Here is a 46,383-nt window from a genome sequence, read left to right on the forward strand (position 1 = left end):
GGATACGCCTCGCCCTGGCGCGGCTGTCCGTCCAGTCCGACTTCTCCGAGGCGGTCCGGCAGGCCCGTGCCGGGGCGGCGCTGCCCGGGATCCCCGCGGCGCTGCGGGGCCGGCTGCTCGCGCTGCTCTGTCTCGGCCTGTCGATGGCGGGCGAGCAGCAGGCCGCCGAGCAGGCCGTTGCGCAGGCGCTGGAGAACGCCGACGTGACGGCGGACCACACCGCCAGGGCCACCCTGCTGACGGCCGACTCGGTCGTGCGCTTCCACCGGGCGGACTGGAACGGGGCGTTCCGGCAGGCGGACCGGGCCGCCGCCCTGGCCGCCGGCCTGGGCGACGTCCATGCGCTGTGGCTTCCGGAGGCCCTGTGGGGCGGCTTCCTGTCGAGCTGGGCCGGCCGCTCCGCGGAGGCGCTCGCCGCCGCGGAGGACGGCGTCCGGGCCGCCCGGAACCAGGGCCGGGCGGCCGCCGTACGCCTGTGGCTGATGTACCGCACCCGGGCGCTCCTGGACGCCGGACGGTTGACGGAGGCCCGGGCCGAGGGCGAAGCCGCCTGCGCGACGACCGACGAGCCCGGCACGGGCGACCTCGCCGACGTCACGCTCCGGTACGCGATGATGCGCGTCGCCCTTCACACCGACGACCGGCAGGCCGCGCAGGGGTACGCGGAACAGGCGCGGCGCATGCGGCGCGAGGGCGCACCACTCGTCCGCGACGTCGGCTCGTGGATGCTGGCGCTGATGGCGGACTCCGAGGGCCGGCCCGACCGTGCCATGGCCGTACTCGACGGGCCGGCGGCGGCGCGGGCCGGAGGGCGGAACGGCCTCGCCGGCCCGCTCGACCCCGCCGACGCCCCGGTGCTCGTGCGCATGGCGTTGCGCGCCGGCGCCCACGAGCGGGCCGCCCGGGCGGTCGGGGCGGCCGAGCGGCGGGCCCAGCTCAACCCCGGCTTCACGTTCCTCGCCGCCACCGCCGCGCACGCCCGCGGACTCCTCGACAACGACCTCGGTCACCTCCGGCGCGCGGTCGGGCTGTTCGAGGACTGCCCCCGGCCGATGGCCCGGGCGTCGGCGCTGGAGGACGTCGGACGCAAGCTCGCGGTCACCCGCAAGCCCGACGCGGTGCCGCACCTGGACACGGCCCTCGCCCTCTACGTACGGGCGGGCGCCGAGCGGGACGTCGCCCGCGTCCGCCGGCGCCTGCGGGCCGCGGGCGTCCGCCGCCGGCCCGGGCCGGCCGGACACGACGGGCGGTGGCCCGAGCTGACGGCGTCGGAGCTGCGGGTGGCACGGCTCGTGGCGCAAGGGCTGACCAACCTCCAGGTGGCCCAGCGCCTCTCCCTCTCGCCGCACACGGTGAGCTCGCACCTGCGCCGGGCCTTCACCAAGCTCGACCTCACGTCGCGCGTTGAGCTGGCCCGGCTGGCCCAGGCCCGTGACAGCGGAGAGTGACCGCTTCGCATCCCACGTGGGTACCGCGTCAATGGACGATTCGTGCGATGTGCCGGGGCCGGCGCCTCCTCAAAATGATCAAGAGCTGCGGAAAGGAGAAGCGATCCGCAGCGAGCAGTTGGTCAGGAGAGGAACAGCGCATGACCGCAAGGCCCCAGCGAGCCCGCCCCGGCAGCCCCGAGCTGCAGGCGCTCGTCGACGAACTCGCCGAGCTGCTGGGCCGGTCCGTCGCGGTCGACGACCCGCTGGTCCGCATGGTCTGCACGAGCCGTCACTTCGGCGACGAGGACCCGGTGCGCATCGGAACCCTGCTGCAGGGCCGGGCCGACAACGCGTCCATCCGCTACGTCCTCGCCCAGGGCGTGGCCCGGTGGACCAGGCCCGGATTCATCGACGGCCGTGACGATCTCGGCCTGCTGCCCCGCTACGTCGTGCCGCTGCGCGAGCGGGGGCACCTGCTCGGGCTGCTCATGGTGGTCGTACCGGAGAAGGAGCTCGGGGAGCCGGAGACCGAAGCCATCGACCGCGCCGCCGGCCTCATGGCCGCCCAGATGTACGGGGAGCACACCGCCGACGACACCTGGCGGACCGACGAGCGGGACCTCGTGCGGGACCTCGTCGACGCCAACGTCGCGACACGGACCGCCGCCCGCCGGCGGGGCGTGGAACGCGGACTGCTGGGGGAGGCGGAGCACGTCCTGGTCACCCTCGTCCAGCTGGGCCGCGGGACGGAGCCCGTGCGGCAGTCCGAGGCGGCCCTGTGGGGGGCGCTGGAAGGGTTCCGCCGGACGCGTTCGGGCCGGGGCCTCGTCGCGATCGACCAGGAGCGGGCGACACTGATCCAGCTCCGCGACCGGCCCCCCGGCGCGGACGAGGTCGTCGCCCAGACCGCCCGTGTCCTCGATGAACTGCGTACCTTCCTGGACCCGTCGGCGGCCCCCGTGATCGGCGTCGGCGGGCGGCACCCGAGCGTGCACGGCGCCTGGACCTCGTACGAGCAGGCGCTCGTGGCGGCCCGTGCGGCGCGCCGGCTGCCCTCCCTCAACGGGGTCGGCGACTGGGACCTGCTCGGGGAGCTCGCCGTGCTCCTCCAACTCCCCGAGCACGTCCTGAACGCGTCCCTGATCCCCGAGCCGCTCCGCACCCTGTCCGGGACCCACGGCGGCGACCGGCTGCGGGACACCCTGCGCTGCTTCCTGGAGAACGCCGGATCGATTCCCCGGACCGCGGAGGCGCTGCGACTCCACCGCACGTCGCTCTACTACCGCCTGCGCCAGATCCAGGAGATCACCGGGTTCGACCTCGACGACGGCGCCCACCGGCTCACGCTGCACCTCGGGCTCAGGATCGAGGAGCTCCTCGGCGCGGGCGACGACGTGGCCGCCTGACCACGGCTGGGCCGCGCGGCGGGCGCCCCCGCCGCGACGGGGCGGGAGGGATCCCCCGCCCGGTTCCTCCCGCTCGCGGTGGCGGGGGCGGCGCGGCGCATTGGAAGGCGTTCAGAACCGGGGCGGGCGCGGGAGCCCGCCGGTGACCAGGTGAGAGGGCATGAGCGAACTGATCACGACGGACGGGACACGGCTGGTGTACCGGGACAGCGGCGGCGGGGGCGTCCCGCTGGTGATGCTTCACGGCTGGGGCCAGACCCAGGCGATGTTCCGCCATCAGGTCGAGGGGCTGGCCCCCGGCCGCCGCGTCGTCACCGTCGACCTCCGGGGCCACGGGGAGTCCGGCAAGCCGCGTCACGGCTACCGCATCGCCCGTCTCTCCCGCGACGTGCTCGAACTCGTCGACCATCTCCGGCTGGCGCGGTTCGACGCACTGGGCTGGTCCATGGGGGTCTCGGTGTGGTGGAGCTTCATCGACCAGTACGGCACCGGACGGATCCGGCGCCTCGTCGCCGTCGACCAGCCCGCCGCCGTCGCCGCCGTGCCCTGGATGACCGGGCGGGAGCGGCAGGACTCCGGCGCCATCTTCGACGTGCCGGAGCTGCTGGCCCTGGGCGCCGCGCTCGCGGCACCGGGGGGCGACGAGGTCCGCGCCGACTTCGTGCGGGGCATGTTCTCCGGCGAGCCCGATCCGGAGGTGCTCGCCTTCGTCGCCGAGCAGATCAGGTCGACACCCGCCCATGCCGGCGTCCCCCTGCTGTTCGACCACTGCACCCAGGACTGGCGCGACGTCCTCCCGAGGATCGACGTGCCGACCCTGGTGATCGGCTGCGAGGGAAGCCACGTGCACCCCGGTTCGCAGCGGTACATCGCCGAACGGATACCCGGTGCGCGCCTGCACGTCTTCCCCTCCGGCGTGGCGAGCTCCCACTTCCCCTTCCTGGAGAACCCGGCGGCCTTCAACGCCGTGGTGGAGGACTTCCTGGCCGGGGACCCCGGGATCCCGGCGCCCCCCGGCCCCCGTCCGCCCGGACCCCACGGCCCCGAGTCCCCGCGAGCCCGTGGCTGCTGACGGGCGCACCCCAACGGGCGCCCCGGCGAGCAGCTGGACCGGCCACCGCGCACGGGCGGAGGCCGGTCCGGGTGCTGCTCCCCGGAGCGCCGGGCAGGGTCAGTCCCGCCAGCCGCCCGCGTCGACCGGGTGGCGGGCCGGGCCGGAGGCCGGCTCCGGGAGCGGGGCGCTCACGCGGGGGTGGCGCGCCGGGCGGACGGGCCACCAGATGCCGCGGCCGAGCAGGGCCGCCAGGGCCGGCACCAGGGCCAGGGACAGGACGAACGCGGAGAGCAGGATGCCGAGCGTCATCGCGAAGGCGACCTGTTCGCTGCCCGGGGTGGTGGCGAGCGTGGCGAAGGACCCGGCCAGGACCAGGCCGGCCGTGGCGATGGCGGGCGTGGTGTGCCGGACGGCGCGGCCCACGGCGGCGCGGGCCGGACCGGGACGCCGCATCTCCTCGCGGATCCGGTCGGTGATGAGGATGTTGTAGTCGGTGCCCAGGGCCACGACGAACAGGAACAGCACCAGCGGCAGGGTGAAGCTGACGCCCGGCTCGCCCAGCCCGTGCTGGAACAGCAGGGTGGCGGCGCCGAGGGTGGCGGCGAAGCCGAGCCCGACGGAGAGCATCAGGACCACCGGTGCGAGCAGGCTGCGCAGGAGCAGCAGCAGGATCAGGCCGATCAGGGCGGCCGCGACCGGGAAGACGACCGTCAGGTCGTGGTCGACGGCGGTGGAGACGTCGGCGAAGACCGCGGCCGTGCCGCCGACGTGGGCGGTGGTCCCGGCGGGCGTGTGGGCGGCGACGGTGGCGCGGACCGGGCCGGAGGCCAGCTCGCGGGCGCGCGGGCTCTGCGGGTCGGCGGTCAGGTAGAGGTCGATCCGGGCGGCGCGCCGGTCCCCGTTGAGGGTGGTCCCGCCGACCTTGCCGACGCCGTCGACCGTGCCGAGGGCGCGGGAGAGGCCGTCGAGCCGGCCGGCGTCGAGGGTGGTGCCGTCCGTGGTGACGACGTAGACGCTGGTCGGGTCCGAGACGCCGGCCGGCAGGGTGCGGGAGATCTCGGCGGCGGTGGCGGCGGCCGGCGTTCCGTCACCGGAGCCGCCCTGGCCGTAGTCCATCCGGATCCCGGCCGTCCCGGCGGCCAGCACGCCGAGCACGGCGACGGAGGCGAGCAGCAGCGGCAGCGGCCGCCGGGCGACGAGCGCGCCGAAGCGGGCGGCGAAGCCCTCGCGCGGCTGCCGGCGCAGGCTGCGGGAGGGCCAGAACATCTTGCGCCCGCAGGCGGCGAGCAGCGCGGGCATCAGGGTGAGGCTGCCGATCAGCATCACCAGGACCGCGACGGCGATGGCCGGGCCGAGCGAGCGGAACTGGCCGAAGCTCGCCACGCCGAGGGTGGCGAAGGCGGCCACGATGGTCAGCGCGGCCGAGGTGATCGCGGTGCCCACCCGGGCGGACACCTCGGCGGCCGCCTCGCGGGCGGGCTGCTCGGGTCGGGCCCGCAGGTGCTCGCGGAAGCGGAAGAGCAGGAACAGCAGGTAGTCGATCCCGATGCCGAGCAGGACCACGGAGATCAGTCCCGGGGTGCCGGCGTCGAGCTTGAGGCCGGTCAGCATCGCGGCGCCGGCCACGGCTCCGCCGGCCACGCCGCCGATCATGGCGACGGCGAGAAGCGGCAGCAGGGCCGCCAGGACGCTGCGGAACACCAGGACGTTGAGCAGGACGATCAGCCCCGTCACGAGCGCGCTGCCGACCGTCGCGGCGGTCCGGTGGGAGTCGGCGGTGTCGGCGGCGTCGGCCAGTCCCCCGGTGAAGCCGGTGCGCATCCCGGCCTCGGCGAACTGCGCCCGGGCGGCGTCCCGGAAGGCCCGGTAGACGTCCTGGACCCCCTCGTCCGCGGCGTTCCCGGTCAGTTCGACGGCGAGCAGTTCGAAGCTCCGGTCGGGGGCCGGCAGCGCCGGGGCGACCCGGGGGGTCTGGGAGCGGTCGGGGACGAGGAAGGCCGGCTTGTCGTCCTTCCTCGGCATGACGACCCGGCGCTGGGCGAGCTTCGCCGACTCGGCGCCGATCCGCTGCTCGTCGGCGGTGGTGAGGGGCTTGCCGTCGGTCCTGGCGACCAGCACCGTGACCGTGGTGGCGTCGGGCCTCGCCCCGAACTCCTCCTCGGCGATCCGCAGCGCGGCGGCCGAGTCGTAGCCGCGGGGCAGGAAGTCCCCGGTCCGGGCCTGGGTGACGCGGGAGAGCAGCATCGGGCTCAGCCCGGCCAGGGCGACTCCCAGCACCACCCAGAGGGCGATCACCCTCCACGGGTTTCTGGTGGCGTATCCGGTCAGTGCGCGGATCACGATTTCCTCCGGCGGTGGACGCGAACGTCCCCAAGGTCGGTCTCTGCTCCGGGGGTTCCCGGCCGGGTTCCAGACCATCACCCGGAGCGGGCCCCGGACGTCCTTGCGGCGGACGATCCGCACCGGGGCCCCAGCTCCTCGGCCGGGCCCGGACCCGGGACCGTGGTCCTGGTCCGGGCCTGCGTGATCGGCCGCGGGGAGCATGCCGGGGCCGGGTGGGCGGGTGCCAGAATGGCGTCATCAGGGCTGATCAGCGCAGGTCCGGGCCGGGTCCGGGCCGGACCCGGATTCGGACGTCCGGATCTGGACCTCCGGATTCGGACGTCCGCCGGCGGCAGGGCACGGAGGGGGAACGGGCATGGGTGGGCGTCAGCGCCTCGCAGCGGATGCGACGTACGGGGCGGGCTCCGACCCGGGGCCCGGCGGGGCGGCGGACGCTCCGCCGGACGCCGACGGTGCGCCGTGGACCCGCGCCGACGCGCTGCTGGCCGTCGGCGCCTGCAGCATCGACCTGCTCGGCTACGTGGTGTTCACCGGGGAGGCCGGTGACCGCGGGGCCAGCCTGACGGGCTTCCTCCTGGTCACGCTGTCGGCCCTGCCGCTGCTCGCCCGGCGCAGCCGCCCGGTCGCGACGCTGGCCGGGGTCCTGGCGCTCCAGTCGGCGGCCGACCTGTCCGCACCGGCGAGCCCCCACTTCGGCGCCGCGCTGGTGGTCGCCCTGTACTCGGTGGCCAGGGCCCGCACCGCCCTGGAGACGGCGGCGGCCTCGGTGGTGACGTCGGTGCTGACACTGCTGAGCCAGAGCCACCTGCGGATGCCCGCCTGGCAGGCGGCCGTCAGCGCCCCCGTCTCCGCCCTGCTCGTGGCCGGCGCCGGGCTCGCCGTGGCGCGCTGGCAGCGGGAGGTCGCGGCCAACCGCCGGCTGCTCGCCGACCGCGCGGTGGCCGACGAACGCCGCCGCATCGCACGGGAGTTGCACGACATCGTGGCCCACCACATCACCACCATGCAGCTGATGGCCGGCGGCGCCCGCGCCAACCTCGGCAACCCGGAGGTGGTCCGGGACGCCCTGGTCACCCTGGAGTCCTCCGGGCGGCTGGCCCTGCGCGAGATGCGCCAGCTCCTGGACGTCCTGCGGGCCGGCGACGAGCCGGACACCGCCCCGCCGTCGCCCCAGCCCGGAGCGGAGGACCTCGGCCGGCTGGTGGACGAGTCCCGCGTGGCCGGCCTGCCGACCGACCTCGGCGTCCACGGGACCCGGCGCCCCCTGCCGCCGACCGTCGGCCTGACGGTGTTCCGGATCGTCCAGGAGGGCCTCACCAACGCCCGCAAGTACGCGGGACCCGCCCGTGCCTCCGTGCTCCTGACGTACGGTCCGGACCGGGTCACCGTCGAGGTGCGCGACGACGGCGGGCTCGGCGAGGACGGCGGACTGCGCGCCGGCGCGCCTCTCCAGGACCCGCCGTCGCCCGGGAGCCGGAGCGGCTACGGCCTGATCGGCATGCGCGAGCGCGTCGCCCTGCACGGCGGCACCCTGCGGGCGGGCCCGCGGCCGGACGGCGGCTTCGCCGTGGTGGCCGACCTGCCGCTGGCGTCGGACGAGACGGCCGACGCGGCCGTCCAGCACGGGACGGCGGCGGCCCGGTGAGCGCCGGGACACCGGCGATCAGGATCCTCATCGTGGACGACCAGCCGCTGGTCCGGCGCGGTCTGGCACTGATCCTCTCGCCCGACCCGTCGTTCGAGGTGGTGGCCGAGGCCGAGAACGGGGAACAGGCCGTCGCCCTCGCCCACCGGCTGCGCCCCGACGTCGTGGTGATGGACATCCGGATGCCCGTCCTGGACGGGGTCGGCGCGACGCAGGAGCTGGCCCGCACCCTGCCGGACTGCCGGGTCCTCGCCCTCAGCACCTTCGACATGGACGAGTACGTGGTGGCCGCGCTGCGCGCCGGTGCCTGCGGGTTCCTGCCCAAGGACGTCTCCCCGGAGGACCTGGGCGCGGCGATCCGCACCGTCCACGCCGGCGAGGCGGTGGTCGCTCCGCGCCTGCTCACCCGGCTGATCTCCACCTACGTCCGGGTCCCTCCGGGCACCCCGCCGCCCGTCACGGAAACGGGCGAACTCACCCCCCGCGAGGTCGAGGTGTGGCGCCTCATGGCCACCGGCCTGGACAACGCCGGGATCTCCCGGGCCCTGGAGATCAGCCACTCCACGGTGAAGAACTACATCACCAGCATCTTCGGCAAGCTCGACGTCCGTGACCGTGCCCAGGCGGTCATCGCGGCCTACGAGTCCGGCCTGGTCACCGCCCGCACGGGAGGCGCCGGAGGGCGCGGGCCGGAGTGACCCACCGGCCCGCACGGCGCTCGGAGGGCCCGGCGGCCGGCACCGGACCCTGAGCGGGCCCGGCCCGGCTCGGGCCGGTCGGTCCCGTGCGGCTGTCCGTCCGGCCGTCCGGGGCAGGGCGTGCTCCTCCGCTCCGACGTCACGGTTGTGGCCGGCAGTCGGCGGACGTCAGCCGGCCAGGCCGCCCAGCTCGGCGTCCCAGTCGATCAGGTCCCCCTCCGTGCCCGGGGGGACCAGCGCGAAGCACTCACGGCGGAGCCAGCGACGCACCTGCCGGGACGGGAGGTCGACGAGGACGCTGCCGTCCCGGCCCTGGAGCATCATGCGCAGGGACGAGCGGCCGTGGCAGGGGCAGGGCGGCCAGATGCGGACATCGCCGAGGCCGGCCGGCTTCTGCAGTCCCTCCCACAGGAGGTCGCGGGAGAGCTGCCAGGTGCCCGCCTCGGCCGCGGGGCCGAGGAAGGCGAGCGTGACGGCGTACGGGTCGTCGTCGCGGTAGCCGAAGCGCACGGGGACGCCGAAGGACTGCTCCTCGTCCAGGACGATCCGGGCGTCGAGGACGATCCCGGTGATGCTCGCCTCCGGGCGGTGCTGCGCACCGGAGACGGGGTGGTGGGCGGGCATGGGGATCTCCTGGGTCGGTGTGGGGGCGGGTGGCACGGCCGGCTGGACGGGGCGACGAGGGGCCGCCCGGGTCCGCGGGGACAGGGGCGTGCGCGCCGGGCGAGGGCGGTGCGGCCGGACGGGGGCGGTGCGGCCGGACGGGGGCGTCCGACGGCCGGGGCCGGTGCCGGCGCTGTCCGGCCGGGGTCCCGGAAGCTGCCGAGGAGGCGGGAGGGGAGGCCGTTCCGCTGCTCAGGCTAGACGGCGGAGCCGTCGGTGATGTCCCGGCGGCGCACCAGGAGGTGACGGCCAGTGCACACGCGGCCGGTGCGCCGGGCACGTTCCCCCGCTGCCGGGCACGTACTCCCGCGGCGGGGCGGGGCCACGCCGTTGCTACAAAGCGATGAACTTCCGTCGGGCAATCCCTACGCCGGTCGGTGGCCGGCGAGTCCGGTGCGCGGCGAGAATCGTTCCCGCGGGCCGCCGCTCATCCTCCGGCAACCTGCCTGGTCCGGAACCCCGGACCCGAACGAGTCCAACGCCGGTCATCGACGGGTTCCCCTCCCGAACGACCCACCGCCGGCGTACGGCCGAGCGGCGATCCCCCCAGCAACCGCACAGAACACTCGAACCGGTCGGAGCCTCCCGTGATCCCGTCGGACACCCCACCCATGCCCGGAACAGACCACCACCAGCCCGGCCAGGCCGCCCAGGACGGGGGCGTCGGCTGCATCGACGTCCTCTCCCCGCCTCCCGGAGCCGACCCCGACGACTGCCTGTACGTCGCCCTGTACCTCGACGGCGCGGCCTCGCTCCGCCGTCACGGAGCCAGCACCGCGCTGGAACCCGGGGACCTGCTGATCGGCACCACCCCGCAGCCGGCGGACCTCCTGCGCGATCCCGGGTGCCGGATGGTCCACTTCCGCGTCCCCTGCTTCTACCTGGGCGTGCGGCGCGGCGACGTCCGGCGGGCGGGCGGGCTGATGGCGCGGGGAAGCGAGGGCATCGGCTCGCTGGCCTCCCAGTTCCTGCGGACCCTCGCCGGCCAGATCCGGGCCCACCGCGCGCGGCCGGGCAACCACCTCGCGCGCAGCGTCTCCGACATCGTCGCCATCCTGGTGACCGACCTGCTCGAACGGCAGAGCCCGGTGCACCCGACCGCCGCGGCCGGGATGCTGTCGCGGATCCGCGCCCACATCGAGGAGAACCTGGCCGATCCGGACCTCTCGCCCGAATCGATCGCCCGGTCGCAGCACATCTCGGTGCGCTACCTGCACAAGCTCTTCCAGCAGGAGGGGATGACCGTGGGCCAGTGGGTGCGCCGGCGGCGCCTCGACGTCTGCCGGCGGGAGCTGGAGCGCCCGTCCCGCCGGCAGACCAGCGTCTCGGCCGTCGCGCACCGCTGGGGATTCGTCAGCCATTCCCACTTCAGCCGGGCGTTCCGTGACGCCTACGGAGTCTCGCCCCGCGAGTGGCAGGCCTACGCCGCGCAGACCGACGGCCACCAGCCGCCCGGCTGGCAGGCGTCCGGTCACCGTCCGGCGTCCTGAGCCGGCGTCCTGAGCCGGCCTCCTGAACCCGCCTCCGCCACCCCGCCGACGCCCGTGCCGCCTGGCGACACCGCCTGCCCGTGGCCGCGCGCTCCGTGGCCGCGTGCCCAGCAGCCGGCACCACCGTCGGCGCCATCCGAAAGGTCGCCATGTCCTCCACCAGGCCCACCGTCGTGCTCGTCCACGACGGCTGCTCCGACGCGACCAGCTGGTTCGGCGTCATCGCCGAACTCCACCGACGCGGCATGACCGCCGTGGCCGCCGCGAACCCGCTGCGCGGACTGGCCCACGACTCCGCCTACCTGGCCTCCGTCATCGCGGGTATCGACGGTCCCGTCGTCCTGGTCGGCCACTCCTACGGAGGCGCCGTGATCACGGAGGCCGGAGCCGCTCCCAACGTCGTGTCCCTGGTCTACGTGGCCGCCTACCTCCCCGACGCGGGCGAGAGCCACCAGACGCTCGCCGCTCGTTTCGCCCCCTCACCGCTCCTCTCCCGCCTGCGGCGCACCGCGTTCGCCACGAACGACACCGACCGGGCGACGGAGCTCACCGTTCCGCGGGAGGCCTACCGGCCGTTCCTCGCAGCCGACCTCGACCCGGAGGTGGCGCAGGTGCTCGCCGCACTCCAACGACCGGTCGCCGAGCGGGTGTTCACCGATGCGCCCACCGTGGCGGCCTGGCGCACCAAACCCTCCTGGGCCCTGGTGACCGGCGCCGACCAGGCGCTGCCGCCGCCGCTCCAGCGCTTCACCGCAGGGCGCGCCGGTGCCGCCGTCCTCGAGCTGCCCGAGGCCTCCCACGCCGTGGCCGTCTCCCGGCCGACCACGGTTGCGGAGCTCATCCAGGACGCCGCCGAGGCGGGGTCGGCACCGACGGCGTGAGGGCGAACGCGTGATGCCGTGCGGGTGCCGGGGAGTGGCCGCGGCGCGCAGCTGGGTGAACCGGCCGCACTCGGCGGGGCGGGGGAGTGCGAGCCGGCTGGCGCCGAGACGCGTGAATGGCGCACCGCGACCGGTCTGACGCGCTCATCGGTGGCCGGCCGCCCACTGCCTTACGCGCTCGATCACGTCGTCCGAGTTGGGGGCGGTCGAGTGGACGGTGAACTCGGCGTAGCCGGGGTCGTCGATGGGCAGAGCCGGCAGAGGGTGCTCGCGAAGTCGCGCGACGAGGAACCCGGCCGCGAGGAGGTCCCGGGACTTCTCCACGTCGATGTCGGTCTTGTCCGCGTGCCAGTAGGCGCCGTCGTACTCGACGACGAGCCTCCGGCCGTCGGGGAGGTCGACGGTGATGTCGACGGACCAGACGCTGCGCCGGACGAAAGCGTCGTGGCGTACTGCCTGGCCGGAGGAGGCCCGGCCGAAGGCGCGCACCGCGGCCTCGTGATGGTTCAGCTCGATCTGCGACTTGCCGTGGTCCCTGCACTCGGGGCACCCGCTGCCGTTGGCGCGGGAGGACAGCGGCGCCTGCCACACGTGCTCGGGGACGGTGGTGCACACCCAGGCGGGAACGAACGACGTCTGGGCGGTCGGGCGCACATGCCAGGCGGAGACCGGGTTGGAGGGCGACCACTCGACGGCGAGGCCGGGGAAGTGGAAGGCGAGCGAGTCGAGGATCGTGCGGCATTCGGGGCAGCGCAGGCGCTGCCCCTTGTCCCGCTGCTCCGGGGTTTCCTGCCACTCGTGGCCGCAGCCGGGGTCCTGCCACCACACGGTCCTGCGGGAGCGGGGAGAGATCTTGGCCAGGCTGATGCGGCCGTTGAGGGTCGGGTGCCACTGGGAGGCGATCTCCGGGCTGACCCTGAAGGGAGCAGGCTCGGCGTCCGCGGCCTTCAGCTTGGCGGTCAGTGTCTCCTGGCCCCGGCAGGAGGGGCAGCCCGAGCGCAGGTACGTGTACGGCGACACCCGGGGGTGGTGTCCCCGCGCGCAGCGGAACCGGCGCAGCGTGAGGTCACCGCCCACGAACACGGTGCGGGGGTCCTCGTCGTCGGCCCAGGCTTCGAGGAGTTCGGGCACATCGGCTACCGGCGTCGCCTTGAGACGCTCGTTCGCGGCCTGCCGTTCGGCGCGGTGCCTCGGTTCACATGCGGGGCACTGGCGGCTGTGGAGCATGTGGCTGACCCGGGCCGTGAACCGTAGGCCGCAGTCGGGGCAGCGCCAGGCCACCTCCCGCAGGGCCGTGACGGTGACGGTCTCCCACTGCGCGCTGTCGTTCGCCTCGTGGTCCCACCAGTCGAGGACGGGCAGCCCGGAGTCCCTGAGCAGCTCCCGCTGCTTCTCACCGGGGGCGTTGGGCGTCTGCCGCGCGCGACTCGGGTTGGTCTGGCACCGGCACCCGAAGGCGATGTCTCCCAGCCGCTCGGCGCTCGTGCGCCCGCAGTACCGGCAGCGGACGTGGTGGGGGTCGTCGCCGAGGGACGGCGTGGTCAGCGGCGCCAGGTAGTCGTAGCCGTTGGCTTCGGCATGCCCCTGAGCCTCCGTCGCGGGGACGGGAGTCAGGTCCGCGTAAGCGCCTTGTGACCGGCGGGACTCATGCGCCCACTGCCGCCAGTAGCACGCGCGGCAGGTCGTCTCACCGTCCGTGTTCTTGGCGAGCGTGTACTCGAACCGGTAGTGCGCCTCACACCCACAGGCCAGGCACCGGGTCAGGCGCCATGCCGTCGCCTTCGTGAACGGCTCCAGCGGTTCCAGACCGCCGGTACGGAGGATCTCCGTGATGTGCTCGTCGCACCAGGCGTCGCGTGAGCGTGTGCGGTACGCGGTCGGCTTGGAACATCCGGGGTCCGCACACAGCTGGACCGTCTTCTGAGGCGGTATGGGGCTCACCTGCGAATTCTCCCATGCCTCCTGTCGGGGTCGCTGTGGTCGGGTAGGGCCGGCTCCTCGCGAACCGCCGCCGCCAGCCGACGCAGTGCTTCACTTGCCAGGACGTCCCCCGAGGACCCGGCACGGACCAGGTCCGTGCCGAAATCGTCACGTCGGCAGCTTGACGAGACGTCAGGTGGCGCTGAGTTCGGCGGGTCGGTGGGGGGTGGCGGTGGGGGTGCCGGCCACTTCGTGGAGGAGGGAGAGCAGGAGTTCCTCGTAGGTGGAGAGGGGGCGGGCGAGGGTCCAGTTGGCGGTGACGGTGCGGGGGAGCGGGGCGGGGGTGACGTGGAGTTCGGCGAGGACGCCGTGGAGGAGCTCGAAGCGGACGGAGCATCGGGGGAGCAGGCTGACGCCGAGGCCGATGCGGACGGCCTCCCGGACGCTCTCCGTTCCCCACAGGTCGAGGGTGCGCGCGCCGACGAGGTCCCAGGTGTGCAGGAGCTCCAGCAGTTGTCCTCGGGTCCGGGAGCCCGGTTCGAGGAGGAGGAAGGACTCGCAGGACAGCTCCGCCGGCGTGACCTCCTTCCCGGCCAGCGGGTGGTCGGGCGAGCAGATCAGCACCATGTCGTGGCTGGCGAGCTGCTCCGACTCGTACCGCCCCGGAGGCAGCGGGCCGTCGGCCACGCCGACGCCGATCCGGCCCTGCTCCAGCGCGCCGGTCAGGCACTCGGGGCTGTTGAGGGTCACGGTGAACAGCCCGTCGGGTTCGCGGCGCCGCAACTCCCGCATCACCGCCGGCAACAGGTAGTCGCCGACCGCGGTCGTGCTGCCGACCACCAGGCGCTCGATCGGCCAGCGCGCGGCCGCCTGGACGGCGCCGACGGCGTGATCGGCCAGCGCCAGGATCTCCTTGGTCTGGGCCAGGAGGACCCGTCCGGCCGGGGTGGGGCGGGTCCTCGGGCCCGAGCGGTCGACCAGGGCGGTCCGCAGGGACGTCTCCAGGTTCTGTACCTGCTTGGAGACCGAGGACTGGCTCAGGAACAGCACCTGGGCCGCCGCGGAGAACCCACCGCATTCGATGACCTTCGCGAAGATCGCCAGCTGGTTCAGGTTGAGTCGCATCATGCCCCCGATCGCGTGGATGTGGTGCAGGGCATTCGGGCCTGAGGGCCGTGGGACAGGCTTCCGCAGTTCCTGTCACCCCCTGATGGGGGCCACATCCTACAAGCAACCGGGAGAATACCTGTTCGGTCGGCACAAATGCGGGGATGGACCGGAGTTCGTCGATCCGAGGGTTCCATGTGGCTCTCCGTGCTCGGCGGTGATCTCTCCTGATCGGACCGAAGCGGTCGGTGATCGTGGTGATGTGACGACACGTCAGATGCCTTCTGGGAGGGTCGGCGCGTCGGCGGGGCGCGATCGCGAGCGGGGCCGCGCGACCGGGGCGGCGTCAAGTTCGCTGCTCCGCACGGCCGTCGGGCGGCCGTCGGTGCGTGGACGTGCGGTCCTTGCGGGGCGGTGCTTCCGGCGGTGGACGAGGGGGGTCGGGCGCCGCGCGAATGGTAACGGATTGATAACGCGGCGGGACGAAACCTCCGGCGGCCCATCTCTAAACGTGTCCGGCCCGGTTGGGGTCGACGGTTTCGAGAGAGAGGGGTGCCGCCATGCGGGAAGCATGCTCCGGCAGCAGGTCGCCGGTTCCGACTCCGTACGAACTCTTCGTGCTGGGACGGGCCGCGGGCGAAACGGCGGCCGCCGGGTCGAGGTGCGTCGGAACGCGTCCGGCCCGGGCCGGACGGGTCGGCGTGGTCCTGGGGGGTTCCGCCGACGGGAACTGTTCCGGCGTCGTGGGAAGGGGGTCGCGGTGAGCGGGCCGGCCCTGCCGGAGGCCGCCGGCTTCCGGGAACCCGCGCAAAGCCGGCCCGCCGGTCGCGTCGACACGGCCGGTCGGGTCGGCACGGCGGGCGACGGGAACGCCGCCGGCCGTGATGGCGGGGCGGGCCGGAACGGCAGCACGCGCCACGGCGGCGCGGCGGGACGGACCGGCACCGGTCACGGTCCCCGCGGTCATGGCGTCCGGCGCACCGAGCCGACCACGGTCCAGGCGGTGGCGCTGTACTCGTCGCCGGGGGCACCGCCGTCGGGCCTCTCCGGATCGGGGGTCGTGGCCGGTACCAAGGGGACGTTGCCCTACCTGCTGATCCCCGACCCGCTGCCGGGCATGCCCCGGGCACTCGCCCTCTGGCTGGGGAGCCGGACCGCCGTGGTGGGGCCGGTCGTGCCGGTCGAGGACGCGGTGATCTCGCTCGGCTGGGCCCGCAAGCTGCTGACGATGGTGCCGGACGGGGCCTCCGGTGGGATTCACTTCGTCGAGGACCACCTGGCGACGCTCATGCTGTTCCAGGACCCGCTGCTGGCGGGGCACCTCTCGGCGAAGTGGCTGGGACGCCTGGCCGACATGACACCGCAGCAGAGGGAGTGGGCGGAGGAGACGCTGATCGCCTGGTTGGAGGGCGGCGGCACCCTCCCGGCCGCCCGCCTGCTCCGGATCCACCCGCAGGCCGTCCGGAACCGGCTGCGCAACCTGGAGAAGATCTTCGGCTGCGGTCTGCGCGACCCCCGGGCCAGGTTCGAGCTCCTGCTGGCGTTGAAGATCCAGATCATGGCGTCCGGATACGCGCGCCTGCGCCGCAGAGCCGGGTTGCCGGCGCTGCTCCGGACGTCCGGGCCCCGGCGGGACGTCCGGACGAACGGGCGCTGAGGCCCGCCCGCTCACGCCGACCGGGCCCGTGCCGGCGGCACCCGGTGCGCCCGCCCCGGGACCGTCCCCGCCCCCACCGGGCAGGACCGCGTCCACCGGTGCTGCGGCCCGTGGGCCGCCCGCGCTCGTGATCCCTTCCGGGGCGGCGCCGGGCGTCCGATGCCGGGTGTTGCCGGACCGTCCCCTCGTGGCAGCCGTCCCGCGCTGCCGCGTCGTCCCCTCGTCGGCCGCGCCGTCCGTGGACCGCCCCGCGCGGGTCGTCACCGCGCGGACCACCGAGGCCCACTCGGACCGGTTCCCGTCGGTTCCGCGCGGCCCTGATCCTCCGGGTGCGGTGGAGGAAGAGCCCCATGTCATCCATGAGAAAGAAGCGCGCCCCGGGAACGGCCGCCTACGGCCTGCCCCTGGTGAGCCGCCTTCCCAGGTCGTTCGCCACCCTCCTGATCATCGTCGCGATGATCCTCACCGCGGCGGCCCTGGTGTACCCGGTGGCGAAGTCGGCCGGTGCCTATCGCAGCGCCCCGGTGAGCGACGACCACGCAGTGGCGCAGACACCCACCGGCCCGCTCACCGCCCTCGACCGGGACTTCGTCAAGCGGGTGCGGCTGGCCGGGCTGTGGGAGATCCCCGCAGGCCGGATGGCCCTCGCGAAGGGCAGCAGCCCCGGGGTCAAGGAGGCCGGCCGACACCTGGTGCAAGGTCACACCGACCTCGACAAGGCGGTGCTGACCGCCGCCCAGACCCTGAACCTGGACGTGCCGAGCGAGCCGTCGGCGCAACAGCAGGGCTGGCTCGAACAGTTGGACGCCGCACAGGGCGGGGAGTTCGACGAACTCTTCGCGAACATCCTGCGCAGCGCCCACGGGCAGGTGTTCGCGGTCGTGGCGCAGGTGCGCGCCGGTACCCAGAACTCCACGATCCGGGATCTGGCGAACACGGCCAACGGCACGGTGCTCGACCACATGAACGTGCTGGAGGACACCCAACTCGTCAAGTTCGACAAGCTCACCGCGCTGCCGACCGGTTCGGCCGCCCCGTCCGCGAGCAGCTCGCCGGCGCCCGCCGGATCGAGCCGCCCGACCCGCTAGACGACGACCCGGACGAACGCCGTCCGCGGCCTGCCCGGCAGGCCCGATGGTCTCTGAGGAGTGTGAGGAACATGAAGTCCCGTAAACGTGGCACGTCGAGGAGAAGGGCCGGTGCCCTGCTGTTGGCGGTGATCCTGGGCATCGGCACGGCGGGAACGGTCGCGGCGGTGTCCTTCGCCGGTGAGCGTCCCCGCAATGCGCGGTCGGCGTCCCCGCAGGTGGGCACCGTCGCCTGCGCCGACGCCGGGGCGGCCCTGAACGAGGTGCCGGAAGCGTCACAGGACGCGGTGGACAAGACCCTCGCCGAGCTCGACGTCCAGGTGGCGGACGCGTACACCCGGCTGTCCGCGCCCCGCCCCGACGACAGCGAGGACCGCGTCCTGGGTGACCTCGCCACCAGGCGTACGGAGACCCTGAAGAAGCTGTCGGGCAGCGCCGGCCAGGACTCCGGTCTGCCCCAGGACGTCTCGGGGATGGCGAAGTGCGTGGTCAGGCACGATCTCGTGGTCGAGGACTCGGCCAAGGGGTACAGCGCCGACGGTGAGGGCGGGACCGTCGCCCAGACCAAGGCGGCCTCCCTGGCGAAGTCCCTCCCCAGGCGCGGGTTCGTCGACATCCGCAGCGTCTCCCCGAACGTTCCGGCGCCCGTCCGGAAGGGGCCGGCCACCGGCTCCTTCACGTCACAGTGCGGGCGCAACGAGAACCGCCACCTCAACCCCGACAACGTGATCGTCGCCCCCGGCGTGAGCAACGGGGCGCACCACATGCACGACTACGTGGGCAACGTGGCCACGGACGCGTTCTCCTCCAACGCCAAGCTCGCCGCCTCGGGCACCACGTGCTCGAACGGGGACCAGTCGGCGTACTACTGGCCCGTCCTGCGGGTCTTCGACGGGACCAACGAGAAGGACGCCAAGGCTCCCGGCGGCGGCAAGGACCGGAACGTGGGACGGATCCTCACCCCGGCCGAGGCGAACATCACGTACACCTCCAGCGCCGGGAACCCCGTCCAGCCGATGGCCCGGTTCCTGCGCATCATCACCGGTGACGCCAAGGCCTTCACCAACGGGCCGGCGAACGTCCGGGCGTCGTGGAGCTGCACCGGGTTCGAGAACCGCCAGGTCGTCGACAAGTACCCGATCTGCCCGCAGGGGAGCAGGGTCGTCAGGACGCTGAAGTTCCCGGACTGCTGGGACGGCAAGAACATCGACAGCGCCAACCACCGGACCCACACCGCCTTCTCCAACGCCTCGGGCTCCTGCCCGAAGAACTTCAAGGCGATCCCCCAGCTGGTCGAGCGCGTCGCCTACGACGTGCCGGCCGGGGTCCGGTACGCCGTCGACAGCTTCCCCGAGCAGCTGCACAACCCGATCACCGATCACGGTGACTTCATCAACAACATGAACAAGGGCCTGCTGGACCAGATGGTCGGCTGCATCAACCAGGGGCGTCGCTGCGGGTGACCCCTCCCTTCCGGTGCCGTCCGTTCCGGTGCCGGCCCGTGCGGGACAGGCCTGCGCGGGACGGGCCGGGCCACCGCGGGCGCGACGGGCCGCCGGGCCCGGGGCCGGCCCCCGGAGGGCGACGGACGGGCTCGGCCGGGGCCCGGGGGAGCGATCGCGACTCCCCGCGCCGCCGGCGCCGGGATCCCGACATCCGATTCGACAGCAGGTTCAGGACGAGGCCGGAGGGCTCAGCAATGGTGAGAGGGCAGAGGCGGCGGTCACGGCGGTTCGGCCCGGTACCGCGGGGCGTCGAGCGGGCCGGCCGGGCGCGCGCGGCGGCCGAGGGCGACCAGTCCGCGGAGGGCGGTCGCAAGCAGCCGAGTCCGTGGTCGTTCCTGCCGCCACTGGCGGCGGGCCTGGGCGTGACGGCCGTCGTCGTCAACCCCGGACTGCAGTCGTTCCTGACGTTCGCCGTCGGGGTGCTGGCGCTCGTGTCGTTCACCTCCGCGGTCCTGTGGGGCCTGGCGGCGACCGACCGGCTGATCCTGACCCCGGCGCACCGGCTCGTCGCGCAGGCCGTCCACCGTGCGATGGGCGTCGCGGGCGTGGTCTTCCTCGTCCTGCACGTCTGGATGAAACTGGTCGTGGGACAGATCGGCATGCTCGCGGCCTTCGTGCCGTTCGCCGACCCGGCCAAGCCGGTGGTCCTCGGCCTGGGGACCGTGGCCGGCTACCTGTTCCCCGCGGTCGCGCTCGCCGGGGCGGCCCGCGGGAGGCTCGCCCGCTCGGGTGACGCGCGCCGGTGGAGGGTCATCCACCTGTGCTCGTACCCGGCGTGGGGCGCGGGCCTGGTCCACGGGTTGCAGTCGGGCCGGCTCGCGGCCTCCTGGGTGGTGCTGCTGTACGGCGCGGCCGTCGTGGGCGTGATCGTCGCGCTCACGCTCAGGCTGGTCCTCCAGGACCGCTCCGGCCCGCGCCAGGCCACCGTCCGGCCACTCCGGCCGGAGACCGGCGGCCCCGAGGCCCCCCTCCCGCGTCCGCAGGCGGCCGCGCGGCAGGCCGTGGCCGTCGGACAGGGGCCGGCCGTGGGGCGGGGCGCGGCCGCCGGGCCGGGCCTGGCCGGCATCGGACTCGGACGTGGGCGGCTGGACGGGTGAGCGGCTTCCCCCCGCCCGTCATCTGGTTCGGACGGCCGGTCCTGTTCGCCGGCCTGGAGAGCCTGGACCGGGTCGACTACCGCTCCCACCTCGTGGTCCACGGCCAGTTGCCGGCGCTGCGCGCGGAGGAGCTGGCCGAGCTGGCCGAGAACGTGGACCTGCGCGGCCGGGGAGGTGCCGGATTCCCCTTCGCCCGGAAGCTCAGGGCGGTCGTCAAGGCGGTCGCCCGGCGCCGCACCAGGCCGGTCGTGGTCGTCAACGGAACGGAAGGAGAACCGAGTTGCCTGAAGGACACCACGCTGCTCCTGCGCACCCCGCACCTCGTGCTGGACGGCGCGCTGATCGCGGCCGTGGCGCTGGACGCGGAACAGGTGGCGATCGGCGTCACGCGGGCCGACACCGAGGAGTCCCTGCGCCGGGCGCTGGAAGAACGGAGGTCGGTGAAGCCGCAGGTGACGGTGGTGCGGCTGCCCGAACGGTTCGTCACGGGCGAGGGGAGCGCCCTCGCCCGCGGCATCACCAACGGGATCGCCCTGCCCAGGGGAGGTGGCGTGCGCACCAGCGACAGCGGCGTCGGGGGTGCCCCCACGCTGCTGTCCAACGCCGAGACGTTCGCTCAGCTCGCCGTGGCGGCCCGCTGGGGTGCGCTGCCCTACCGGGAGATCGGCACCCCCGAGGAACCCGGTACGGTGCTGCTCACGATCGCCGGCTCGACCGTGGTGGAGACCCCCACCGGAGTGCCGCTGGAACCGGTCCTGGCGGCGTGCGGCCTGGACGTCGGGCAGGGGGTCCTGGTCGGCGGCTACCACGGGAAGTGGCTGACCCCGGAGGCCGCCCGCTCGGCCGTGGTGTCCCGCCAGTCCTTCCAGAGCCTCGGAGGGGCGCTGGGCGCCGGGGCCATCCTGCCGCTGCCGGAGACGACCTGTCCGCTGTGGGAGGTCGTCAGGATCTCCCGCTGGATGGCGGACGAGACGGCGGGCCAGTGCGGGCCGTGCTACCTGGGGCTCCCCGACCTGACCGCGGCACTCGAGGACCTGGTGCGCGGCGGCGGCCAAGCCGCACTCGACCGGGTGCAGGCCGGGATGCGGGCGGTCACCGGACGGGGGGCGTGCAGCCACCCCGACGCCGCAGCCCGTTTCGTGGCCTCGTCGCTGGCCGTGTTCGACGACGACCTGGTCGCGCACTCGTACCAGGGAGGGTGCGGGCGGCCGCTGCAGGACGTCCTGCCGCTGCCGGAGGTCGAGAGCGCCGGCACCATCGTGGTCGACTGGACGCTCTGCGAGGCCCACGGCCTGTGCACCGGCGTCCTGCCCGACGTCATCCGGTTGGGGGCGGACGGGTTCCCCGCCGCGGGCGTGATGCCCGTACCCGCGAGGCTGCTCTCCCGGGCGGCGCGAGCCGTCGACCGTTGTCCCGCGCTCGCGCTGCGGATCCAGTGAGGCCGACGCGGTTCCGGGCGCTGCCGCTCCTGTCCGAGCGCGGACCGGGCGGACCGGGCGGACCGGGCGGCCCGGGTGGGCCGCGTGGCCCGCGCGGCCCCGGGCGCTCGTCGGGGCGGCGGCGGGCCGATCGAGAGCTTCCGGAGGTCCATCGACCCTGAGACCCACGTCCCGTGTCCGCGGACCGGCGTTCGGCGCCGGAGCGGACCTCAGGGGACGCACACATCCACGGAAGGCCAGTTCCACCGATGGAAAGGCAAGCAACATGTTGACGAAGCGATACGGACTGGTCGGGCTCTGCCTGCTGCTGGTCGGGCTCGTGGTGATGGCCCTGACGGGCAGCATGAGCAGCAGCGCCAAGTCGTCGTCCGGGTCGGGCTCCGGCCAGCTGGTCGGCGCGCAGGACGCCGCGCCGGCCGGCGGCGGAGCGTACGGCTCCTACGGCTCGTACGGCGGTGCGGGCGCGTCGCCGTCCGCCGGCGGTCAGTCCGCCGGCGCGTCGGCGGGCGGGGGCCAGGCCGGGGGAGCGCTGACCGTGCGCAACGACGCCGCGCTCGGCATGGTGGTCACCGACGGACAGGGCTTCACCCTCTACCGGTTCGACAAGGACACCGCCAAACCGCCGATGTCCAACTGCAACGACGGCTGCGCCAAGACCTGGCCGCCGGTCGCCAAGGAGGGCACGACCGCGGGGAGCGGGATCGAGGCCGGCGTGATCGGCGAGGTCACGCGGGCCGACGGATCGAAGCAGCTGACGCTGGGCGGCTGGCCGGTCTACCGCTACGCGCAGGACACCGCGGCCGGTGACACCAAGGGCCAGGGCGTCGGCGGCACCTGGTTCGCCCTGGCACCCGACGGCAAGAAGGCGGCCGCCGCGGCCACCGGCGGGACGACCTACCCGTCGGGGACGTCGACGGGTGCAGCGCCGAACCCCCAGCCGTCGCAGCCCGCCCAGGGCGGGGCGCAGGTCTCCGTGACCGTCCAGGCGCAGCTGGGTTCGATCGTCGTGGACGCGCGCGGCATGACGCTGTACCAGTACGCCAAGGACCCGTCCTGGCCGATGCGTTCCCTCTGCGAGGGCCAGTGCGCGATGACCTGGAAGCCGGCGCCGGCCGTCGACCCGAGCCAGGTCAAGGGCGTGGACCCGAAGCTGATCGGCAAGATGCAGCGCTCCGACGGCACCTGGCAGCTGTCCGTCAACTGCAAGCCCGTCTACACCTACGCGGGCGACAACGCCCCCGGTGACGCCAACGGGAACGGCAAGGACAACCTGTGGTCGGCCATCAACCCCGCCGGGAAGCCGGTGACCGGTAAGTGACGGCCGGGGACTCCACCCTGGCGGCCGTCCGGCCGCAGAGGACCGTCCGTCGCAGGCTCCAGTGGCTCGCGCTGACCGTCCTGCTCCTCCTGGGCGTCGTCGAACTGCTCGGCGGTGCGGGCGGGTTGCTCACCCCGTCGCGGACGTCGGCCGACGCCGCCCGGGCCTCGGTGGAGGACCTGGCCCAGCGGATCGGCTGTAAGGCCGACATCACCGCCGACACCACGGACCTCCGCCAGGGGCTGTGCACCCTGGGCGACGACGAGGTCTGGATCGCCACCTTCCCGACCGCCGGGGCCCAGACGGCCTGGACGTCGGGGGCCGAGGAGTACGGAGGGTCGTACCTGGTGGGTGACCGGTGGGTGGTCGTCCTGTCCGACACCACGGCGGACCTCCTGCACGCGAAGCTGGGAGGGGTGATCACGGGCGGCGCCGACCACACCGGGCACGCCGGTCACGGCGACCGAGCCGATGACACCGGCCACGATCCGTCCGGGGCCGGCTGACCCCGGCGAGCGCTCGACCGATCGGGGCGGTGGCGACACCACGGGACTCCCCGGGCCTGGGCCCGCGGGAGTCTCCGTGGCGTCGCCACCGCCGTCGCGTTCCGGGCTTCCACGGGCCCGGGCCGGCAGGTGTGCCCACCCCGCCCGGCGGGTCGTCGAGCCCGGGGAGGCGGGGCCGACGGCAGCGGGGCGGGGACGGGCGCGTCGGCGCTCTCGCGCGAGCCAGGCCGGGTGGCCCCGGGGGAGCAGGTGCCGGGGAGCGGGTGCCGAGGAGCGGGCGGCCCGCGGAGCTGATCCCCTGCGGGCGGGACCTCGGAGGCGGGCCGCCCGCTGACGTCCGCCGAGGCCCACGAGGCGTTCCTCGCCGCCTCCGTGAGGGCCGGCCGCGTGCCACCCGGCCGGGTTCCACCGCCCTGTGCGGCAGAGGGACGTCCGACAGCCGTGCGCGCGACGGGCCGCGACCGGGCTTCTCGGACCACCCTCGGGGCTCCGGACGGTCCCGGCATCGCGCCAACGCCTCCGTCGCGCCCGCGGAACGCCCGGAGAACCCCAGCAGTGAAGACTCGCAGGGCAGTTGCGGCCTCGCCGTCCCGCCGCGGCTGTTCCGGGCCTCCGCCGCCTCGTACGGCGCGGCGCGCGCGTCCGCGCCCGGCCCGTCGACGACGGGCCGGGAACGTCCTCACGAGACGTCTCCCGGCGGCACGACGGGTGCCAGGCGGGGTCCCGGAAGTCCGTCACGGTGTCATGGGTGGTGCCGCGCCATCGATTCGGAACATGCCAAACCCGAATCGGCATTTCTGTTATACCCACGGCGCGGGACACGAGTTCGGGACGGAAGGGACCAGGGAGGTCGGCGGGGAGGCGGGCCGTCGAGCGTCCCGGCGCCGGCGCGCACAGCCCGACGGGAGCCCCCCGCTATTCGGTTTGGGAATGGGCGGGCAGGAGGCGGGCCTGGAGACGATTGCCCGAACGCCGTCCGGCTGGTGTGCTGTGGACCACCTTCCACCGCCTCCCGACGGCACGGCAGTCGTCCGTCACCGGTGTCGTCCAACCCGGGCAGGCCGAAGGCATCGACAGCGTCACGTCCCTCCGGGACCGGGTGCCCCCGCGCCCGTCCACCCAAGAGCCGCCAGGTGCAGCGCCGCGCCTGCCCCGCCTCGCCGACAACCGAGCCACGCCCGATCTCCCCCGACCCCGTGTGCGGCCGCCGCACCCCCCGGTGCGCGCGACCTGCCCCTCACGGGGCGGCCAGAGCTGAGGAGAACACATTGACCGTGCGTTCCGACGACCACGGACTGGGTCTGAGCACCATGAGCGACGTCGAGCTCTCCGCGGTCCTTCCCGCCGCGACCGCCACCGACACCTCCCGGGTCGGAGAGGTGATGGCGGAGGTCTTCACCCGCCACCACGGCGCGGTGCTGGCCTATGCGCGCGGCTACTGCCGTGACCCGCAGACCGCGCAGGACCTCGCCGCCGAGGCCTACGCCCGTACGTACATGTCGGTGGCCCGTGGCCACGGACCGCGTCACGCCTGGCGCCCCTACCTGATGGCCTGTGTCCGGCGCACCGCGATGGAGTGGAGCAGGCACGTCACCCGCCGGGTGCTGCTGCCGGAGGACTTCGAGACCTGGGCCGAACACCTCGCCGGGGACGCGGAGACCGAGGCCGCGCTGCTCGCCACCGAGGAGACCGCCCTGGTCGCCAAGGCCTATCGCTCCCTTCCCGACCGGTGGCAGGCGCTCCTGTGGCTCACGGTCGTGGAGGGGGAGTCGGCGGCCGCCGTCGGACACCGGATGGGGATGACACCGAGCGGAGTGCGCTCCCTCGCCGCGCGGGCCCGGGAGGGTCTGCGCGAGGCCTACCTGCGAGGGGACGCGGACCAGGCGGCCGAGCCGGCGTGCTGCTACGTCACCGCCCGGCCGGCCGACGTGATCCGGCGCCCCGGCCGGCGGCGCGGCCCCGAACCGGTCCGGCACCTGGAGAGCTGCGAGGGTGGCGCCCGGGGGGCGGGGGAGGTCGAGCGTGCCGACCACGGCGCGGTGGCGACGGCGTCGACGGCCCCGGGCCCCGAGGCGGCGCGCCGACGCGGGTGCCCGGTCCGTCGGCGGTGAGGAGCCCGTCCGCGGCACGCGCGCGGCTTCGTGCGGCAGGACACCGCCGTCCCGGCCGTTGCCCGCCGTAGCCGGCCGCGATCCGGGGCGGGTTCCGGCTCCGTGACGACGGCGCTCACGGCCGACGGGCCGACGGGCCGGCGGAGACGCCGGGAGGCGCGGACGCGCCGGCCGTCCGCGGTGCTTGCCGCGGACGGAACCGGCCCCCGGGTGCGCCCGGCCGTCCCCCACGCCTGCCCGGCCGTCACCGCCGGGCGCGCCGCCGGGACGGCCCGGGCACGGTGGAAGGAGCCGGCGGCAATCCGCTCAAACCGGCGTCCGCCCCGAGGGAATGACGGTTCTTCAGGCCTGCTGGGGGTCGTCGTGGCGTACTTCGCGGGGGCCCGGAGAACCCCGGCGGGGCCGACGCCGGCGATCAGCCGCCGCCGTCCCGGGTGGAGGAGTGCCTACGCCCTGCCGGGCGTGGGCACCGCCTCGGGCAGGGTCCTGCGGACGGCCTCGCGGAGGAGCTCCTGGACGTCGTCGAACGAGCCGTTCCCGTCGACCACGACGAAATCCTCGAATTCCGGGAGGGAGCGGTAGGCCGCCCGGTAGTCGGCGAGGAACTCCAACGTCTCCTCGTCGATTCCGCGACGCGCGATCCTTTCCCGGGCGACTTCCGGATCGACGTCCAGGAAAAGGGTGAGGTCGGGCTGCGGGAGGGACCGGTTGAGCCGCCTCAGGAATTCCTCGTTGTCCGCCTTCTGGAGGCGGACGGCGGCGTACTGGCACGCGGTGTAGCGATCGGCGACGGCCACCGCGCCCGGGGTGTTCAGCACCTCCTCGACGGGGGCGAGCGCCGACAGCCGCGCGCAGGCCGAGATGAGCCTGATCGTGTCGGCCCCGAGCATTTCCAGGTGGCCCGGGAAGCCCTCTTCCCTGGCGATCGCGTCCAGGGCCCGGCGGACCGGGAGCTGTGTCTGGTTCAGGAAACGTCGGGTCGGGCGCCCCAGGCCCTCGAACCACTCGGCGAGTCGCCCCACCTGGCTCGTCTTGCCGGCGCCGTCGATTCCCACCACCGCGACGAGATGGCCGCTCCGGCTCCTGGGTGTCACTCTTCCGTACCTCCAAGATGACCCGTGTGCACGGATTCGGGCGCCTCGTTTCCCCTTTCGGCCCAGACTGCACGGCCTGTCCCGCCATGTCAACGACGGTCGGGGCGGGCGACTTTGGGTTCTGGCCGATCGCACCGGAACGCCCGCAAAACCGGGACATGCCGGATGAATGCCTCCCGGATTTCCTTGAGGCCCCCGGGAGGTGATCTTCGCACCGCAGCGCGGCCGCTCCCCGGACCCGGGCGCGTCGGGCGGGGACGGCCCGGGCGGGGTGATCCCGGGAGGGCGGTTCGTGCCGGTGAAAGCACCGTCAATCGAAGATCGACTGTTGCTGATGGTGTAGCTTGTTTACCGTCCATTTTCCGGGAGGGGCGGGAACTCCATGCCGCAACAGCCAGCAGCGCCGCCGTCCGCCCGGGTGACGGCCGCGGAGATCTCCCGCATCGCCGGCGTCACCCGCGCGACCGTCAGCAACTGGCGGCGGCGTCACGCCGACTTCCCGGCGCCCGGCGGCGGCACCGAGACCAGCCCGCTCTACGACCTGGGCGCCGTCCAGCAGTGGCTCCGCGAGCGGGGGCGCACCGCAGCCGCCTCGCCGCAGGAGGCGCTGCGCACGGCGCTGCGGCTGCTCGGGGCGGGCGCGGACACCACCCGCTTCTTCCCGCTGCTGGCCGCGGCGGCGCGACTCGCCGAACAGGAGTCGGACGGCCCCCTGGAGCTGTCCGGTGACCGGCTCGTAGCGGCCGCGAACCGGGCCGCGAACCAGGCCGCCGAGCAGGCCCCGAACCAGGCCGCTGACCAGGCCATGAACCGGGCCGCGACGGCCCGCGGCGCGTCCGGGCCCGCGGCCGGCCCCTACGGGAGCGAGGACGCGGGCGTGATCCGCGCGCTGCTCGCCTGCGTGCGCGGCGCGGGTCCGCGGGCCGCACTGGACGTCCTCGCGGAGCGCGAGCTCGACGAGAGCGCGGCCGGCGGCACCTACCGCACCCCCGAGGGCCTCGCCGAGCTCATGGCCGCGCTGCTGCCCGGGCCCGTCCTCCGGGTGCTCGACCCCGCCTGCGGCAGCGGCTCCCTGCTGGCGGCGGCCCGTCGGCGCGGCGCGCGCGAGCTGTACGGGCAGGACGCCCTCGCGCTCCAGGCGCAGCGGGCGTCGGTCGCCCTGATGCTGGACGAGCCGGGCCCGCCCGCGGAGGGCGGGGCCGTGATCTCCACCGGCGACAGCCTGCGCGCCGACGCCTTCCCCGGTCTGACCGCCGACGCCGTGCTGTGCAACCCGCCGTTCGGGGACCGCGACTGGGGCCGCGACGAGCTCGCCTACGACCCCCGGTGGGCCTACGGCGTCCCCTCGCGCTTCGAGTCGGAGCTGGCCTGGGTCCAGCACGCCCTCGCGCACGTCGAGCCCGGCGGGTACGTCGTGATGCTGCTGCCGCCCGCCCTCGCCTTCCGGACCTCCGCCCGCCGGGTCCGCGCCGAACTCGTCCGCAGCGGAGCCGTGCGGGCGGTCGTCTCCCTGCCGGCCCGCGTCGCCCACCCGCTGCACATCGCCCTGCACGTCTGGGTGCTCCAGCGGCCCGAGCCGGGGGCCGCCGACCGGGCCTCCGTGCTCTTCGTCGACGGGAACGGCGAGGCGTCGGACGGCGCCGGTTCGGGTGTCCCGGTGCGCGGTGGTCCACGGGGCGTCGACGGCGTCGACTGGGCGGGCCTCGCGGAACGCGTGCTGGCGCCGTGGACCGCCTACCGCGCCCGGCCGGAGGGCTTCGCCGACGAGTCGGGGTCGGCCCGCGCCGTCCCGGTGGTCGACCTCCTCGACGACGTCGTCGACCTCACCCCGGGCCGGCGGGTCCGCGCGGCCGAGGTCGACCCGGCGGCACTCGCGGGCAGGATCGCCGCGCTGCACGGTCAACTCGGCGAGCAGCTGGGCGAACTGGCCGCACTCGGCGGGGCGGGGGAGTGCGAGCCGGCCGGCGCCGCGACACGTGAGTGGCGCACCGTGACCGTCGCCGACCTCGCCCGGGGCGGTGCCCTCGCCGTGGTCCGGGCGTCGCCGCCGGGCGGCGGACGCGACCCCAGGGGCGGCGGCAGCGCCCCGGCGGAGGCGGGCGGGCACCGCCCGGTGCTGACGGCACGGGACGTCCGGGACGGCACCGCGCCCTCGGGCGACGGCGGGGACGCCCACCCGGACACCACCCAGGCGATCGCCGCGGGCGACGTGCTGCTGCGCGCCGCCGCCGGCACGGGCGGTGCAGGGCCGATGACCCGGGTCGCGGACGAAGGGGACGCCGGCGCGCTCCTGGGCTCCGCACTGCACCTGCTGCGCCCGGACCCGGCCCGCCTCGACCCGTGGTTCCTCGCCGGATTCCTCGGCGCGGCCGACAACATCTCCGCCGCCTCGACCGGCACCACCACGGTCCAGGTCAACCCGGCGAGGCTGCGCGTCCCGCTCGTGTCCCTGACCGAGCAACGCCGCTACGGCGAGGCCTTCCGCCACGCCCACCGGCTGCGCGTCGCGGCCCACCGCGCGGCGGCCGTGGCCGCGGAGGCCGCCACCGCGGTGACCGCGGGCCTCACCGCCGGCGCCCTGCTGCCGCCGGTGTCCGGCGGCGCCGCTGCGGCCGGGCGGCCGCAGCCGGCCCGCAGCAGCGACCAGACTTCATCCGTCCGGCCCGGCCATGGGCGGACGGCCCGACAGGAAACCGGGGAAACCCCTTGAACAGCAGCAAGCACGCGGAGCTGGCGAACAACGCCTGGTCGGTCGCCGACCGCCTGCGCGGCGACTACAAGCAGTCCGACTACGGCAAGGTCATCCTGCCCTTCACCGTCCTGCGGCGGCTGGAGTGCGTGCTGGAGCCGACCCGCGCGAAGGTCACCGCGACGGCGGCGCAGCTCGTCGGCCAGGACCTGGACGAGGACCGTTTCCTGCGCAAGGCCTCCGGTCACTCCTTCTACAACAAGGGGTCCCTGACCCTGAAGAAGATCGCCGACGATCCGCTGAACGCCGCGACCAACCTCCAGCGCTACGTCGCCGCGTTCTCCGAGAACGCCCGCGAGGTCATGGAGAAGTACGAGTTCAACCAGCAGATCCGCAGGCTGGAGCGGGCGAACCTGCTCTACCAGGTCATCTCCAGGTTCATCGACCTCGACATGCATCCCGAGGTCGTCCCCAACCACAACATGGGCTACATCTTCGAGGAGCTCATCCGCCGGTTCGCGGAGCAGTCGAACGAGACCGCCGGTGAGCACTTCACCCCGCGCGAGGTCATCACGCTGATGGTCAACCTGCTGGTGGGGCCCGACGCCGACGTGCTGAGCCTGCCCGGCGTGGTGCGCACCGTCCTGGACCCCGCCTGCGGCACGGGCGGCATGCTCAGCGCGGCGGAGGACCACATCACCGCGCTGAACCCGGGCGCCAGGGTGGAGGTCTACGGGCAGGAGCTCAACCCGGAGTCCTGGGCGATCTGCCGCTCCGACCTGATGATCAAGGGCCAGGACCCCGACCACATCGCCTTCGGCAACTCCTTCACCGACGACGGCCACGAGCATGAGAAGTTCGACTACCTGCTCGCCAACCCGCCGTTCGGCGTGGAGTGGAAGAAGGTCAAGGAGAAGGTCGAGCGCGAGCACGGGTCGCTCGGCGACGCCGGGCGGTTCGGCGCCGGCCTGCCGCGCATCAACGACGGTTCGCTGCTCTTCCTGCAGCACATGCTGTCGAAGATGAAGCCGGTCGACGCCAACGGGGGAGGCGGCTCGCGGGTCGCCATCGTCTTCAACGGCTCCCCGCTGTTCACGGGCGCCGCGGAGTCGGGCGAGTCCAACATCCGCCGGTGGATCCTGAGGAACGACTGGCTGGAGGCGGTCGTCGCCCTGCCCGACCAGCTCTTCTACAACACCGGCATCTCCACGTACTTCTGGATCCTCACCAACCGCAAGTCCGCCGCCCACAAGGGCAAGGTCGTCCTGCTGGACGCCCGCGAGCACTGGGTGAAGATGCGAAGGTCCCTCGGCGACAAGCGCAAGCAGATGAGCGAGGCGCAGATCCGCGAGATCACCCGCCTGTACGGCGAGGCCCTCCAGGTCGCCGACGACCCGGAGCACCCGCTGCACGGCAAGGTGAAGGTCTTCCGGAACGAGGACTTCGGCTACCAGCGCATCACGGTCGAGCGGCCGCTGAAGCTGCGGTTCGAGGTGACGGAGGAGACGCCGGCGACGCTGGCCGAGGCGAAGCCGGTGCAGCGGCTGGCGTACGCGGAGGAGTTCGTCGACGCGCTGCGGCCGCTGGTCGGCCGGAGCTGGCCGACCAGGTCGGAGATGCTCGTCGCCCTCAAGGACGCGGTCGTCGCGGCGGGCCTGGCCTGGCCCGGCGGCGCGGCGTTCGCGAAGGTCATGCGGGACCTGATCGGGGTCCGCGACGCGGACGGCGAGGTCCAGACGGTCAAGGGCGCGCCCGAACCCGACACCGAGCTGCGCGACTACGAGAACGTCCCGCTGGGGGAGGACGTCGAGGAGTACCTCCGGCGCGAGGTGCTGCCGCACGTCCCGGACGCGTGGATCGACCACGGCAAGACGAAGACCGGGTACGAGATCCCGTTCACCAGGCACTTCTACGTCTACCAGCCGCCCAGGCCGCTCGCCGAGATCGATGCGGAGCTCAAGGCGCTGGAGGCCGAGATCCAGGCCCTGCTGGGCAAGGTGGCGGAATGAGCCAGGCCTGGAAGGTGCGGTCCGGGACCGAGGAGGTCCCGGACGGCTGGGAACTGCGGCGGGTGGGGGACCTGGTCTCCCTCACGAACGGCCACCCGTTCCCCTCGGACACCTTCGGACCCACCGGCGACGTGCCGCTGGTCAGGATCCGCGATCTCGGCGACGGGCCGTTCGAGACGTTCGTGACCGGATCCGTCCCGCCGTCCGTGCTGCTGCGGGACGGCGACGTCGTCATCGGCATGGACGGCGACTTCAACCTCGTGCTCTGGAACAAGGGCCGGGCCGCCCTGAACCAGCGCCTGTGCCTGCTGCGCCCGCGCGGCGGGGTCGACATCCGGTTCGTGGCCTACGCACTGCCGGCCGCCCTGAAGATCATCAACGACCTGACCTTCTCGACCACGGTCAAGCACCTGTCCTCCTCGGACGTCCTGAGCGAGCGGATCATGCTGCCCCCGCTGGAGGAGCAGCGCCGCATCGCGGACTTCCTCGACGCCGAGACCGGTCGCATCGACGGCCTCACCGGCATGAGGCGCCGCCAGATCGACAAGGTGGCGGAGCGCTACAGCGCCTTCCTCTCCGAACTGGTGGTGCCCGGGGCCGGTGCGCCGGGCGCCCGCCATCCGCTGTGGCCGTGGCTGCCGGCGTCCGTGGCCACGGCCAGGCTCGGCTACCTCGCCCGGGTCCAGACCGGTGTCACCGTCCACGGCGCGCGGGACCGCAGCTCCGACGACGCCGAGTACCCGTACCTGCGGGTGGCGAACGTGCAGGGCGAGTGGCTCGACCTGTCGGAGATCAAGACGATCACCATCCCCGTGGCGATGGCCCGGCGCTCGACGCTGCGCCCCGGGGACGTCGTCATGACGGAGGCGAACGGGAATCCCGACAACCTCGGCCGGGGTGCGGTCTGGACCGGGGAGATCGCCGGAATGGTGCACCAGAACCACGTGTTCGCGATCCGGGCCGACCGGCGCAGGCTGATCCCGGACTACCTCTCCGCCCTGCTGGCGTCGTCCCACGGCCGGACGTACTTCCGCTTCACCTCGACGCAGGTCGGGATCGCCACGACGAGCAGCTCGAAGGTCCTGGACTTCCCGGTGCCGACCCTGGACCTCCGGCGCCAACGGGAGGTCGTGAAGGAGTACGAGGCGAACCGCGCGACCACGCGGCAGGCGACCGACGCACTCGTGCGTCAGCTCGACCTGCTGGCCGAGCGCCGGCAGGCACTCGTCACCGCCGCCGTCACCGGCCGGCTCGACGTGTCCAGCGCCTCCGGCCGGGGGGCCGCGCAGTGACCGCCGCGCCCCGGGTCCACGGCGAGGCCGCCTTCCGCGCGGCCGTCGTCGCGGCGATGACCGAGCGCGGGTGGCGCGAGGCGAGGTCGCGGAAGTACCGGGCCGAGCTGGGCCTGGACCCCGGCGAGCTGTTCGCCTTCATCCGCGACACCCAGGCCGACGCGTGGGACGAGCTGGTCACCACCCAGTACGCCGGTGTCCCGGAGGAGGCCGAGCGCGGGTTCGCGAAGCGGCTCGGCCAGGCGATCGCCTCCGACGGGCTGCTCAAGGTGCTGCGCGAGGGCGTGAAGGACCGCAGCGTCCTCCTCCGGGTCGCGTACTTCCGTCCCAACCTGGTCGAGGACGACTCCGTCCTCGACGGCTACCGGGCGAACCGCCTCACCGTCGTCCCGGAGCTGGAGTACGCGACCAAGCGGGCCGACCACGGCAACCGGCTCGACCTGGCCCTCTTCCTCAACGGGATCCCGGTCGCCACCGCCGAGTTGAAGAACCCGCTGACCGGGCAGGGCGTCGAGCAGGCGAAGGAGCAGTACCGCACGAAGCGCGACGAGAGCGAGCCGCTGTTCACCAGCCGGGTCGTCGCGAACTTCGCGGTCGATCCCGACCTGGTCTTCGTCACGACCCGCCTGCGCGGCGCGAGGACGCGCTTCCTCCCGTTCAACACCGGTTCCGCGGGCCCGGGGGAGCCCGGCGGCGCGGGGAACCCCGTTCCCACCACGCCCGGCACCTACGCCACCTCCTACCTGTGGGAACAGGTCTGGCAGCGGGACAACTGGCTGGACCTCCTCCAGCGGTACGTCCACCTCCACAAGGAGCGGACACCGGGCGGCGGGACCACCCGGGAGCCGGTCTTCCCGCGGTTCCACCAGTGGGACGCCGTCCGGAAGCTCGCCGCCCACGCGGCCGTGCACGGGGCGGGCCACAACTACCTGGTCATGGCCTCGGCCGGCTCGGGCAAGTCGAACACCATCGGCTGGCTCGCCCACCGGCTGAGCGACCTGCACACGCTCGCCGATCCGGCCGCCCTCGACCCCGAGGCGCTCGCCGCCGGCCTCAGGCCGGGCGTGCCGGTGTTCGACAAGGTCATCGTCATCACCGACCGCCGCAACCTGGACGCCCAGCTCCGGGAGACCGTCGGCGGCTTCGAGCAGACCGCCGGCCTGGTCGTGAAGATCGACGAGAGCCGGGGGGCGAAGGGCGCGCAGCTGGCGCGGGCCCTCTCCCGGGAGTCCGGGAAGATCGTCACGGTCACCCTCCACTCCTTCCCGGCCCTGCTCGACTTCCTCCGGCAGAACCCGACCGAGATCCGGGGCCACAACTTCGCGATCGTCGTGGACGAGGCCCACTCCTCGCAGTCGGGCGACGCGGCCGCCGCCGTCCGGGCAGCCCTGCGCGACCTGGGCCTCGACGGGGACTCCGGTGAGGCGGGCGCCACCGAGGCCGCCGCGGAGGAGACCCCCGCCACCGTGCAGGAGCGCCTCAGGCGCAAGGCCTCGCAGCGCTCCCGGGCCGCCAACCTCTCCTACTTCGCGTTCACGGCCACGCCCAAGGCCAAGACCCTGGAGCTGTTCGGCACGCTCCGGGACGTCGGCGGCGCGGCCGTGTACCGGCCCTTCCACACCTACTCGATGCGGCAGGCGATCGAGGAGGGCTTCATCCTCGACCCGCTGCGCAACTACGTCACCTACGGCACCTACTGGAAGCTGGTCAACCGGAACCCCGAGGAGCGCGAGGTCGACCCGAAGAAGGCGAACCCGCTGCTCGCCCGGTTCGCGCTGACCCACGACCACACCGTGGCGCAGCACGCGCAGGTGATCGTGGAGCACTTCCTCGCGCACACCCGCGGCCGGCTCGGGGGCCGTGCCAAGGCGATGGTGGTGACGGCGTCCCGCCAGTCCGCGGTGCAGACGGCCCGGGCGATCAGGAGCTACCTCAAGGACCGCGGCTACGACACCAGGTACCCGGACCTCGGTGTGCTGGTCGCGTTCTCCGGCTCGCTCGCCCTCGACGGCGAGGAGACCACCGAGGCCCGGGAGAACGGCGGCGTGTCCGAGGGCGCGCTGCCGAAGGCGTTCGCCTACACCCGGGCGGACGACAAGGCCGTCCGTGCCGGCGGGCCCGGCCGGCAGGAGTACCGGATCCTGGTCGTCGCGGAGAAGTACCAGACCGGCTTCGACCAGCCGCTGCTGACGACGATGTACGTCAACAAGACGCTGACCGGCATCTCCGCCGTGCAGACGCTGTCCCGGATCAACCGCACCGCCGAGCGCAAGGCGCAGGCGGACCTCGTGGTGCTCGACTTCGTCAACGAGGCCGCGGACGTCCGGGAGGCGTTCCGGCCGTACTTCGTGGAGGCGCAGACCTTCCCGTCCGAGCCGAACCTGCTCTACCAGGCGCAGAGCCGGGTCATGTCCGCGCCGGTCCTCACCGCACAGGAGATGGACCGGTTCGCCGCGGCCTACTTCGCCGCGCAGGACAGGGCCGGCGGGTCCGCGGCGAGGTGGGAGCGGCTGCAGGCGGAGCTGTACCGGCTGCTCGCCCCGGCGGTGGCCGCCTTCGAGGCCCTGCTGGACGGCGAGGACGAGGACGACCGGCAGGTGGCCGAGGCCTTCCGGGCGGACCTGAACGACTACGTGCGCAAGTACGGGTTCCTGGCGCAGGTCGTCCCGTACACCGACCCCGACCTGGAGCGCCTGCACCTGTACGGGCGGTACCTGCTCAACCGGCTGCCGCGCCGGGCCGACGGCGGGGTCGACATCGGCGAGGTCGACCTGAGCCATCTGCGGGTGGAGAAGACCGGCGAGTACGACGTGGGCCTGACCGCGGAGGGGCCGGCCCTGGTCCCGAACGTCGGTGACGGCGCGGGCGGCGGCGGGGAGCGGGAGACGTCCCTGCTGTCCCAGCTCATCGCGAGGTTCAACGACAGGTTCGGGACGGACTTCACCGAGCGGGACCTGCTGCCGGCCTTCAACGCGGCGCTCGCCGAGACCGAGGTCCGCCAGGCCGCCGTCGTCAACGACGAGGACAACTTCGGCAAGGTCTTCGACCGGGTCTTCGCCGACAAGGTCGAGGACTACATCGGCATCGTCACCGACCTCGGCAAGCGGTACTTCGCCCCGGACAGGGGATTCCAGTCCAGCCTCAACCGCAGTGCCCGCCGCGCCGCCTGGCGTCTGATCAGGAGCGAGGAGGGCGTCGGCGACGACTCCTGACGCCCGTGCCGCCGCCGCCCGGACGGGGCCGGCGGCCCGTGGAAGGGCCGCCGGCCCCGGGCGCGGCGAAGGCCGGCAGCCGCTCGGCGTCCCGGACCGGGCGGCCGCGCAGCGTCGGCTGCGGGGCGTCCCGACCCGGGCGGCCGTGCAGCCGCTGGTACAGGGGGCGGTCGGGGGCCCGACCGCCGGGGTCACGCGGTGGCGACTGCCCCGCGAAAACGGTACCGACCGGTACCGACAGCAGGACGGTACCGACCGGTGCCGTTTGGCGTCAAGGGTGGTTAGGATCGGGTGCATGGCAGTAAACGCAAGGGCACGCCTGCTGAGCACCGCCGAATCCCTCTTCTACGCCAACGGGATCCACGCGGTCGGCGTGGAGCGCATCCTCTCCGAGTCCGGCGTGGGCCGGGCCTCCTTCTACCGGCACTTCGCCGGCAAGGAGGCCCTGGTGACCGCGGTCCTGGAAGGCCGCGACCAACGCTGGCGCGCCTGGCTCTCCGAGCGGGTCGCCGCCCACGGCGGCCATCCGCTCAACATCTTCGACGCGCTCGCCGAACGGTTCGCGGCGCAGGACTACCGCGGCTGCGTCGCGATCAACACGATGACCGAGATCTCGGACCGGACCAGCCCGGCGCGCCACATGGCGGCGCTGCACAAGACCCGCGTCATCGAGCTCGTCGAGCAGCTCATGCGCGACGCCGACGTCCCCCAGCCGGAGGTCCGGGCCAAGCAGTTCGCCCTCCTGATGGACGGCGCCATCGTCACCGCGCTGCGCGAGGGCACCCCGGACTCCGCCTGGCGGGCCCGCGGCATCGCGGAGGCCCTGCTGGCCTCCTGAACCCCGCCGGGCCCGGCCCGCGGGCGGTCGGCGGCGACCGGTGACGGCCGCCGTCCGGTGGTTGTCACAAGCGCGGGCCCGGCGGTGTCTTCATGTCGCACAGGCCAACCGGCCCGTCGGCCGACGGGCCGGCCGCCGACCCGACAGGAGAACACCATGACACCGCGCATCCCGAAGGCCGAACTCCCCGCCGAGCTCAGGGAGAACCTGGCCCAGCAGTTCGGCGCCGTCCCGGAGCCCCTTGAAGTGGCCTTCAACAACCCCGCGGTCGCCACGTCCAACCTGGAGTTCTCGGCCGCGATGGGCGCCTGGAACGCGGCGGACGAGGGCCTCAAGACCTTCGCGCACATGGCCGTCGCGGCACGGATCGGCTGCGGCTGGTGCCTCGACGTCAACTACTTCGTGGCGCAGAACCGGAACCTGGACCTCGCCAAGGCGAGTCAGGTGCCGCGCTGGCGGGAGTCGGAGGTGTTCACCCCGCTGGAGCGGGAGGTGCTGGAGTACGCCGAGGCCATGACGAACACGCCGCCCACCGTCACCGACGAGCTGTCGGCGAGCCTGCTCGGCCGGCTCGGCCCGGCCGCGCTGGTCGAGCTCACCGCGTTCATCGGCTTCGCCAACCTGGCGGCCAGGATCAACAGGGCGCACGGGATCACGTCGCAGGGCTACTCCGACGCGTGCGCGATCCCGCTGGCCGGGCGCCCCGAGCAGGCCCGCGTGGCGCCGACGGCATGACCGGGGACCCGTTCGTCGCCCACCGCAGTCTGCTGTTCACCGTCGCCTACGAGATGCTCGGGTCGGCGGCCGACGCGGAGGACGTGCTCCAGGAGTCCTGGCTGCGGTGGGCCGGCGCCGACCGGTCGCAGGTGCAGGACCCGCGGGCGTACCTCGTCCGGATCGTCACCCGGCAGGCGCTCAACCGTCTGCGGACACTCTCGCGCAGCCGCGAGGACTACGTCGGCGAGTGGCTGCCGGAACCTCTGCTGACCAGCCCCGACGTCGCCGAGGACGTCGAACTCGCGGAGAGCGTCTCGATGGCGATGCTGACCGTGCTGGAGACGCTCGGGCCGGCCGAGCGGGCGGTGTTCGTGCTCCGCGAGGTCTTCGAGCTCCCGTACGGCGAGATCGCCGAGGCCGTCGGGAAGTCCGCGGCCGCGGTGCGGCAGATCGCACGGCGCTCCCGTGAGCACGTAGCGGCCCGGCGGCCTCGGACGCCGGTGAGCAGGGCGGAGCAGCAGGCCGTGGTGGAGCGGTTCCTGGCCGCGCTGCGCACCGGGCGATTGCAGGAGCTGATGGAGGTCCTGGCGCCGGACGTGGTGATGATCGCCGACGGGGGCGGGCTGGTCGCCGCCGCCCTGGCCCCCGTCCACGGGGCCGGGGTCGTGGCGGCGCTGCTCGCGCGCGCGAACGAGGTGGTCGCCCGGTTCAGTGCGGCGGCGGTCTGGCTCAACGGCGCGCCCGCGGGCCGGATCGAGTTCGACGGCGAGCCGTCCGCGGTGAGCCTCGTGGTGGAGGCCGGGCGGGTCACGCGGATCTACGTGGTGCGGAACCCGCGGAAGCTGACCCGGCTGGACGATCCGGCCCAACTCGCCAGGTGACCCCGGCGCCGCGCCCGCGCCGACCGTGTTCCGGGTGGTTGCCGGCCACCCGGAACACGCTCGGCGCGGGCGGTCGGGCGCCCGGGCCGGTGTTCACCCCGCGGCGGGTGCGGAGACGTCCCGGAACGGCGTGGGGGTGAGCACGCGCAGGGACCGCGCGGCGGTGACCGAGTCGCAGCCGGCCAGCCCGAGCGCGTCCCGCAGCTCCTCGGTCAGCAGGCGCAGGACACTGCCGACCCCGGCCTGGCCCTCCGTGGCGAGCCCCCAGAACACCGGGCGGCCGACGAGCACCCCGGAGGCGCCGAGCGCGAGGGCCTTCAGGATGTCGGTGCCGGTCCGCACCCCGCCGTCCAGCAGGACCTCGCAGCGCCCGTCCACCGCGTCCCGGACCTCGCCGAGAACGGCCATCGGCGGTACGGCGCCGTCGAGTTGACGCCCCCCGTGGTTGGAGACGACGACCGCGTCCACACCGTGCTCCGCCGCCTGCCGGGCGTCGCGCGGGTCGAGGACGCCCTTCAGGACCAGCCGGAGGCCGGTGCGGCTGCGGAGCCGTTCCACGTGCTCCCAGGAGAGCGCCGCCGTCATGGCGGTCCTGGTGTGCTCCGCCACCGCCGAGGACCGGGCCTGGTGGTCGTGCGCCAGGGACGCGGCGCCGTCGCCGAGGTGGGCGGCCCGGACGTCCTGGGGAAGGACGAACCCGTTGCGGACGTCGCGCAGACGGCGCCCCATCCACGGCAGGTCCACGGTCAGCATCAGCGCCTCGCAGCCCGCCTCCTCGGCCCGCGCGACGAGGTCGAACAGGCGGGCCTCGTCCTTCAGCCAGTAGAGCTGGAGCCAGAGCCGGGCGCCCTGCGCGGCGATCTCCTCCAGCGGATGGCTGCTCAGCGTCCCGGTGACGAAGGGCACTCCGGCTTCCCGGGCGGCCCGGGCCACCGCCAGCTCGCCGTCCGGGTGGACGAGCCGGTGGTAGGCCATGGGCGCGACGGCCAGCGGAGCGGACGCCGCGCGGCCCAGCAGGGGCGACGCCGTCGAGCAGCCGGAGACGTCCCGCAGCACGCGCGGCACCACGTAGAGCTGCTCGAAGGCCGCGAGGTTGGCCTGCACGGACGACTCCGTGCCGCTGCCGCCCATGACGAAGTCCCAGACGTCCGGTGGCAGGACCGCGGCCGCGGCGCGCTCGATGTCCCGCAGGCAGAGGGGCCCGCCGGGCGCCGGGGCGGGCCCGGCCGGCCCGCGGCCCGGACCGGGGGACGGCGGGTGCGGAAGGATCGTGCTCACCGCGCGCCACCGCCCTGGCGGGTGCGTTCCAGCTCGACGGCCTCGTACAGCGCCTTGATGTTGGCGCTCCCGAAGGTCTCCGCGCCGATGCGCTCGATGACCTCGAAGAAGAGGGTGTGGCGCGCGTGGGAGGACCGGGTGAAGATCTGGAAGAGCTGGCCGCCGTGGTCCTCGTCCACGAGCAGGTTCCAGCTGCGCAGCTCCTCGATCAGGTGGTTCTTGGGAGTCACGCGATCGGCGAGGAGGTCGTAGTAGGAGCCGGGCGTGGTCAGGAACTCCACCCCGCGCTCCGCCAGGGAACGGACGGACCGCACGGCGTCGTCCACCGAGAACGCGATGTGCTGGACCCCGGAACCCTCGTGACGGGCGAGGAACTCGTCGATCTGGCCGGGCCGGGCGGTGACGTCGGGCTCGATGACGGTGAACGTCACCGTCCCCGAACCGCTGCGGGCCACCTTGGAGTTCATCGCCTGGGCGCCGACGACGATGCGCTCCTCGAAGACGTCCTCGAAGCCCAGCACGCCGCAGTAGTACTCCACGGTCGAAGCCAGCTCCCCGGCGTTGACGCAGACGGCGAAGTGGTCGATCTCCCGCAGCCCGACGGGCGGCACGACCTCGCGCGCGGCGGCGAGCGCGGCCGGATCGGCGACGAGCCCCCAGGGCAGCCGCGGCCGCGCGGGGCCGTCGTCACGGACCAGGGTGTGCACGACGTCGCCGAAGCCGCCGATGGTGGCGGCGGTCCCGTCCGGTCCCGGAGGGGTGACGGACCGCGCCCCGCGCCGGACGGCCTCGGCGTAGGCCGCGGTCACGTCGGGCACGCGCAGCGCGATGTCGGCCACCCCCTCGCCGTGGCGCCGTGTGTACGCGCCGATGGGGTGGTCCGCCGACCCGCTCTCGGTGAGGACGAGCGTGATGCCGCCCTGGACCAGGGCGGCACTCCGGCAACCCGCACCGGGGGAGGCGCCGCGGGCGACGACCTGGAAGGCGTAGCGCTCGACCCAGGCGGCCACGCTCCGGTCGAGGTCCTCCACGCATAGTTCGACGTACTCGATACCCAGGTCGCCGTAGACTGCGGACGTATTCACGTGACTCTCTCCTCAGGTGCGTGGCGGGTCCCGCCGCTGCGGCCGGACGGCCGGCGCGGGGAACCCGTGGAAACGTCGGGCGCCGCCGCCCCGCACCCGGGCCGGCGGACCGGCCGCGGCGGCGCGGGGGCGGCGCCGGTCAGCTGTTGTTCACGGCGTCGACCAGGCTCTTCGGGCGCATGTCGGTCCAGGCCTGCTCCACGTACTCCAGGCACTCCCGGCGGCCGGCCTGCCCGAAGACGGTCTCCCAGCCCTCGGGGGCGGAGATCGAGGCGGGCCAGAGCGAGTGCTGCCCCTCGGCGTTGCGCAGCACGAGGTACGGGTCGGCGTCGTTCTCGAACGGGTTCGTCACTGGTCTGTCCTCCGGAAGGTGAATGGACGATCGTCGGGGAATTCGTCAGGGAATTCGTCGAGAGATCGGGGGCGGGGGATCGCGGGGCGTGGGACCGGGGGCGCGGGTGACGGCGGCCGGTGCGGTGGCCGCCGCCCCGGTCAGGCTTCCGGCCGGGTCAGGCCGTGCCCTGCGCCTGCTTGCGCACGAAGCCGGCGAGCCTGTCCAACCCCTCGTCGATCTCCTCGGGCAGCAGGTGGCTGAAGGACAGGCGCATCACGCTGCGGGGCTCGGAGTCGGCGTAGAAGTGGTGCAACGGCGTCCACAGCACGTGGTGCTCGCGGGCGCTCCGCTCCAGCAGCTCGTCGCTGGTGGCGAAGGGGACGTTCAGGAGCAGGAAGAAGCCGCCCCCGGGGGAGTTCCAGGCCACGCCCGGCACCTGCCCGGCGCCGAAGCGGGCGGCCAGGCCCTCCTGCATCAGCCGCAGGTTCCCCAGGTACGTCTCCCGCTCGCGCTCGTTGGCCGCCCGCAGGCTGTGGCCGTGTTCGAGCAGCTTCCCGCCGATGACCGCCTGGGCGATCGGCGAGGTGTTCACCGTCGTCATGCTCTTGATCTTCGCGAGCTGGTCGGCCAGCAACCCGGCCCCGCCGTCCGGCCCGGTGACGCGCTGGTCGGCGACCGCGTAGCCCACCCGGGCACCGGGCAGCCCGGTCTTGGCGAACGAGCCCAGGTAGACCACGCGCCCCTCGGTGTCGAGGGCCTTCATCGTCGGCGGCCCGGCCGGGGCGCCGAACAGGCCGTAGGGGTTGTCCTCCAGCACCAGGAGGCCGAGCTCCGACGCCGCCTCCAGGGTCCGCAGGCGGTCCTCCCGGCTCATCCGCACCCCGGTGGGGTTGGCGAAGTCGGGCACGAGGTACAGGGCGCGCGGGCGCAGGCCCGACCCGCGGGCCCGGCGGACCACGGCGGCCAGGTCGTCCAGGTCGATCCCCGCGGCGGACTCCGCGACCGGAAGCAGCGGCATGTCCACGAGCTGCGCCGCCCCGTGCACCCCGACGTAGCTGGGGGTCACCGCCACGAGCGCGTCCTGCGGGCCGGAGCGCAGGGCCCGCAACGTCAGGTACAGCGCCTCCTGGCAGCCCACGGTGACCACCACGGACTCCGGGTCGACGACGAACCCCTCGTCGACCTCCAGGTGGGTCGCGATCAGTTCGTGGATGATGCCCTTGGTCCGCCCGTACTGCAGGAGGGTCCGCCGGACCTTCGCCTCGTCCCCGCCGAACCGCTCGGTCAGGTGCCGGCGGTAGGCGTTGATGTACCGGTGGATGTCGTCGACGTCGAAGTAGCCCTCGAAGGGGCGGCCGGCGGCGAAGGAGACCGCGTCCGGGTAGTCCTGTGCCACCTCGTTGAGGAAGTTCATCGACGCGCTCACCGGTGAGCTCAGGGAGTCGTGGAGGGTCCCGAGGTCGAGTCGCAGGGTCGTCGTGTGCTCCGTGGGCCGGTAGCTCATCGCTCCTGCCTCCTTTCTGACGGCAGGTGGGGGGCGGCGTCGGCCGGTGCCCCGGCCCCCGCCGACGGGAGCGGTCGCGGGCCGGACCCGTCCAGTGGGTGAGGGCGCACTCAGCACCCCACCGGCGTGGGAGTGAGCGGCCACCGGCCGGACGCGAAGGAGTCCAGCACCGCGGCCGCGACCTCGTCCGGGGAGGCCGTCGGGCCGACCGACCGGATCCCCGCGGACTCCGGGGTCGCGCCGGCCTCGGGGGCCCCGCCGGCGGTGGTCGTGGCGTGCAGCCTGCGGCGCCCGCCACCGGTCACGTTGAGCAGGCACCTCGCGTCGCGCGGCAGCCGCCCGGACCGGACGGCGTCACGCAGCGCCGCCACGGCCACCGCCGCGGCCGGCTCGATGTCGATGCCCTCCAACTCCTCGAACATCGCGCGTGCGGACTGCGCCGCCGCGCGGTCGGCCACCAGGACGTCGCCCGCGGTGGCCCGCAGGATGTCCCGCACCCCGCCGTGCACGTCGTACGGAGGCGTCGAGTTGGCCAGCTCCGGCGCGTAGGGATCGGCCTGCGCGCCGCCGTCGGCCGGCCCCGGCTCGCCCCTCCAGGCCCGGCCGAGCGGTGCGAAGTCCGCGTTCTGGCACAGGAGCATCCGCGGAACCGACTGGCCGGCGGCGGCTCCGGACGCCAGGATCCGCTCGGAGGCCTCGTACGTGGCGATCGCCCCTGCGCCGCTTCCCACCGCCTGGACGTAGAACTCCGGGAGGGTGCCCATCTCCTCGAAGGCGGTCAGGGCGATGACACCCAGGCCGTCGCGGCGGGCGACGTTGCGGACGCCGCCCTCGGGGAAGAACCCGGGGGTCGAGGCGACGAGCTTCCGGCTGAAGTCGATCACGTCGTTGTACGTCGCGCCCCGGAGCGCCACCACCCGCACGTCCGCGGAGCAGCCACCGGCCGCGGCCACGACGGGCGCGGCCCGGTCCGGGACGACGAGCAGGCGCGGGACGCCCGGGCCGTGCGCGGCGGCGAAGGCGGCAGCGGTGTTGCCCGCCGACGCGACCACCATCACGCCCGCCTGCTGCGGGGTGCGGCCGAGCACCGTGTACGCCTCGAGCTCCTTGAAGGAGCCCGACACCATCCGGCAGCCCCGTTCGGGCCAGTAGCCGCTGAAGGACACCCAGAGGTCCGTCAGCCCCAGCTCCCTGCCGAGGCCTTCGCTGCGGTACACCGCCGGGCGGCTGGAACCCTCGATCTCGCGGCGGACCGGGAGCCAGGAGCGGTAGCGGAAGACGCCGGACGCCTCCGGGGCGACGGTGAACGACGACGTCGCGTACTCCGTACGCAGCAGGGAGCCGTCCCCGCACCGCGGGCAGCTCATGCGCAGCCCGTCGTCGGCACTGCGCCAGTCACAGCCGGTACACGCGATCAGATAGGGATCACCAGGATCCACGCGACGTTCCTTTCATTTCGAACGATGTCCTGCACGGCCGAGTCCGGGTGCGAGGCCGGGGCCGGGGCGGGAGGCGGAGCCCGACATCGGCTCCGGCCCCGGCCCCGGGCCGCTCGGTGGTGACTCGGTTCTCTCCTGCTACCTGCGCATCGGCCGCAGTGCAGGCCTCGTCCCCTTCCGGGGGTCGAGCTTGCCCGTGAGGGTGGCGACGGTCGGAGCCTCGAAGAGGGTGCGGATGGTGAGTTCGACGCCGAGTTGCGCGCGGATGCGCGCGACCAGGCGGGTGGCCAGGAGGGAGTGCCCGCCGAGGTCGAAGAAGTTGTCGTCCACCCCGACCCGGTCCAGGCCGAGGATGTCGGCGAAGGCCGCGCAGAGCAGCTCCTCCTGGGCCGTGGACGGTCCGCGCCCGGTGGAGGCGGCGGCGTAGACCGGGGCGGGCAGAGCCCGCCGGTCGAGCTTGCCGTTCACGGTCAGCGGGAGGGCGTCGAGGACGACGACCGCTGCGGGGACCATGTACTCGGGCAGGTGCCCGGACGTGAAGGCACGCACGGCCGAAGCCAGTTCGGCGGCGCCGTCGTGGCCGGCGGCCGGGACGACGTAGGCGACGATCCGCCTGTCGCCGGGGGCGTCCTCGCGGACGACCGCGGCGGCGTGGGCGACGGCGTCGTGGCCGGCGATGACCGCCTCGATCTCGCCGAGCTCGATGCGGAAGCCGCGGATCTTGACCTGGTCGTCCGCCCGCTCGACGAACTCCAGGTTCCCGTCCGCCCGCCACCGGGCCAGGTCGCCGGTGCGGTACATCCGCTCACCGGGCTCGCCGAAGGGGCAGGCGACGAAGCGTTCCGCCGTCAGACTCGGCCGGTTGAGGTAGCCGCGGGCGAGCTGGACGCCGGCGAGGTAGAGCTCACCGGCCACACCCGGCGCGACGGGCTGGAGGGAGGCGTCGAGGACGTGGACGCGGGTGTTCCAGACGGGGCGTCCGATCGGTGCGCTCGGCCCGGTGTACGCGGTCTCCCTCGTGTGGGGCCAGGCGGTGACGTCGATCGCGGCCTCGGTGGGCCCGTAGAGGTTGTACAGGCCCGCGCCGAGCAGAGCGGAGAACTGCTCGCACAGCTGCGCCGTGAGCGCCTCCCCGCCACTGAACACGGTCGTCAGACTGGTGCAGGACGCGGCGGCGGGCTCCTGGAGGAACACCTGGAGCATCGACGGAATGAAGCTCGCGACGGTGATCTGCTCGGCGTTGATCAGCTCGGCCAGGTAGGCCGGGTCGCGGTGCCCGTCCGGCTTGGCCACGACCAGGGTGGCGCCGCAGGTCAGCGGACCGAAGAACTCCCAGACCGAGACGTCGAAGCCGTACGGCGTCTTCTGGATCACCCGGTCGGCCGGGCCGACCCCGTACTCGGACTGCAGATAGACGAGCTGGTTGGCGATGCTGCGGTGCGAGAGGGCCACGCCCTTGGGGGTTCCGGTGGAGCCGGAGGTGTAGATGACGTAGGCGGGGTGTTCGGGCAGCAGGCCGGGCTGGGGGGCGTGTCCGGGGCGGTCCGTGAGCAGTGCCTGCGTGCCGGGGTCGTCCAGGACGAGGCGGGGGAGGTTCTCGGTTTCGGGGAGGAGGTGGCTGGTGGGGGTGTGGGTGAGCACGCACTGCGGGGCCGAGTCGCGGAGCATCTGGGTGATGCGTTCGGCGGGGTACTGCGGGTCGACGGGGACGTAGGCGGCGCCGGCCTTCACGGCGGCGAGCAGGGCGAGGACCATGTCGGTGGAGCGCTCCATGAACACCGCGACGCGGGACTCCGGGCCGACGCCCTGCTCGGTGAGCAGGTGGGCGAGTTGGTTGGCCCGGGCGTCGAGTTCGGCGTAGGTGAGGCGGGTTCCTTCGAAGACCAGCGCAACGGCGTCCGGGGTGCTTTCGGCCTGCGCGCTCAGCAGCTCCGGCAGCGTCGCCCCGGCGATCGGGCGGGCGGTGTCGTTCCACTCGACGAGGACGCGTTCGCGTTCTGCGGCCGAGAGGATCTGGACCTGGCCGACGGGGTGGGAGGGGTGGGTGGTGACCGCGTCGAGGACCCGGACGAAGCGTTCGGCGATGGCCTCGGCGGTGTCGTGGTCGAACAGGTCGATCGCGTAGCCGAGTTGACCGTTGATGCCGTGCGGGCGGGCGTGGCTGTCGAGCGCCCTGCCGAGGGGCTCGGCGACGGCTCCGTCGAGGGGCTCGGCGAAGGTCTCGGGGAAGGGCTCGGCGAAGGTCTCGCGGAGGGTGAGGGCGAGGTCGAACTTGGCCGGGGGCTGCGGGCCGGGCAGCACGCTCGTCCGCAGGCCCGGGAGTTCGAGGTCCGGGTCGGTGTTGTTCTGGAGGGCGAGCATGACCTGGAAGAGGGGGTGGCGGGCCATGGAGCGGGCGGGGGCGAGTTCTTCGACGAGGCGTTCGAAGGGCACGTCCTGGTGGGCGTAGGCGTCCAGGGCGCGTTCGCGGACCCGGTTCAGGACGTCGGCGAAGGTGGGGTTGCCGGAGACGTCGGTGCGCAGGACGAGGGTGTTGACGAAGAACCCGACGAGGTCGTCGAGGGCTTGGTCGGTGCGGCCGGCGACGGGGGTGCCGATGGGGAGGTCGTCTCCGGCGCCGAGGCGGGAGAGGAGGACGGCGAGTGCGGCCTGG

33 protein-coding genes (1 of these 33 only partly in view) are annotated in these 46,383 nt (G+C 74.0%); 22 read left to right on the top strand and 11 right to left on the bottom strand.

What is annotated here, in order from left to right; genetic code table 11:
* The 3 genes from J5Y04_RS28815 to J5Y04_RS28825 form a co-directional block, all read left to right on the top strand.
* Positions 1 to 1,448 carry the 3' portion of an AAA family ATPase gene (locus J5Y04_RS28815; protein WP_307853348.1) on the top strand. Its footprint begins 1,405 nt before the window's first position, so the window shows 1,448 of its 2,853 coding nt (coding positions 1,406-2,853); the start codon falls outside the window, past its left edge; the stop codon is at positions 1,446 to 1,448.
* Positions 1,449 to 1,588: 140 nt separating this feature from the next.
* Positions 1,589 to 2,836: a CdaR family transcriptional regulator gene (locus tag J5Y04_RS28820; protein ID WP_209415324.1), complete on the top strand. Its 1,248-nt coding sequence runs from the start codon at positions 1,589 to 1,591 to the stop codon at positions 2,834 to 2,836.
* Between the two features lie 160 nt (positions 2,837 to 2,996).
* Entirely contained in the window at positions 2,997 to 3,908 is a 912-nt protein-coding gene (locus J5Y04_RS28825) for an alpha/beta fold hydrolase (RefSeq protein ID WP_209415325.1), read from the top strand.
* A gap of 99 nt (positions 3,909 to 4,007) precedes the next feature.
* Here the strand turns inward: J5Y04_RS28825 and J5Y04_RS28830 are convergent, their stop codons facing one another.
* The gene (locus J5Y04_RS28830) at positions 4,008 to 6,230 is read right to left on the bottom strand and encodes an MMPL family transporter (protein ID WP_209415326.1); all 2,223 of its coding nucleotides are present in this window, start codon (positions 6,228 to 6,230) and stop codon (positions 4,008 to 4,010) included.
* 358 nt (positions 6,231 to 6,588) lie between these two features.
* Here J5Y04_RS28830 and J5Y04_RS28835 point away from each other — a divergent pair, with 358 nt between their 5' ends.
* Both J5Y04_RS28835 and J5Y04_RS28840 read left to right on the top strand, forming a co-directional pair.
* A complete protein-coding gene (locus tag J5Y04_RS28835) occupies positions 6,589 to 7,878 on the top strand; it encodes a sensor histidine kinase (RefSeq protein WP_209415327.1) in 1,290 nt (429 codons plus the stop codon).
* Positions 7,879 to 7,901: 23 nt separating this feature from the next.
* Complete coding sequence (locus J5Y04_RS28840; RefSeq protein WP_307853351.1) at positions 7,902 to 8,576, top strand: response regulator transcription factor; 675 nt, start codon at positions 7,902 to 7,904, stop codon at positions 8,574 to 8,576.
* Positions 8,577 to 8,744: 168 nt separating this feature from the next.
* Here J5Y04_RS28840 and J5Y04_RS28845 read toward each other — a convergent pair whose 3' ends face one another.
* A complete protein-coding gene (locus J5Y04_RS28845; protein ID WP_209415329.1) occupies positions 8,745 to 9,200 on the bottom strand; it encodes an SsgA family sporulation/cell division regulator in 456 nt (151 codons plus the stop codon).
* Between the two features lie 650 nt (positions 9,201 to 9,850).
* Between J5Y04_RS28845 and J5Y04_RS28850 the strand changes: the two genes are divergently transcribed.
* Positions 9,851 to 10,729 carry a helix-turn-helix domain-containing protein gene (locus J5Y04_RS28850; protein WP_209415330.1) on the top strand — a complete coding sequence of 293 codons (879 nt, stop codon included), beginning with the start codon at positions 9,851 to 9,853 and terminating at the stop codon, positions 10,727 to 10,729.
* Positions 10,730 to 10,878: 149 nt separating this feature from the next.
* A complete protein-coding gene (locus J5Y04_RS28855) occupies positions 10,879 to 11,610 on the top strand; it encodes an alpha/beta fold hydrolase (protein WP_209415331.1) in 732 nt (243 codons plus the stop codon).
* Positions 11,611 to 11,754: 144 nt separating this feature from the next.
* On the opposite strand, the gene J5Y04_RS28860 is transcribed toward J5Y04_RS28855, so the two are convergent.
* Positions 11,755 to 13,551, bottom strand: coding sequence for a zinc-ribbon domain-containing protein (locus J5Y04_RS28860; RefSeq protein ID WP_209415332.1), 1,797 nt, complete (start codon positions 13,549 to 13,551; stop codon positions 11,755 to 11,757).
* 171 nt (positions 13,552 to 13,722) lie between these two features.
* Positions 13,723 to 14,658: a LysR family transcriptional regulator gene (locus tag J5Y04_RS28865; protein ID WP_209415333.1), complete on the bottom strand. Its 936-nt coding sequence runs from the start codon at positions 14,656 to 14,658 to the stop codon at positions 13,723 to 13,725.
* Between the two features lie 1,039 nt (positions 14,659 to 15,697).
* On the opposite strand from J5Y04_RS28865, the gene J5Y04_RS43670 reads away from it, so the two are divergent.
* The 8 genes from J5Y04_RS43670 (at position 15,698) to J5Y04_RS28905 (ending at position 25,358) form a co-directional block, all read left to right on the top strand.
* Positions 15,698 to 16,294, top strand: a complete 597-nt coding sequence (locus J5Y04_RS43670; RefSeq protein WP_209415334.1) for a helix-turn-helix domain-containing protein — start codon at positions 15,698 to 15,700, stop codon at positions 16,292 to 16,294.
* Between the two features lie 350 nt (positions 16,295 to 16,644).
* The gene (locus tag J5Y04_RS28875; RefSeq protein WP_245205610.1) at positions 16,645 to 17,382 is read left to right on the top strand and encodes a DUF4142 domain-containing protein; all 738 of its coding nucleotides are present in this window, start codon (positions 16,645 to 16,647) and stop codon (positions 17,380 to 17,382) included.
* Positions 17,383 to 17,453: 71 nt separating this feature from the next.
* Entirely contained in the window at positions 17,454 to 18,845 is a 1,392-nt protein-coding gene (locus J5Y04_RS28880) for a DUF1996 domain-containing protein (protein ID WP_209415335.1), read from the top strand.
* A gap of 236 nt (positions 18,846 to 19,081) precedes the next feature.
* On the top strand, positions 19,082 to 19,984 hold the full coding sequence (locus tag J5Y04_RS28885; RefSeq protein ID WP_209415336.1) for a hypothetical protein: 903 nt from the start codon (positions 19,082 to 19,084) through the stop codon (positions 19,982 to 19,984).
* Positions 19,981 to 21,423, top strand: coding sequence for an NADH-quinone oxidoreductase subunit NuoF family protein (locus tag J5Y04_RS28890; protein WP_209415337.1), 1,443 nt, complete (start codon positions 19,981 to 19,983; stop codon positions 21,421 to 21,423). The genes J5Y04_RS28885 and J5Y04_RS28890 overlap by 4 nt, the downstream gene beginning before the upstream one ends.
* A 265-nt stretch (positions 21,424 to 21,688) precedes the next feature.
* Entirely contained in the window at positions 21,689 to 22,741 is a 1,053-nt protein-coding gene (locus J5Y04_RS28895) for an SCO0930 family lipoprotein (protein ID WP_245205611.1), read from the top strand.
* Positions 22,738 to 23,247: a hypothetical protein gene (locus tag J5Y04_RS28900; protein WP_209415338.1), complete on the top strand. Its 510-nt coding sequence runs from the start codon at positions 22,738 to 22,740 to the stop codon at positions 23,245 to 23,247. Before J5Y04_RS28895 ends, J5Y04_RS28900 begins: the two co-directional genes overlap by 4 nt.
* Positions 23,248 to 24,521: 1,274 nt before the next feature.
* Positions 24,522 to 25,358, top strand: a complete 837-nt coding sequence (locus J5Y04_RS28905; protein WP_307853352.1) for a sigma-70 family RNA polymerase sigma factor — start codon at positions 24,522 to 24,524, stop codon at positions 25,356 to 25,358.
* Between the two features lie 446 nt (positions 25,359 to 25,804).
* Here J5Y04_RS28905 and J5Y04_RS28910 read toward each other — a convergent pair whose 3' ends face one another.
* Entirely contained in the window at positions 25,805 to 26,452 is a 648-nt protein-coding gene (locus tag J5Y04_RS28910) for a hypothetical protein (RefSeq protein ID WP_209415340.1), read from the bottom strand.
* A gap of 382 nt (positions 26,453 to 26,834) precedes the next feature.
* Here J5Y04_RS28910 and J5Y04_RS28915 point away from each other — a divergent pair, with 382 nt between their 5' ends.
* The 7 genes from J5Y04_RS28915 to J5Y04_RS28945 all read left to right on the top strand — a co-directional run bounded on the left by J5Y04_RS28915 (position 26,835) and on the right by J5Y04_RS28945 (position 38,090).
* Positions 26,835 to 29,162: an N-6 DNA methylase gene (locus J5Y04_RS28915; protein WP_245205616.1), complete on the top strand. Its 2,328-nt coding sequence runs from the start codon at positions 26,835 to 26,837 to the stop codon at positions 29,160 to 29,162.
* Positions 29,159 to 31,150, top strand: coding sequence for a class I SAM-dependent DNA methyltransferase (locus J5Y04_RS28920; RefSeq protein ID WP_209415341.1), 1,992 nt, complete (start codon positions 29,159 to 29,161; stop codon positions 31,148 to 31,150). The genes J5Y04_RS28915 and J5Y04_RS28920 overlap by 4 nt, the downstream gene beginning before the upstream one ends.
* A complete protein-coding gene (locus J5Y04_RS28925) occupies positions 31,147 to 32,442 on the top strand; it encodes a restriction endonuclease subunit S (protein WP_209415342.1) in 1,296 nt (431 codons plus the stop codon). The genes J5Y04_RS28920 and J5Y04_RS28925 overlap by 4 nt, the downstream gene beginning before the upstream one ends.
* 56 nt (positions 32,443 to 32,498) lie before the next feature.
* Complete coding sequence (locus tag J5Y04_RS28930; protein ID WP_209415370.1) at positions 32,499 to 35,654, top strand: type I restriction endonuclease subunit R; 3,156 nt, start codon at positions 32,499 to 32,501, stop codon at positions 35,652 to 35,654.
* A gap of 295 nt (positions 35,655 to 35,949) precedes the next feature.
* Complete coding sequence (locus J5Y04_RS28935; RefSeq protein WP_209415343.1) at positions 35,950 to 36,492, top strand: TetR/AcrR family transcriptional regulator; 543 nt, start codon at positions 35,950 to 35,952, stop codon at positions 36,490 to 36,492.
* 156 nt (positions 36,493 to 36,648) lie between these two features.
* Complete coding sequence (locus J5Y04_RS28940; RefSeq protein WP_209415344.1) at positions 36,649 to 37,227, top strand: carboxymuconolactone decarboxylase family protein; 579 nt, start codon at positions 36,649 to 36,651, stop codon at positions 37,225 to 37,227.
* Positions 37,224 to 38,090: an RNA polymerase sigma-70 factor gene (locus tag J5Y04_RS28945; protein WP_209415345.1), complete on the top strand. Its 867-nt coding sequence runs from the start codon at positions 37,224 to 37,226 to the stop codon at positions 38,088 to 38,090. The genes J5Y04_RS28940 and J5Y04_RS28945 overlap by 4 nt, the downstream gene beginning before the upstream one ends.
* Before the next feature lie 93 nt (positions 38,091 to 38,183).
* On the opposite strand, the gene J5Y04_RS28950 is transcribed toward J5Y04_RS28945, so the two are convergent.
* From J5Y04_RS28950 to J5Y04_RS28975, 6 genes are all read right to left on the bottom strand, one after another.
* Positions 38,184 to 39,368: an alpha-hydroxy acid oxidase gene (locus tag J5Y04_RS28950; RefSeq protein ID WP_307853349.1), complete on the bottom strand. Its 1,185-nt coding sequence runs from the start codon at positions 39,366 to 39,368 to the stop codon at positions 38,184 to 38,186.
* A complete protein-coding gene (gene hppD, locus J5Y04_RS28955; protein ID WP_209415346.1) occupies positions 39,365 to 40,453 on the bottom strand; it encodes a 4-hydroxyphenylpyruvate dioxygenase in 1,089 nt (362 codons plus the stop codon). The genes J5Y04_RS28950 and hppD overlap by 4 nt, the downstream gene beginning before the upstream one ends.
* A 139-nt stretch (positions 40,454 to 40,592) precedes the next feature.
* Positions 40,593 to 40,805 carry an MbtH family protein gene (locus J5Y04_RS28960; RefSeq protein WP_209415347.1) on the bottom strand — a complete coding sequence of 71 codons (213 nt, stop codon included), beginning with the start codon at positions 40,803 to 40,805 and terminating at the stop codon, positions 40,593 to 40,595.
* A gap of 157 nt (positions 40,806 to 40,962) precedes the next feature.
* A complete protein-coding gene (locus J5Y04_RS28965) occupies positions 40,963 to 42,291 on the bottom strand; it encodes a PLP-dependent aminotransferase family protein (RefSeq protein WP_209415348.1) in 1,329 nt (442 codons plus the stop codon).
* Positions 42,292 to 42,401: 110 nt separating this feature from the next.
* Positions 42,402 to 43,730, bottom strand: a complete 1,329-nt coding sequence (locus tag J5Y04_RS28970) for a cysteate synthase (RefSeq protein ID WP_209415349.1) — start codon at positions 43,728 to 43,730, stop codon at positions 42,402 to 42,404.
* 138 nt (positions 43,731 to 43,868) lie between these two features.
* The coding region (locus J5Y04_RS28975; RefSeq protein WP_209415350.1) for a non-ribosomal peptide synthetase at positions 43,869 to 46,383 on the bottom strand (2,515 nt) is incomplete at its 5' end.

It is taken from the genome of Kitasatospora sp. RG8, from assembly GCF_017813315.1.
Taxonomy (GTDB): Bacteria; Actinomycetota; Actinomycetes; order Streptomycetales; family Streptomycetaceae; genus Kitasatospora.

Excerpts from the sequence above, each read along its gene's own strand:
- J5Y04_RS28965 (WP_209415348.1), bottom strand. The coding sequence starts at position 42,291 with ATGAGCTACCGGCCCACGGAGCACACGACGACCCTGCGACTCGACCTC.
- J5Y04_RS28945 (WP_209415345.1), top strand. The coding sequence starts at position 37,224 with ATGACCGGGGACCCGTTCGTCGCCCACCGCAGTCTGCTGTTCACCGTC.
- J5Y04_RS28855 (WP_209415331.1), top strand. The coding sequence starts at position 10,879 with ATGTCCTCCACCAGGCCCACCGTCGTGCTCGTCCACGACGGCTGCTCC.
- J5Y04_RS28820 (WP_209415324.1), top strand. The coding sequence starts at position 1,589 with ATGACCGCAAGGCCCCAGCGAGCCCGCCCCGGCAGCCCCGAGCTGCAG.
- J5Y04_RS28935 (WP_209415343.1), top strand. The coding sequence starts at position 35,950 with ATGGCAGTAAACGCAAGGGCACGCCTGCTGAGCACCGCCGAATCCCTC.
- J5Y04_RS28865 (WP_209415333.1), bottom strand. The coding sequence starts at position 14,658 with ATGATGCGACTCAACCTGAACCAGCTGGCGATCTTCGCGAAGGTCATC.
- J5Y04_RS28845 (WP_209415329.1), bottom strand. The coding sequence starts at position 9,200 with ATGCCCGCCCACCACCCCGTCTCCGGTGCGCAGCACCGCCCGGAGGCG.
- J5Y04_RS28925 (WP_209415342.1), top strand. The coding sequence starts at position 31,147 with ATGAGCCAGGCCTGGAAGGTGCGGTCCGGGACCGAGGAGGTCCCGGAC.
- J5Y04_RS28885 (WP_209415336.1), top strand. The coding sequence starts at position 19,082 with ATGGTGAGAGGGCAGAGGCGGCGGTCACGGCGGTTCGGCCCGGTACCG.
- J5Y04_RS28915 (WP_245205616.1), top strand. The coding sequence starts at position 26,835 with ATGCCGCAACAGCCAGCAGCGCCGCCGTCCGCCCGGGTGACGGCCGCG.
- J5Y04_RS28835 (WP_209415327.1), top strand. The coding sequence starts at position 6,589 with ATGGGTGGGCGTCAGCGCCTCGCAGCGGATGCGACGTACGGGGCGGGC.
- J5Y04_RS28940 (WP_209415344.1), top strand. The coding sequence starts at position 36,649 with ATGACACCGCGCATCCCGAAGGCCGAACTCCCCGCCGAGCTCAGGGAG.
- J5Y04_RS28825 (WP_209415325.1), top strand. The coding sequence starts at position 2,997 with ATGAGCGAACTGATCACGACGGACGGGACACGGCTGGTGTACCGGGAC.
- J5Y04_RS28895 (WP_245205611.1), top strand. The coding sequence starts at position 21,689 with ATGTTGACGAAGCGATACGGACTGGTCGGGCTCTGCCTGCTGCTGGTC.
- J5Y04_RS28850 (WP_209415330.1), top strand. The coding sequence starts at position 9,851 with ATGCCCGGAACAGACCACCACCAGCCCGGCCAGGCCGCCCAGGACGGG.
- J5Y04_RS28880 (WP_209415335.1), top strand. The coding sequence starts at position 17,454 with ATGAAGTCCCGTAAACGTGGCACGTCGAGGAGAAGGGCCGGTGCCCTG.
- J5Y04_RS28930 (WP_209415370.1), top strand. The coding sequence starts at position 32,499 with ATGACCGAGCGCGGGTGGCGCGAGGCGAGGTCGCGGAAGTACCGGGCC.
- J5Y04_RS28875 (WP_245205610.1), top strand. The coding sequence starts at position 16,645 with ATGTCATCCATGAGAAAGAAGCGCGCCCCGGGAACGGCCGCCTACGGC.